This window comes from Marinobacter sp. JSM 1782161 (genome assembly GCF_011421605.1).
Taxonomy (GTDB): domain Bacteria; phylum Pseudomonadota; class Gammaproteobacteria; order Pseudomonadales; family Oleiphilaceae; genus Marinobacter_A; species Marinobacter_A bohaiensis.
Genome location: NZ_WSSA01000002.1, coordinates 229,227 through 286,897 on the forward strand (window position 1 = coordinate 229,227; position 57,671 = coordinate 286,897).

A 57,671-nucleotide genomic window follows, 5' to 3' on the forward strand; every position below is an offset into this window, starting at 1 on the left:
GCGCGCAAGCCGGAGCGCCTGAAGGAAGTAGCGGAGCAGTTGGAGGCTCGCGGCGCCAGCGTTCACGCCTACCGCTGTGACTTCTCGGAAATGGACCAGTGCGACGAGTTCGTGCGGACGGTGCTCGACAACCACGGCCATGTGGACGTGCTGGTCAACAACGCCGGCCGGTCCATCCGACGCTCGCTGGATCTGTCGTTTGACCGTTTCCACGATTTCGAACGCACCATGCAGCTGAACTACTTCGGCTCGGTGCGCCTGATCATGGGCTTCGCCCCGTCGATGCTGGAGCAGCGGCGCGGCCACATCGTCAACATCTCGTCCATTGGCGTGCTGACCAACGCCCCGCGGTTCTCCGCGTACGTGGCGTCCAAGTCGGCGCTGGATGCGTTCAGCCGCTGTGCCGCGGCCGAGTGGTCCGACCGCAACGTCACCTTCACCACCATCAACATGCCGCTGGTGAAAACGCCGATGATCGCACCCACCAAGATCTACGACCAGGTGCCGACGCTGACGCCGGACGAGGCCGCGGACATGGTGGCGGAAGCCATCATCCACCGGCCCAAGCGCATCGCCACCCGGCTGGGCGTCTTCGCGCAGGTGCTGCACGCCCTGGCGCCGAAGATGGGCGAGATCGTGATGAACACAGGCTACCGCATGTTCCCGGACTCGCCCGCCGCCGCGGGCAGCCGCAGCCGGGACAAGCCGAAAGTTTCCACCGAGCAGGTGGCCTTTGCGGCGATCATGCGGGGGATTTACTGGTAGGGCGGTTGATCCGGGCCACTGACCGGTGGCCCGGATCCATGACGGGCGGCGCGATCGGCGCTACCCGACCTGTTCCAGACACGTCAGCGCTTCCGCGACCACAGCGTCCGCTGTAATGTTGAAACGCGCATAGAGTTCATCCGCCGGCCCGGAATCGCCGAAGCCGGTCATGCCCACGAACCCGCCATTGTCCAGATAGCGGTCCCAGCCGAAACGCAGCGCCGCTTCCACTCCGACACGCACCGCGCCGCTGCCCAGCACTTGCTCACGATAGTCAGCGCCCTGCTGTTCGAAGAGCTCCCAGCAGGGCATGGAGACCACGGCCGTGGGTGTGCCCCGGCGTTGGAGTTCATCACGGGCGGCGACGGCCACAGCGACCTCCGACCCGGTGGCCAGCAGGGTGACGGCGCGCCGGCCGCCCTCGGCCTCAGCCAGGATATAGGCGCCGCGACGGGAGCGGTTTTCGCCGTGGTACGACTGTCTCACCAGCGGCAGGTCCTGCTTGGCAAACGCCAGCGTGCTGGGGCCGGCGGTATGTTCCAGGGCCGCCTGCCAGCATTCGGCCGCTTCCACCGCATCCGCCGGCCGGAAAACCGCCATGTTGGGCATGGCGCGCAGCGACGCCAGGATCTCCACCGGCTGGTGGGTCGGGCCGTTCTTGCCGACGCCGATGGAGTCGTGACTGAACACATACTTCACCGGCAGCCCCATCAGCGCCGCCATGCGCATGGCCCCGCGCTGGTAATCGGAGAATGCCAGGTAGGTGACCGACAGCGGGATGGCGCCGCCGTGGGCGGCGATGCCGTTGGCCATGGCGCCCATCATGTGCTCGCGTACGCCGCAATGGATGTAACCGCCACGGCGGTCGTTTGCGGTGAACGCGTTCAGGCTGCGTTTATGGGAGGTGGGCGCCTCCAGGTCGGCGCAGGCGACGATGCGTTCCGGCAGGACCTCCACCAGCAGGTCGTTGATCTCGGCGGAGGAGGCGATCCCCGGTCGGGGTCGGTTTTCTTCCATCACCCGCTGCTTGTAGTCGTGGAGGACGGTGTCCCAACCCGTCGGGAGCCGTCCCTCCAACCGGCGCTGGAATTCCTCACGCTGATCGTCGGGCGTGGCAGCGATGCGTTGTTGCCAGGCGGCGTGGGCGTGGTCGCTGCGCTGGCCGGCGGCTCGCCATTCAGCCAGCACATCCTGTGGAATGGAAAACGCCTGGTGGGGCCAGTCCAGCAGTTTCCGTGCAGCCACCGAGTCTTCCGGATGCAGCCGGGCGCTGTGCCCGCCCCGCGTCCCCTGAACCCGGGGCACGCCGTAGCCGATCACGGTGCGGCAGGCGATCATCGACGGGCGCGGATCGTTCCGGGCCTCGGTGATGGCGGCCGAGACCGCTTCCAGGTCGTGGCCGTCCACCTCGATGACCTGCCAGTGGGCCATGCGGAAGCGACCGGCGACATCCTCGCTGATGGCCAGGCTGGTGTCGCCATCATCGGTGATGCGGTTGTCGTCCCAGAACAGGACCAGTTTGCCCAGCTGCAGGTGACCCGCCAGTGAGATCATTTCCTGACCCATACCTTCCTGCAGGCAACCATCGCCGACAAAGGCATAGGTGTAGTGATCGACCAGCTCCTCGCCGAACTGGGCGCGCAGCGAGGCCTCGGTCACCGCCATGCCCAGTGCGTTGCAGATGCCTTGCCCGAGCGGTCCGGTGGTGACTTCGATGCCGCATTCCGGATCGAACTCCGGGTGCCCGGCGCAATGGGAGCCCAGTTCACGGAACGTCCGGATCTGTTCCAGGCCGATTTTCTCGTAGCCGGTCAGGTAGAGCAGCGAATACAGCAGCATCGACCCGTGGCCGTTGGACAGCACGACGCGGTCGCGGTCCGGCCAGGTGGGATCGGCGGGATTGAATTTCAGGTGGCGTGTGAACAGGGCGGTGGCGATTTCCGCCATGCCCAGCGGCACGCCCTGATGGCCCTCACCGGCTTTGACGATGGCGTCGATGGACAGGAAGCGGATGGCGTTGGCGAGGCTCTTGGAATCGGTTGTTGTCATGGTTCGTGTCTTCCATTGGGGTCTCCGGCCGCGGAGACAGTGGCACACCAGGTTGCGGCCAGGTTTCTGGCCGCAAACCGCAGATTGTCTTCAGCGTTTTCCAGGGCGTCGGCCAGGGTGGTCACCCCGCGCACGATGCTATGAACCGCCACGATGCCGTGGTCGAACAGCACGTCGGCACCGTCATTCACGGCGCCGGCCAGGGCGATGGTGGGAACGCCCGCGCGCAGGGCCCGTCGACTGACGCCGACCGGTGTTTTCCCGCGGACCGTCTGACCATCCAGGCAGCCCTCTCCGGTCACCACCAGGTCGGCGTTCCTTAAATGACGTTCGAAGGTCAGGGTATCCAGTACGATATCGATGCCGGGCCGCAGCTCGGCGTTAAAGAAGCCCAGGAAAGCGGCGCCCAGTCCGCCCGCCGCGCCGGCACCCGGCTCATCGCGCAGGGCGATGCCCGTGGTGGCGAGTGCGACGTCGGCGAACCGGTCCAGGCAGCGGTCCAGGTGCTGAACCGCGGCGGCATCCGCCCCCTTCTGGGGGCCGAAGATCGCCGAAGCGCCGTTGTCGCCCACCAGCGGGTTGTCGACGTCGCAGGCGACGCTGAAGCTGACGTTGGCCAGTCTGGGATCGAGTGCGTCGAGGTCGATTCGGTCCAGATGCTCAAGGACGCCACCGCCCGGTGGCTGGTCGTTACCGTTGGCGTCGAGCAGGCGGGCTCCCAGCGCCTGCAGCAGACCGGCGCCGGCATCGTTGGTGGCGCTGCCGCCCAGGGCGATGACGAAGCGACTGGCACCCTGATCGAGGGCGGCGCGGATCAGCTCGCCGGTACCTCGTGTGGTAGTTAGGCGGGCATCCCGCGCCTCCGGCGGCACCAAGGCCAGTCCCGAAGCCGCGGCGCATTCGATCACGGCGGTGCGGCGGTCGCCGAGCATGGCCCAACGGGCTTGCACGGGGTTACCCAGCGGGTCCGTAACGGTTTCCGTAAACCAGTTTCCGCCGGATGCCGACAGCATGGCCTCAGTGGTGCCTTCGCCGCCGTCGCCAACGGGCAGTTCCACCAGCTCGGCGTCCGGCATCACCGTCCGGAAGCCCTCGGCGATCGCCCTGGCGGCGTCCCTGGCGCTGAGGCTCTCCTTGAATGAGTCGGGCGCAATCAGAATCTTCATTGGGATACGTGTCCTGTGGTGTTGCTGTTGCCGAAGGTGGTTTCCAGCTCCCGAATCTGGTCGTGATCGAGCAGTCGGGGGTGTTCATCGCGCAGCACCAGGGCCAGCCGTGCGGTGGCTTCCAGTTCCTCGATGGCGGACTGCGCGGCCGCCAGATCCCTGCCGGCCACCAGCGGACCGTGATTGGCCAGCAGGACTGCGCGGTGCCCGGCCGCCACCCGGGTTATATCCTCGGCCATGCGCGGGTCGCCGGGACGGCGGTAGGGCAGCAGAGCCACCTGGCCCAGCCGCATGATGGCGTAGGGGGTCAGCGGCGGCAGGACGTTGCCGGGATCCGGATGCGTCAGACAGGACCAGGCTGTGCCGTACGTGGAATGCAGGTGAACCACGGCCTGATCGTCCGGCCGGAGTGACAGGAAAGCCTGGTGCAGCGCCAGCTCCTTGGACGGTGGCTTGCCGGCCAGCAGGCGACCTGAGCCGTCCAGGTGCGAGATGTCACTGGGTGTGAGTTCGCCCAGGCAGCTGTTGGTGGGTGTGACCAGCCACTCATCGCCCACCCGGATGCTGAGATTGCCGGACGTGCCGCCGGTCAGCCCCCGTTCGAACAGGGATCGCCCGGCGTCCACCATGGCCTGTTTCAGGGGCTCGATGTGCTTGCTCACTGCAGTCTCCTTATCGCTTCCCGGAAGAAGTCGGGATCGCCGAAATTGCCGGATTTCAGCACCAGCACGCGACAGTCCGGCTCCAGCGTGCGCGTTGCGGGGACGCCCGGGGCGATGCTGTCGTCAATCCGCAGCGATTGGACGCCGAGGGCGCGAATCACCGCGCCGGACGTCTCGCCGCCGGCGACAATGAATTTCCGGACGCCCCGGGACGACAGGCCGGCCGCGACCTCGCCCAGCAGCGATTCCAGTAGCTCTCCGGCACGTTCGGTACCCAGCGCCTGCTGGCTCCGGGTCACTTGCTCCGGCTCGGCGCTGGCGTAGACCATCGGTGTGACGTCGTCCGTGCAGTGCGCGTGGAACCAGTCGATCACCATCGCGGCGGTCTGTTCGCCGCTGGCGATGCGCTCGGGCGTGATGTGCAGGGAAGGCGAAGACTGCCGGTACGCGCGAACCTGTTCCCGGGTGCGCCGGGAACAGCTGCCGGAGAGAATCACCCCGGCACCGGCAACGGGCGGCCCGTTGGTTGAAGCGCTCCCTTGCTCAAGCCAGCCGCGGGAGCGGAAATACGCGGCCAGGCCACCGGCCAGTCCCGAGCCGCCGGTGACCAGGCGCAGGTCAGCGCAGGCTGCACCGATGGTGGCCAGATCCTTCTGGCACAGGGTGTCAACCAGCGCGTAACGGACGCCGTCGCGGCGCAGGTATGAGAGGGTTTCGGCGATGGCGCCGGCGCCCTGTTCCACGCGGTGATGATCCACCAACCCGACGCGCCCGCGGGTCTGTCGATCCAGGACCCGCACCAGGCAGGCGTCGGTCATCGGGTTGAGGGGATGCTGCTCCATGCCGCTTTCGTTGAGCGGTCGGCCGTTGACGAACAAGTGGCCCAGGTACTGGGTGCGGCCGTTTACCGGCAGGGCCGGGCAGGCGACGGTGATGTCCTCCCCCAGCCGGTCAAGCAGGGCATCCAGTACGGGCCCGATGTTGCCCTGATCCGTCGAGTCGAAGGTGGAGCCGTACTTGAAGTAGTACTGCCCGCAGCCGATGCCCTGCAGGCATTCCAGCGCCGCCAGGCTGCTGGCCACGGCCCGGGGCGGTGCCTGGGTCCTGGACTTCAGGGCGATGATGACGGCGTCGGCGTCATCCACGGCCGGCGGTTCTTGCGGCAGTCCGGTCAGCAGCAGGGGCCGCATGCCGGCATCCCGGAGAAAACCGGCCAGGTCGGTGGCACCGGTCAGGTCGTCGGCAATACAGCCCAGGAGTACGCTCATGGCTTCACTCCCTTGCGGTTCAGGCGGCGCCACAGCGTTCGGGGTATACGACGCAACGGATCGGGGCGTCGTCGAGGAACGCGTCGATGCTGTCGACCACCTGCTGCCAGAGGGCCTGCATGGCCTCCTCGCTGGCCCAGGCGACATGCGGAGTCAGGATGAAATTGGGACGTTCCAGAATGCTCAGCAGCGGGTTATCGTCCCGCGGTGGCTCCTGGGTCAGCACGTCGAAGCCGGCACCGGCAATCAAGCCTTCGTCCAGGGCCGTGACCAGGTCCGCTTCATTGACCAGTCCGCCCCGGCCGGTGTTGATGATCAGCGGTTTGCGCTTCATCTTGCGGAATTCCGGCAGGCCAAGGACGTCCCGGGTTTCGTCGGTCAGCGGCGCGTGCAGGGTGATGATGTCGGCGGTTTCCAGCATCTCGTCGAACGGGGTGTAGAGCTCGCCCATGCCGCTCCTGCCTTTGTGCTCGGCATACAGCGGAATCATGCCGAATCCTTCGGCCAGCTGCGCCACGCTGCGTCCGAGCACGCCGGCGCCGATGATGCCAATCTTCGAGCCACGCAGGTCGCGAATTGGGTGATTGAAAAAACAGAACTGGCCGGCTGCCTGCCACTGGCCATCGATCACATCCTGTCGGTAGCCGACCAGGGAGCGACGCAGTGCGAGGATCAGGGCCATGGTGTGCTCGGGGACGGTGTTGACCGCATAGCCGCGGACGTTGGACACAGTGATGCCGAGTTCGGTGCAGGCGGCGGTATCAATCACGTCGTAGCCGGTGGCGGCCACGGTAATGAACTTCAGGTCCGGGAGCTGCTCCAGGGTCGCACGACGCAGCGGCACCTTGTTGGTAATGGCAACGTCCGCACCCCTGAGCCGTTCGACGACCTGGTCTTCGGTGGTGGCGTCGTAACACACCCAATCGTGTTCGGCGAGGGGGCGGTTCAGGTTGACGGTGGGGCCAATGGTTTCACGGTCCAGAAAAACGATACGTGTCATTGTTGTGATCCTGTCTGTCCGGATTGTCAGATCGGCCGGCATCGGGCCGTTGCATGAAGATGATTCAATCGTCAGGCGTTTGTTGTTCGATATATCCAGGCACTGATCTATTTCCCGGAATCGGGAATAAACAGAAGCGTTACTTTGATGTGTTCTCCGAGATGGATTTGTTTTTCGTTGTTGGTATTTGATCCGAAAGAAGATCGTTGGATTTATTGTTATGGGTTTGCGTGAACCAACTCAATCATGTGCTCTTAAGTGTCTTTTAAGCTGTCCTTAATATTGTCGGAGGCTCCCAAAGACCCGTTGGGTTTGGGCTGCGGGACATAAAAAAGGCCGAAGCGGAACTCCGGCCAAAAGGAGGATGGCATTGCCAACCCAGGACGTCTGGTGTGACAGACCGTCGAAGGAGATTGTGATTTCCTGGTCGAAGAACGATGGATCAGTGGATCAGTGAGCCACCGTTTACATCGACTTCCGAACCCGTGACGTAACTGGACAGATCCGAAGCCAGGAACAGGCAGCAACCGGCCACTTCGTCAGCCTTGCCCGCGCGGCCCATGGGGATGCCCGCCAGCACTTTGGTATTCATCTCCTCGGTCATCTTGCCGGCGGTGATGTCGGTGGCGATAAAGCCCGGACACACAGCGTTGGCGCGGATGTTGTCCGGTGCGAAATCCCGGGCCGTGGCCTTGGTCAGGCCCAGTACCCCGGCTTTGGCCGCCGAGTAGTGCGGGCCGCCGAACACGCCGCCGCCACGCTGGGCGGACACGGACGAGATGTTGACGATGGAGCCGCCATGGCGCGCCTGCATGTGGGGAATCACGGCCTGGCTCATGTACAGCGTGCCGCGCAGGTTTACATCCAGTACGGCGTCGTAGTTCTGGGGTTCGATGTCCAGCAGGCGCACCGGCTGGGTGATGCCGGCGTTGTTGACCAGGATGTCGATCTGGCCCCAGCGGTCGATCAGGGTCTGGATGGCGGTCAGGCAGTTTTCCCTGTCGGTGACGTTGCAGGCCAGGCCCACGTGCTGCTCGCCCAGATCCCGCGCGGCGTCTTCCGCCGCTTGCTGGTCCAGATCCAGGATGGCCACCGTGGCGCCATGTTCGGCAAACAGTTTGGCGGTGGCCTTACCCAGGCCGTTCTTGGAGGCTGCGCCGGTGACGACGGCAAACTTTCCGCTCAGGATACTCATAGTGTTCTCACTCTCTTGTCGTTGTTGGGGTGTGGTTCCGGTTGTCTTTGTTGCGGGACGCTCGTTCAGCCCAGCCAGGCCTTGGTCTGGCGGATTACGGCCTCGGTGGAGATGCCATACTGGTCGTGCAGGACGGGCAGGGCGCCGGCATCCAGGAACTCGTCCGGCAGCGCGATCTGCCGGAAGGCCGGCGTCACCGCGTTACGCATCAACGTGCTGGCAACCGCTTCGCCCAGGCCGCCGATCACCGAATGGTTTTCCGCCGTGATGACCAGACGGCCCGGCTTGCGGCAGTGCTCCAGCAGGGTGGCCTCGTCCAGGGGCTTGATGGTCGGGGTATGCAGAACGCCGACATCGACGCCGTCTTTGGCCAGGGCTTCGGCGGCTTCCAGGGTGCGCATGGTCATGAAGCCCGAGGAGACGAACAGAACGTCCTTGCCGTCGCGCAGTAACTTGGCCTTGCCCAGCTCGAACTGGTAGTTCTCATGCTCGTGCAGTACCGACGGCACCTTGCCCCGCAGCAGCCGCATGTAGACCGGCCCGTTGTAGTCGGCGATGGCGTGGGTGGCCTGTTCGGTGTCCAGCGCGTCGCACGGGTCGACGATGGTCAGGTTGGGCATGCCACGGAAGATGGCCAGGTCGTCGGTGGCCTGGTGGCTGGGACCGTAGCCGGTGGTCAGGCCCGGCAGGCCACAGACGATCTTCACGTTCAGGTTGTCCTCGGCAATGGCCATGCAGATGAAGTCATAGGCACGCCGGGAGGCGAAAACCGCATAGGTCGTGGCGAAGGGCGTAAAACCTTCTTTGGCCAGGCCGGCGGCAGCGCTGATCATGACCTGCTCGGCCATCCCCATCTGGTAGAAACGCTCCGGATAGGCCTGGGCGAATACGTGCAGGTCGGTGTATTTGGCGAGGTCGGCGGACAGGCCGATCACATCGTCACGCTGTTTGGCGATGTCGACCAGGGCGTGACCGAAAGGCGCCGCCCTGGTTGGCATGCCGTCTGCCGACAGCGAGGCAATCATGGCCGAGGTGAGCTGGCGTTTGTCGGCGTCCACCGGGTGTCTTGGTTCCCACTTTGATCCACGTCTGCTCAATGTCATAACGGCTTACCCTCCTCAAGAACGTTCAGGGCGAGATCCCACTCATCGGATTCCACGCGCACGAAATGCGTGATTTCACGTTCCTCCAGGAAAGGAACGCCTTTACACATCCTGGTGTTGCAGATGATGACGCGGGGCTTGGGCTCGTCGAGATAACGGGCGTTATCGAACGCTTCGACCAGGGCATCGATGTCGTTTCCGTCCACGCGCTGGGTGTACCAGCCAAAGGCTTCCCACTTGTCCTGCAAGGGCTCGGATGAGAGTGTCTGGGTGGATGGCCCGTCGGCCTGCTGGTCGTTGAAATCGACGATGCAGATGAGGTTGTCCAGCTTGTGGTGGCTGGCGGACATGGCCGCTTCCCAGGTGGAGCCCTCGTTCAGCTCGCCGTCCGACATCAGGTTGTAGATGAAAGACCCTGACTGCTTGCGTTTCAGGCCCAGCGCCATGCCGACGCCGATTCCCAGACCGTGGCCCAGCGAGCCGCCGGTGATTTCCATGCCCGGTGTGTAGGAGGCCATGCCGGACATCGGCAGGCGGCTGTCGTCGGTGCCGTAGGTTTCCAGCTCGAACTCCGGCAGGACGCCTGCCTCCAGCAGCACGGCGTAGAGGGCGATGGCGTAGTGTCCGATGGACAGCAGGTAGCGATCGCGGCCTTCCCATTCGGGATCGTCCGGTCGGTAATTCATGGCGTGGAAGTAGGAAACGGCGAGAACGTCCGATACGCCGAGTGCCTGGCCGACATAGCCCTGTTTCTGGACGGCGCCCATGCGCAGGGATTTATGACGTATATTCCAGGCCCGCTCCGCGAGACTGATATTGGCGTCACTGGTTGCAGTAATAGTCATGTCGATATCTCTTGTTTTATTGCCGGGTATGGTTCGATTCGGCCTTTGCGTAATGACGACTATCAATGTCTATCTGACGCCCTTTTTGTTCAATCAGATGATCTTAAGCGTCTGTTAACCTATACTTAACAAACCGGCCGGGCCTCGCTGGTGGCTCGGCAATGTACTGAAAACAAAGACAAAACAAGTTGGTTGAACGATGTCTCGAGACCCCAGCCTGAACGGCATGATTTACTTCGAAGCGGTGGCCAGGCATGGACGGGTGGCCCGGGCGGCCGACGACCTCAAGGTGTCGCCTTCGGCGGTCAGTCAGCAGATCAAGTTGCTGGAGGAGGTTCTGGGTGTCAGCCTGTTTCGCCGGGACAAGCGGCAACTGAGCCTGACGCTGGAAGGGGAGCAGCTGTTTACCGCGGCGACGTCAGCTTTTGGCCTGCTGCGCAACGCACGACAGACCATTTCCCGGCAGCGCGAGAGCCATCAGCTGATCATCCGGATGATGCCCAGCTTCGCAGTGCGGTGGCTGGGGCCGCGTCTGGCTGGGTTCATCCGCCAGAATCCGGAGTGGGATCTGCGCATTGATGCCAGTCCCGATCCCTCCAATTTCGATCGCGAAGTGGTGGATTTCGATATCCGCTACGGGCCGGCGACGTGGGAAGGGCTGCACTGCGAGTTGGTTCTGTCGGACTACGTCATGCCGATGTGCAGTCCGGCGTATCGCGATATGCTGCGTGAAGAGTACGGCGGCGACGACCGTGAAATGCTGTGCAACGCCCGACTGATCGACAGCGTCAAGGCGGTCATCCAGTGGGACAACTGGCTGGCGGCCCAGCGGATCTCCCGGTCCTCGAAATCGGCGGCGCTGCGCTTTGATCGGTCCTCCATGGCGCTGGAGCAAGCGGTCAATGACATCGGGGTGGTGCTTGAAGCCACGACACTGGCACGCAAGGAGCTGTTCGACGGCTCGCTGGTTCCGCTCGCGCCGACCCTGGATGTGGTGCGCTTCCCCGCCTACTGGATCGTCAGCCCCAGCCGCCATCAGAGTCGCAAGCTGGTGCAGGTCTTCAAGAACTGGCTCCTGGCGGAAGCGGAAGAGCACGAGCGGGTCATGCTGGCGTTTCTCAAGGAGCACAACATGACCGCTAACAGCACGCTGGACGTGTTCAACAACATCACGCCCCGAAAATAAAACCACGCCGGCTGTGCCGGCGTGGTTGTGTCATCGCTCCGGAGCGATTCGGTCAGTCCATTCAGCGGCTGTTCCGGTCAGTACAGGGTCAGGGCCGGCACGTAACTGATCAGCGCCAGGATCGTAATGGCCAGCAGATAGAATGGGCCCAGCTCTTTGACCACGCTCCCGACTGAGGTCTTGGCGATGGTGGAAGAAATGTACAGCGTGGTGCCCACCGGCGGCGTATAGAGGCCTATCGCCAGATTGACCACCATCATCAGACCCAGTTGCACCGGATCCAGCCCGATGGAAGCGGCAATGCCGGTAAACAGTGGCCCGAGCAGGAGCACTGCCGCTGGCAGGTCGAGGAAGGTGCCGACCAGCAGCATGATGATGTTCATGGCCAGGATGACCTTCCAGGGATCGGACAGGGATGCCGTTACCCACGTGGCCAGCTCCTGGGGAACCTGCTCCAGGGTCAGGATCCACTGGATCACCGAAGACGCCATGATGATGACCATGACGGCGCCGGTCATCACACCGGTTTCCAGAAGGGCGCGGAGGATGCCGGACCAGCTCATGTCCCGGTAGACCACGGAGCCGACGATCAGTGCATAGCCGACGGCCATGACGCTAACTTCGGTTGGCGTGGCAATGCCGAATCGCAGGGTGCCGATCACGAAGACGGGCATCAGCAGGGCCGGGAAGGCGTGCTTGAGCTCGGATTTCCACTTCTTCCAGCCGCCTTCGACCGGCGAGGGCGGAAAGCCCCGCCGCATGGCCGAGAACCAGGTCAGCGCCAGCATGCCGACGCCCAGCAGAACCCCGGGGATGATACCTGCCACGAACAGGTCGATGATCGAGGTGTTGGACACCAGGCCGTAGAGAATCAGGGGAATCGAAGGCGGAATCAGCACCGACACCGTCGACGACGACGCGTTGACCGCCGCGGCAAAGCCCGCGGGATAACCGCTCTTCTTCTGGACCGGGATCAGCGCGTTGCCCAGGGCGGAGGCATCGGCCACCGCCGAGCCGGAAACGCCACCGAACATGACTGAGCCGACGACGCTGACGTGGCACATGCCGCCGCGGAAGCGGCCGACCAACAGTTTCGCGAACGCCACCAGGTGCTCACCGAAACGGCCTGACATCATCAGGCTGCCCGCCAGGATGAAGAACGGGATGGCCAGCATGGGAAAGCTCTGGGTTGGGGTGTAAAGGCGCTGCCCGAGCACCGCCAGGGACTTGCCTTCCACCAGGAGGGCAATACCGGATGCACCGATCATCGCGAACGCCACAGGCACCGAGATCAGTAGCAGGATGGGGAAGACCCAAATCAGTAAAGACGCCATTGTTATTCTCCCGCCTTAGCTGTAGTTGGTCGCTGTCGGATCGTCGGCATCAACCCGGCGGCCGCTCAGGTAGTCAATGGCCGTCAGTAATCCGATGACGGCGACCATCGAAAAGGCATACACCAGGCTGGCGTACCCGTAGATCTGGGGGATGCCAGTTTCCGCCAGGCGGCTGAATTGCGACGCCTTGATGATCGGCATCGAGTAATAGACGACGCCGGCCGACACCAGGCTGACAAACACGTTGATGGCTATGGCCAGGACCCGGCGCAGAGGCGCGGGCAGAAGGCCAATGATGACGTCGACGGCAATGTGCCGCCCCTGGGCGGCGGACATCACGACACCGCCGGCCACGCACCAGGGGAACAGGATGGCCGGGATCTCATAGGCCCAGGTGATGCCGCTGTCGAAGAAGTAGCGGAGGATCACGTTCAGCAGGATGGCCGCAAACATGGTCACCAGCGTCACCACGACTACCGCCGCCCCGGACAGGTTAATGAGACCGGCCGCTTTCCGGATCAGGGCCCGGACGGCGCCGGAGCGATTACGCCCCGCCACCGCCTGTGCGTCCACGTTCACGGGAGACACCTCGAAAGTATTCATGGTTAGTCCGCCGCTTTGCGCAGGTCGCTGACGAAACTACCCATTTCCTCTTCGTACTTCTTGTAGACGGATTCGGTCGCTTCGACAAATGCGTCGCGGTCCACATCCGCGAATTGTCCGCCCTCGTTCTTGATGGCGGTCTTCAGGTCCTGATTCATGATGTAGTTGCGCCCGCGCTGGTACCACCCGGCCTGCTTGGCGGCCTGGGTAACGCATTGGCGGTCTTCGTCGGACAGGGACTGCCACCAGCCGAGGCCCGCCACCACCGGCGTGCTCTGGTACTGGTGGCCGGTCATGGAGATGTAGGGCGTGATTTCGTGAAGCTTGGCCGAATAGATGTTGGTCAGTGGGTTCTCCTGGCCGTCGAAGGTGCCGCTGCGCAGGGCCGTCGGCAGCTCACTCCAGGCCAGCGGTGCGGGGTTGGCGCCCAGGGCCTTGAAGATGTCGATGGCGACCTGATCCGGCGGTGTGCGGATCTTCATGCCTTCCAGGTCGGACGGTTCCTTTACGAACTTGTCCGCGTGAGTGACATTGCGGAATCCGTTGTCCCAGAAAGTCACGATCTTGAGCCCGGACTGCTGGGCCTTCTTGTCCAGCTGGTCGCCGATCGGGCCGTCCAGTACCCGCCAGACGGCCATCTCATTCTCGAACAGGAACGGCAGCCCCAGCGCCCCCACTTCCGGCACGATCTGGGCCAGAGTGCCCTGGGAGTTGGCGCTCATCTGGATAATGCCCGCGGTGGCGGACGTCAGCATCTCGGCGTCATCCCCCATGGTGGCCGAAGGCGCGACGTTGACGGTCAGGTCCGAAGAGCAGGAAGGCACGATGGCGGCAAATACCTGAGCCGCTTCGTAGCGCGGGTTACCCGGGTTGGCACCGTGGGCGAAGATCAGTTCGTCAGCCTGGGCATGAGCCGCAATGCCGCCGGAGACAAGGGAAATAGCAAGGATGCTTTTGGCGAGAGACTTCATTGTTTTCTCCTGAGAGTCATTGGACTTGTTGTCTTCTCAAGTTGGTGGACACGCTTGGCATCGTTGTGCTTGTTCGGCGTCCTACAGGCCAATACTTGATCTAACCCAAACTGAATTCAATGAGGTAGTCTTAACGAGAAGATAAGCTGAGCTTAACTGATCCATACGTGATCCCCGAAGCATCTGCGCATCAGCAATTTGTCGGGAGGGGCGTCGGTTGCAGGGTGGGCGATGCTGGCGTATGGCCGCCGGAGTCGAGCCTGGGAGCGGCGGTGAGCCCCGGCCTTGCGGAAAGGCCGGGGTGCGGGATTGGAGAGGGCATGTCTGGCGGTTGCTGGCGGAACCGGTCTTACTCGGTTTCGTCGGACGCTTCTTCCACCTGCGGCGGCGGGAAGCCGCCCAATTCCTTCCAGCGATTGACGATGCCGCAGAACAGGTCGGCGGTTTTCTCCGCGTCGTAGGCCGCGGAGTGCGCTTCGCGATTGCTGAACGGGATGCCGGCGAGTTTGCAGGCCTTCGCCAGCACCGTGTGCCCGTACGCCAGGCCCGCCAGGGTGGCGGTGTCGAACGTGGAGAAGGGGTGGAACGGGTTGCGCTTGATGCCGCAGCGGTCGGACGCGGCGAACAGGAAGTTGTGGTCGAAGGTGGCGTTGTGGCCGACCAGCACCGCGCGCTTGCACTCGTTGCGCTTCACCGCCTTGCGGATCGGGCCGAAAACGTCGCTCAGGGCATCGCGCTCGTGCACTGCGTCGCGCTCCGGATCCCAGGGGTCGATGCCAGTGAAATCCAGGGCCGACTGTTCCAGGTTGGCGTTGTCGAACGGATGCACCGAGTAGGCGATCGTTTCGCCGCGCTGCAGCCAGCCGTCATCGTCGATTTCAATCAGGACCGCAGCCACCTCCAGCAGGGCGTCCGTGTCGGCATTGAATCCGCCGGTTTCCACATCCACGACGACAGGCAGAAAGCCGCGAAAACGGGCGGCCATGGGGGAGGTTGGTTTGTCTTCCTCGATCACTGAGTACCCTTACTGTTAATGACTTGATTCGGTTGCGGCCCGCCGGTATCAGGCCTGCAGGCGCCAGCGGATCTGCTCGCCCGCCCGCAGCGGTGTGATACGACCGCTGCCCAGCGGCAGACTCTCAGCCTGGGTCCAGGGCTCGCGCACCAGGGTGATGGTGTCCGTGTTGCGCAGCAGGCCGTAGAAGTCCGGGCCGTTGAAGCTGGCGAAGGCTTCCAGGTTGTCGAGCGCGCCCAGGTCGTCGAAGGCTTCGGCGTAGAGTTCGATTGCCGCCGGCGCGGAGAAGCAGCCGGCGCAGCCGCAGGCGCTTTCCTTGCGGCTGGTGTCGTGGGGCGCGGAATCGGTGCCCAGGAAGAAACGGCGATCGCCGCCAACCACCACGTCCTGCAGGGCCTGCTGGTGGCGCTGGCGTTTGAGGATGGGCAGGCAATACAGGTGCGGGCGCATGCCGCCGACCAGCATGTGGTTGCGGTTGTAGAGCAGGTGCTGCGGGGTGATGGTGGCGGCCAGGTTGCGCTCGCTTTCCAGCACGAACTGGGCGGAATCCTCGGTGGTGATGTGTTCGAGCACCACCTTCAGGTCCGGGAAGCGCTCCCGGGTCGGCGCCAGCACACGCTCGAGAAAAACCTTCTCGCGATCGAAGATGTCGATGTCGCTGTCGGTGACCTCGCCGTGCACCAGCAACAGCATGCCGCACTCGCTCATGGCTTCCAGCACCGCATCGATGTTGCGGATATCGGTCACGCCGGAGGATGAATTGGTGGTGGCGCCGGCCGGGTAGAGCTTGGCGGCGATCACACCCGCCTCGCGCGCCTGGCGGATGTCCTCGGCGGTGGTTTGCTCGGTCAGGTAGAGGGTCATCAGCGGGTCGAAATCCGCGCCCTCGGGCAGCACGGCCATGATGCGCTGACGATAGGCTAGGGCGTCACTGGCGTTGACCACCGGTGGCACCAGGTTGGGCATGATGATCGCCCGCCGGAAGCAGCGCGCCGTGGCCGGAACGACATCGGCCAATACCTCGCCATCGCGTACGTGCAGGTGCCAGTCATCGGGGCGGGTCAGCGTCAGGGTCGTGGTCATGGGCGTCAATCTTCCAATCCGGTGAACAGAATTTGCTGCGGAGTATACCAGACCCGGCGTTTGGATGGACGGCCGGGAAATTTCCGGCGAACGGCTAAAGCTTCGCGCCGGGCGGCCGATAGGTGAAGAGTCAACGCAACTTTTTCACGCAGTCACCACGGGTTATCGGCGATGCGACGTTCTCTGCGCCCCCTGCTGGTCGTTCCTTTACTGGCGTTCCCCCTGACGGGGACCGAAGCGGCCAGTTACGGCGCCGGCATCGAAAACAGCCAATGGTATCTGGCCTCCTCGGTTTTCAGCTGTTCGCTGACCCATGAGGTGCCCGGGTACGGTCGAGCGGTGTTCCAGCATCGGGCCGGCGATGAGCTGCGCTTTTACCTGGAGTCGGACATCCGCCTGATGAAAGTGGGCGCCGGTTACCTAAACGTCGAAGCGCCGAGTTGGCGGCCCGGCGTCGCGCCGACGCGTCTGGGGCGGGTACAGGTGACCACCGAGCAGCGTTCGGTGGAAGTCGATACGCCGCGGGCGATGGCCATGGTTCACGGTCTGCTCAAGGGCATGGCGCCGACGGTGACCAGCGAAGCCCGCTACTCCAGCGAGCCGGTCCGGGTCCAGCTGTCGAACATCAACTTCGCCGGCACTTACCAGGACTACCAGATCTGCGTCGCCGGGCTGCTCCCGGTGAACTTCGACCAGATCAAGCGCTCGCGGATTCACTTCAAGCTCGACAGTGCCCGGCTCAGCGATGCCGATCTGGATCGCCTCGACCTGATCGTCCAGTTCATTCACGCCGACAACAGCATTGCGCGGATCTTCGTGGATGGCCACACCGATCGCAGCGGCACCCGCATCCACAACCGCACCCTGTCCGAGAACCGCGCCAATGCGGTGGCGGAGTATCTCAAGGCCAATGGCATCGCGGCCGACAAGATCGTCACCCGTTACCACGGCGAGCGCTACCCGGCCTCCGGTAACCCGGCCGACAACCGCCGCACCACGGTTCGCCTGGAGCGAGAGGGCGAGCGCCGCTCGTTGCAGCAGGCCGAGGCGGACATCGACCCTCGCAGCAACGGCTGACCATGCCCGTCCGGGCAACCATTTGCACGCTGCAATTGGAAGCGCGGCGGCGCTGCCGTACAATATGCGCCTTCATTCTGAATCGGTCGCACCGGTGCTGACACGCCGGGGCGTCGTTCATCCATTGTAGGAACGGCTGGCGAACCGCCTCGGGGCGGCCGCTGGTGTTCCTATTCTGATCGAGTCGGAGCATGGACATGTCAAATATCAATAAGGTGGTGCTGGCCTATTCCGGTGGCCTGGACACGTCGGTCATCGTGCGCTGGCTCCAGGACACCTACAACTGTGAAGTCGTAACCTTCACAGCGGACCTGGGGCAGGGCGAGGAAGTCGAGCCGGCACGAGCCAAGGCCGAAGCGTTGGGCGTCAAGGAAATCTACATCGAGGACCTGCGCGAAGAGTTCGTGCGCGATTTCGTGTTCCCGATGTTCCGCGCCAACACCATCTACGAAGGTGAGTACCTGCTGGGCACGTCCATCGCCCGACCGCTGATTTCCAAGCGCCTGATCGACATTGCCAACGAGACCGGCGCCGACGCCATCTCCCACGGTGCGACCGGCAAGGGCAACGACCAGGTCCGTTTCGAACTGGGCGCCTACGCCCTGAAGCCGGGCGTTCATGTGATCGCCCCCTGGCGCGAGTGGGACCTGAACTCCCGCGAGAAGTTGCTGGCCTACTGCGAAGAGCGCAACATCCCGGTCGAGAAGAAGAAGGGCAAGTCCCCTTACTCCATGGACGCCAACCTGCTGCACATCTCCTATGAAGGCATGGTGCTGGAAGATCCGTGGGCCGAGGCGGAAGAGGAAATGTGGCGCTGGAGCGTGGCTCCCGAGCAGGCGCCGGACCAGCCGACCTACATCGAGCTGACCTACGAGAAGGGCGACATCGTCGCCATCGACGGCGAGCGTCTGAAGCCGCACGAAGTGCTGAGCCACCTGAACAAGGTGGGCGGCGACAACGGCATCGGCCGCATCGACATCGTCGAGAACCGCTATGTGGGCATGAAGTCCCGCGGCTGCTACGAAACCCCGGGCGGCACCATCATGCTGCGTGGCCACCGCGCCATCGAGTCCATCACCCTGGACCGCGAAGTCGCGCACCTGAAAGACAGCATCATGCCGCGCTACGCTGAGGTCATCTACAACGGTTACTGGTGGTCACCGGAGCGTGAGGCGCTGCAGGCCCTGATCGACCAGACCCAGAGCTACGTCAACGGTACCGTGCGTCTGAAGCTCTACAAGGGCAACGTCGAAGTGGTCGGCCGCAAGTCCGACGATTCCCTGTTCGACGAGAAGATCGCCACCTTCGAGGAAGACCAGGGTGCCTACGATCAGAAAGACGCGGAAGGCTTCATCAAGCTGAACGCCCTGCGTCTGCGGATTGCGGCCAGCAAAGGTCGCAAGCTGAGCTGATCCTGCCAGGAGGCCGCCGCCCGGCGGTCTCCTGTTCTTCTTTTCCCGCCCAGTTCTTCCATAACCTGTTGCCCCCTGAATCCGGATCTGCCACTGCTTACCGACCCGCGCCGGGAGCGGTTTTCATCGTCTTCTGGCCGTGCGGAAAAGTCCTCGTTTAAAAGGTGAATTGTGACTCAGTTTTTGCTGGGAGGGGCCGTTGCCTTCTGCTAGATTGGTTGATGAGTCGTTTTTCGACTCTTTCTCATTTCCAACAATTCCAATAAGACGGAAAAACAACCATGAAGCATTTCAAAAAGGGATCGGGCGCTGCCCGACGGACGCCGTGGCGTGCCCTCGGAGTGGCTGTTGCCGGAAGTATCCTGCTTGGCGGGTGTTTTGACGGGGATGGTGGTTCCGGGGATGACGCCTCAGCGGATCCGCTCACACCGTCTGACGGCCAGTTGACTGCTGATATTCGCCGCACGACGAACGGCGTCCCCCATATAAAGGCCGACGACCTGTCTTCGGCGGCATTCGGCGCCGGCTATGCGCAGGCCCAGGACAACATCTGCCTGCTGGCTGAAGCCATCGTCAAGGCGCGCAGTGAGCGGGCCAAGTACTTTGGGCCCGGTGCCGGCAGCATCAACATCATCACAGACTTTTCCTACAAGGCGCAGGACATCCTGTCCGGCGCCGAGGCCGACTACGACAGCTTGTCCGATGAGAGTCGGGCCATGATCGACGGCTTCACCGCGGGCTATAACAAATACGTGGCGGAGACGCCGGGCTCGGACTTGCCTGCTGAATGTCGGGACCAGCCATGGGTCAAGGTGATCGAGCCGACCGATCTGCTCGCCCACTATCGGATTGTGGGGCAGTACGCCAGTGGGGCGCTGTTTGCGACCGGGGCGGTTTATATCGCGGTACCGCCGGGCGAGTCGCCCAACCCGGTTCCCGTGGCCAGCGCGACGAGTGAGAAGAGGCTGGAACCAGGCTTGGTAACCGAGGATGCGCGTCTGCTGGCCTCGAAACGCACCAACTTTAATGAGACCGGTCTGGCGAGTAATGCCTGGGGTATTGGCGGTGATATGACGGAGCAGGGCCGCGGCGCGTTGCTGGCCAATCCGCACTTTCCTTATACCGGCCACCGACGCCTCTACCAGATGCAGATGACCGTTCCAGGTTATCTGAATATCAATGGCGCCGGGCTTCTGGGCACGGCCATTCCACTGATCAACTTCAACGAGAACCTGGCCTGGTCCCACACAGTAACCACAAGCCGGCGCTTCACGTTCTACGAACTCACTCTGAAAACTGGCGACAATCTTACCTATATCAAGGACGGCGAGGAAAAGCCGATCACCTCGAAGACCTTCCAGATTGAGGTGGCTAACGGCACGGCATCACCGACGGTGTTGGAGCGGACGTTCTATTTCTCCGAGTACGGCCCGATGGTGTCGGCGAACGCCGCCACCGGTGGAGGGCTACCGGTCTGGGGTGACCCCAACTCACAGGGTACGACCGTCGCCTACACCTACCGGGATGCCAATGCGAACACCAGTGGCCTGCTGGATACGTGGCTGCAAATGAGCCGGGCATCGAATCTGACGGAATTCCAGGACGTCTTCCGCAACTGCGGCTCCACGTTGTGGACCAACTCCACCTACGCGGACGATCAGGGCAACGCCTTCTACATCGACAGCAGTTCGGTGCCGAACCTGTCACCGGCCGCATTGTCGACCATTGACTTCAAACGTCGCTTCAGCGCGTCCTACAACACGCTGTTCGAGAACGGCCTGACGCTGCTGGATGGCAGCACCTCCCGCGATGACTGGGTGGAAGGTGATTGCAACGGGCTTGTGCCGTATGAAAATAAGCCCAAGCTGTTGCGTTCGGATTGGGTACAGAACTCGAACAGCAGCTACTGGGCGACGAACCCGGATGCGTTCCTGACGGACTACTCACCGCTATTCGGTGCTGAAGATAGCGTGATCAACCCGCGCACTCGCCTGGGCATCAAGATGCTCCAGAACCCGCTCGACACGGGGTTGGATGCCAATACGCCAGCGCCGGCGGGGCAGGATGGCAAGTTCAGCGCCCAGGATCTGATCGGCGTGATCTGGAACAACCGGGCCTGGTACGCGGAAGAGTTTCTTGAAGAACTGCGTGACCGCTGTGACCTGATCGGTTCCGGTGATGTGACGGTGGACGATGCGCTGTTGCCCGCCACGCCAAATCTCGATCCGCCGGGCACGGGCGTTCGTAGCGTCGCCGATGGCTGTACCGCACTCCAGAACTGGAACGGCACCTACGAACTGGACAGCACCGGTGCCCACACTTTCCGGGCCTTCGTAGATATTTACCTGCGGAACTTCCCGGACGACCTGCAAACGGAGTTCGACGCCGACGATCCGGTCTACACACCGGCTGATCCGTCAACCGACAATCGTGGTCTGGCTGACGACGCCATGCTGAAGTCGTTGGCTGCGGCGCTGGTTGTTCTGGACGATGCCGGTATTGCTTACGACGCGCCCCTGGGTGACGTTCAGTACTTCCAGCCATCCGGTGGGGTACCGCCAGGCGGCGATGCGTCGGGCGTAGTCACCCAAAGTGTCCGGATTCCCTGGCACGGCGGGGACGGTAACGTGGAAGGCGCCTTCAACGCCATTGGTGTTGTGGATTCCAGCTTCGCCGAGGACACGATTATTCCGCGCTATAACACGCCGGAGTACGAAGCCGCCGATGGTAGCCGGGTAGCCGGCGGAATCTCCAGCAACAGCGGCGAAGGCTGGAAGATTTCCCGGGGGACCAGTTGGCACTTCGGTCTGGAGTTTACCGACAACGGCCCAGAGGCCTACGGTCTGGTGAGCTACTCGGAATCGTCCGACGCCAATTCTCCGTACTTTACGGACCAGAGCGAGCGGTACTCGAACAAGGATTTTCGCAAGCTGTTGTTCACCGAAGCGGACATTGAGGCCAACCTGCTGCCACAAGGGGAAACGACGATCACTGAGTGATCTGAAGCAACAGGTCAAACTGAAGGCCGGCTTCCTCGGGAGTCGGCCTTTTTTGTGTCTGGGAAGCCCTGCATGGCAGACAGGGACCGACTGTTGGTTAAGGCCTGGGTAGTGGTCGCCCGGCATTCGAAAACGTCGCTCTGATGACCCGTCGCGTCGGTGCAGAGTGACTGTTATCGCAAACGGTTGCGGTGGAGGGATCGTTGACGGGAGCTGGTCTTGGCGAACCTGATGGAAGCCCCGGGAGAAAGTGATTGGTCATGAAAAAGCCCCCAGCCTTGCGGGTGGGGGCTCTGGCGTTTGCCTACGCGCTATGTGCCTGGCTGTTAGTTGCTACCAAACAGCGTGAGCGTCTCGGTGACCATTTGGCCAAACGTTGCGGGAACATCCGCGGAAACGGGAGTGCCGTGAGAACCCTCATCGTAGGTTGTGATATTGGTCAGCCCAAGTGTCAGCGGCTGTGTGCCGGCGAGCGGGGCATTGAAGCTGTCGACGGTCACGTTGACGGTTGTACCGTTCGCTTCCGTCTCGAAGGTGCCCTCCAGCGCCGGGATGCCCCACTGGGCGTCATCTGCCGCATTCGGAATAACCGTATCGCCGTTGATTTGAGACAACAGGATGGTATTCGGAGCCGCAAAGTTATCAACGAAGTTCACTGGATCAGCCGTATCGACCGTCGCCTGGAAGACGTTGAAGTAGGTCTCCAGATCCGCATCCCCCTGGGCAAGGCCGGCTGAGTTCTGCAGGCCTAGCAGGATCTGCGGCGCGAAGGTCGGGGAATTTTCCAGCAGGCGGACGATGCCGCCGCCAGGCGTCAGCAGGCTGGCCGCATTGATGTCGTTAAAGGTTGACGGGACCAGTGTGGCGCCGCTGCCGTCGACCAGCGTGGCATCCAACTGGTTGGCATTAACACTGGCCAGGAAGGGCGTGCCCGTGATCGTGCCCAGGGAGTGGCCAGCGAAATAGACAGAAGGTGCGGCGCCGATTGTTGCCAGCGTCGACCCATCTGTATCGGGAAGCTCCAGGCCTGGAATGCTTGCGCGCAGGTTCATTTGATCCACCGCGCTCTGACGGTTGTTGTCTCGAGTGGTCAGGAAGCTTGTCAGGTTGATATAGAGGCTGCCTGAGTCACCAACGCCCGCGTCGTAGTCGATAGCGGCCGGGGTGCTCGGCGCGGCGGCGTAGAGCCCAAAGTGGCGTTCGTTGCCAACCATCGGTGCGAGACCCGGAATCGTACTGCCTGCATTTTGCGCTGTGTTCTCAATGGAGACCAGTCCAGCCATGTCGTCAGCGGCTGTTGCCGAAGTGCCGGCGCAGGCACCGCCGATCACTTGCAGTTTTGCTGTATCGGTGTCAGAGCTCAGGCCGGTACAGCCGGCGTCAATCAGTTGCTGGAGCAGTCCGGAGGACAGCTGGCTGGCCAACAGTGCCGAGCGATTGGTGTCATTGACCGACAGGCCGGCTCCAGTAAGCAGTTGATCCGACAGCGCCTGTTGCTCGGCATCTGTAAAGGCTGCCACACCGTGCAAGGGCTGATCGATGGCGAACACGGCATAACCACCGGCCGCCAGTGCGGTGCCAAAGGTTAGTGCAGCACTGCGATCCGTGGTAATACCATGCTGGTAGAGTACGACACCGTTTATCGTGCCTGAAGCGGGATACAGCGCCAAAACGGGGACGTCGACGGTATCCGTTTGCTCTGGGAACGGGAAGATGTAGTTGACCGCGGTGGAAACGCTTGAATCGGCCTGGGGCAGGGACAGGCCTATGCTCGCAAAGGCGCTGTTCAGGCCCGCTGCGATACCGCTGTCGGCCTGCCAGGAGTCAGTCGCCACGGTGCTTGCCGTTGTGCCCAGGTAGTAGGGCAGTTCAACCGTTCCCTGAGCGGCGAGTACGCCGTCGGATCCCGTAACTTGTGCGGCGAGGGCCGAGACGAGACCAACTGGTGTGCCGGTGGCCGAAAGCGTGATGTCTGTGGGGAACCGGTTGACGCCGGTCACGGGAGTGGGCAATACGTTGATGAAGTTGGAGGCCAGCGCTACGCCTGCGCAGTCAATGGCGGATTCACCGGTTTCACCTTCACATGGAGCGCCAGAGCCAAACAGCGTAGCCAGCTTGTCGGCGATCGTGGAGCCATCGTCCGTCGGTATGTTGGGGAAGAGTGTGACCGCACCGGTAACCGCCGTGTTCACGTCGCTGTAGGACGAAGCACCGCCTTCAACAGCTGAGCTGGCTGCCGAGACCTTGACGAAGGTCTCTACCTGATCCGCGAACCAGGCACCGGGCTCGGCAATATACTGCAGCACCTTCTCGTCGTTGGAGGTTGTAAAGCTATAGCTCAGTGCGATCTGGTCATCCGTGAGGCCCAGGGCCCCCTCGATGCTTGGTTCCCAGAGGCTGTTGATCAACGTCCGCACCGCCGCCAGGGCGGAGTTGCCCAGCGGCTGGGTTTCATCGGTCAGGTTCTCGTAGGAGGGCGAGGCGAGAATGCTGTCTCCGTTGAGATCTTTGACATCCTTCGTTACCACGGCGATGTAGCGCTTGCGCGGCTCGAGTGGCTCAAGGGGCAGGATGCGGATAGCCGAAGTGCCGTCCAGGGTTTCGACGTCAGCCCGAACGTTGGCGGCACCGGCAACCGTGGGCGGCTCGCCATTGCTCAGGCCCTGAACCGGATCGCCACTGGCGTATTCCAGTTGCAGCAGGAAAACCGTACCGGCGTTTACGGTGGCCGGGTCTACCTGACCATTGAGCTGGATCACGGCCGGCGCCACGGTGGATGCGCCACTCAGTTCATTCAGCGCGGTGGTGACGGGCGGGGACGAATCACTCACGCCGAAGGTTCCATCACCCTGGTCGGAATCGAATATCAAGTCGTTGGGAATCGGCAATTCACTGGTGATTGGGTTGAAAATAGGCCAGGTCTTGCCATCGCGATCCGGGTTGCTGATCTGATAATCCGGATTCGCGTTCTTGTCAGAGGAGCCGTCATCCAGACAGCCGGTGAGTCCAACGGATGATGCCACGGCGAGACTTATTAGTGTTTTTCTCAACATGGGTGGAACCTTTTCCTGTTGTTGTATCGTTATTGTGGGCGCTGCGCGAGCGGGGTGCCCCGGTGTCGTACAGTTGCCTTTTTATCGAGAAAGCGTCGTCTGAAAACTGTTCTCTGGAAACCGATCTGAAATCAGGGAGCGGACGATTCAGCCGGGCTCCAGTCAGCGCTCCGGTGCGCAACACCGGCAGTTTCTTGTCATCCTGACTATATCGAAAGCCACCGAAAGCTGTTGATCGCTCTAAAGTGTGATTCTTCGACGTTCGTCGATTGGGAGCGGTCAACCTGTATGAAAAATAGATCGGGGTTTGACGTCTGTCGAATGGTCAAACCCCTTGCGAGGCGGGACGGGCGAGGATGGCGTGATTTCAGCCGAAGTGGCTGAAATCCGGCTTGCGCTTTTCCTGGAAGGCGCGGAAGGCTTCGGCGGCTTCGTCGGATTTCAGGCGCTCGCCGAACAACTCGCCCTCGGCGAGCAGCGCGGCCTTGAGATCGTCCTTGTTGGGCCGGTTAAGCAGTGCCTTGGTGGCGCGGATCGCCGCCGGTGGCTGCGCCGCGAGGCGCTGGCAGGCTTGCAGGGCGTCCGTCTCGGTCTGTTCCGGGTCGCAGATGCGGTTGATCAGGCCCAGCCGGTCGGCATGCTCCACGTCGAATGCATCGCCCAGCATCAGGAGTTCCGCGGCGCGAACGCGGCCCAGCCACATGGGCAGCAGCAGACTGGAAGCGCCCTCGGGGCAAAGTCCCAGGTTGGCGAACGGCATCTGGAAGCGGGTGTTGCGGCCGGCGTAGACCAGGTCGCAATGCAACAGCATGGTCGTGCCGATGCCCACGGCGGGCCCATTCACGGCCGCGACGACGGGTTTCTCGGCGTTCGCCAGGGCGAACAGGAAGCGCCCGACCGGGGTGGATGCGAATTCGCCGGGCAGTCCTTCGGCGAAATCCGACAGGTCGTTGCCGGCAGTGAAACAGTCGCTGTGCCCGGTAAGCAGCGTGCAGCGGATGGTGGGATCGGCTTCGGCCTGCTCCAGGGCTTCGGCAAGACCGGTGTACATGGCGTGGTTCAGGGCGTTCTTGCGCTCGGGGCGGTTGATCCTGACGCGCAGGATGCGGTCCTGGATATCGGTCTGGATGAAGTCGGTCACGGGGCTCTCCGTTGATGGTCCGGTGGTCGAAAACCTTGCGGGTGTCTGAATCGGATCGCGGCATGTCATTGTATTGGTGTGGGTGCGCGATCGCGTCCGGCCATTAAAGCGGTATGTGGTCCCCTTTTGCAACCAGATTCAGCTGTACGCTTTCGGTAACGGACTCTTACGCGTCACTGCGTGAGCCAAAGCAGGCCACACGCTGATTCGGCCCGTCAGATCGGGTACAATGTGGCGCAATTTTTGATCGTTTGCCCGGGGCGCCAGCGCCGGCTCACCGGCAAACGGAAAAAACCACAACCGATGAGAGCCAATATGACCACCGTGATTCGCCAGGACGACCTGATCGAAAGCGTTGCCGATGCGCTGCAGTTCATTTCCTACTATCACCCGAAGGATTTTATCCAGGCCGTCCACGAGGCCTACCTGCGGGAAGAATCCCAGGCGGCCAAGGACGCCATGGCCCAGATCCTGATCAACTCCCGCATGTGCGCCCAGGGCAAGCGTCCGATCTGTCAGGACACCGGCATCGTCACGGTCTTTGTAGAAGTCGGCATGGACGTGCAGTGGGACGCGCAGATGTCCCTGGACGACATGGTCAACGAAGGCGTGCGTCGCGCCTATACCCATCCGGACAACGTCCTGCGCGCCTCGGTCCTGGCGGATCCGGACGGCAAGCGCCAGAACACCAAGGACAACACGCCGGCGGTGATTCACCACAAGCTGGTGCCGGGCGACAAGGTTGAGGTGCATGTGGCGGCCAAGGGCGGCGGCTCTGAGGCCAAGTCCAAGTTCGCCATGCTGAATCCGTCCGATTCGGTGGTCGACTGGGTCCTGAAAATGGTTCCGCAGATGGGCGCGGGCTGGTGTCCGCCGGGCATGCTGGGCATCGGTATCGGCGGCACCGCTGAAAAGGCGATGGAGCTGGCCAAGGAATCCCTGCTGGACCCGATCGATATCCATGACCTGAAAGCTCGCGGCGCTTCCGATCGTTCCGAGGAACTGCGTCTGGAGCTGTTCGACAAGGTGAACGATCTGGGCATCGGTGCCCAGGGCCTGGGCGGCCTGACCACCGTGCTGGACGTGAAGGTCAAGGATTACCCGACCCACGCGGCCAACAAGCCGGTGGCGATCATCCCGAACTGCGCGGCGACCCGCCACGCCCACTTCGTGCTGGACGGCTCCGGCGCGTCACTGCAGACGCCGCCGAGCCTGGACGACTGGCCGGAGATTACCTGGGAAGTGGGCGACAACGTGCGTCGCGTCAACCTGGACACGGTGACGCCGGAAGACGTGCGCGACTGGAAGCCGGGCGAGACCGTCCTGCTGTCCGGCAAGATGCTGACCGGCCGTGACGCGGCCCACAAGAAGATGGTCGACATGATCGAGAAGGGCGAGGAGCTGCCGGTCGATCTGAAGGGCCGCTTCATCTACTACGTGGGCCCGGTCGATCCGGTGCGCGAGGAAGTGGTGGGCCCCGCGGGTCCGACCACCGCGACCCGCATGGACAAGTTCACCCACACCATGCTCGAGAAGACCGGCCTGACCGGCATGATCGGCAAGGCCGAGCGCGGCCAGGTGGCGATTGACGCCATCAAGGAATTCGGTGCCGTCTACCTGATGGCCGTGGGTGGTTCGGCCTACCTGGTGTCCAAGGCAATCAAGAACGCCGAAGTGGTGGCCTTCGAGGAACTGGGTATGGAAGCCATCTACGAGTTCGAGGTGGAAGACATGCCGGTGACGGTTGCCGTCGATTCCAAGGGCAGCTCTGTGCACCAGACCGGCCCGGTCGAGTGGCACGAGAAGATCATTGCCGCCAAGGCGGTGTGATCGCCGGTACGTTCCGGTAACAAAAACGGGGCCTTGCTGAGGCCCCGTTTTTTATGGCAGAAAGACAATCGTTCCAGCGAGACGATGAGAGCGGCGATTGTCGCCCTGACAGCAACCAGCCCAGCCTAAGGCACTTCCTGTCCCCGCGCCGCTTCCAGCAGCGCAAACCAGTCCGTCCGTTTCAATTCCGCGTTCAGGCCGGCCAGGGCTTCCTCAATGCGACCCGGCTTCATCGAGCCCAGCACCGGTGTCGGCTGGCCCGGAATCATCCGCAGCCAGGCCACGGCCAGTGCGGTGGCGGACAGTCCGGTGTCCTCCTGCAGGCGTTTCAGCGTTTCGGCCAGCGCGCCTTCCTGCAAGGCGCCGCCGCCCAGCGGTGACCAGGCCAGCCAGTGCAGGTTGTCGCGCAGGTGCGCTTCGAGCGTGCCGTCGGACAGCGCAGCGTTGGCGCGCAGGGACAGTTCGCTCTGGTTGCACACCAGCGGCAGCTCGGTATTGGCCTGCAGCCAGCGCCACTGTTCCGGCAGGAAGTTGGAGACGCCGATACGCGCGACCTTGCCGGCCCGCACCGCGTCCTCCAGCGCCCGCGCCACGGACGCGGCGTCCATCAGCGGGTCGGGTCGATGGATCAGGAAGGTGTCGATCTGCTCCATGGCCAGGCGTTGCAGGGAAGCGTCGATAGCGCTGGCGACGTAGCCACCCTCGGCACGATAGTGCTTCACCACGCCGTCCCTGGCGTGGACGATGTCAGTCTTGGTGATGACCCGCAGGCGCTGGCGCAGTGCCGGACGGGCTCGCAGGGCCTCGCCGAACGCCGACTCGCACTGGGTGTCGCCGTAGATGTCGGCGTGGTCGAAGGTGTCCAGGCCCTGGTCCAGGCGGGCCTCGATCCAGTCGGCCAGGGCATTGGAAGTGGCCAGTTCGGGGTAATCCGACAGGCGCATAAAACCAAGGATCAGGTCGGGGTAGGGCGATGTCATCAAGAGGACTCCTGTTGTTCTGGTATCACGCTAGCGTCGCGCGAAGGCGATGACCACGCGGTCGTCGTCGCTGACGCGAGAAAAGGTGTAGGGCGACTCGGACAGCTTCTGGTGCCGGCCGGCGCCGATCGCCGGGTGCCGTTGCCGGAACTGGCCGAGTTGACGCCAATGCGCCAGGATAGCGGCGGTTTGCGGATCTTCAAGCGCGTTCCAGTTCATGTCTGAGCGTGTACCCTGGTGCGGGTCGGAGCCGTTGGGCCCGTCCGCGCGGCCGCTCTCATCCCCGTAGAAGACCTGCACCGTGCCGGGCGAGAAGAGCAGGGCAGCGGCCACGCGCTTTTGCAGCTGCGGATCCTGGTGGGCCTCGCTGCTGAACAGCCGCGTGTCGTGGGAGGAAATGTAACTCATCACGTTGAAGGGCGTGTCACCGTGCAGGGCGTCGCTGTAGTCGGCGTAGATGCTGTCCATGTCCGGCAGGCACTCGGCGCCGGCCAGGGCGTCGTCCTGCAGGTCAAAGTTGATGATCGCGTCGAAGCCGTTGTCGTAATAGTGGCTGCGGGTCACCGAATGCGGGAAGACCTCGCCCACCATCCAGAAATCCTCGGCGGGCAGGACGGCGTCCGGATGGTCGGCCCGGTAGTCGTCCAGCGCTGCCTGGGCGGCAACTTTAAGCTGGGCCCAGGCTTCGGGCTCCACGTGCTTGACCGTGTCCACCCGGAAGCCATCGATGCCGAAGCGGCGCACCCAGTCGCTGTGCCACTGGATCAGGTAGTCGCGCACCGTCGCATTGGGCAGGTTGCGGGCCCGGCTATCGTCTTTCTCCGCCAGGAAGGCGGGCAGGTCCACCGGTTCCTTCGAATCGGTGCGGAAATCCGGCAGGAAGGACAGGGAACCCTTGACCGGATCGAGCGTCACGCTGGGCGCATCCGGATAGTCGGCAATGCCGGCACGAACCCAGTCCTTACCCCACCAGCGTGACCAGGCCGGATGATCGTAGTCGATCAGGGCGTGGTAGGCGTGCAGGTTTTCCCAGGATTCCGGCTGCCAGTCGCCCCAGCGCTCGGGCAGGTATTTTTCGAAGCCCTCGAACAGGCCGCCGAAACCGAAATCCTGCATGTCCTGCAGGGTGCTGTAGCCCGGGTGATTCATGACGATGTCCATGACCACGCGGATGCCGCGCTGATGGGCCTGGTCCACCAGTTCCCGGAACTCTGCCTCCGTGCCGAAGGCGGCGTCCGGCCGCGTGAAATCCAGGGCGTAGTAGCCGTGGTAGCCGTAGTGGCGGAAGTCGCCCTGATCCCCGCCACCGACCCAACCGTGGATCTGTTCCACCGGCGGTGATATCCACAGGGCCTCCACGCCCAGCTCGGCCAGGTAATCCAGGCGGTCGGTGAGACCGGCGAAGTCTCCGCCATGAAAGGTGCCGATGTCCTGTTCGCCGTCGTCGTGACGACCGTAGGCGTGGTCGTTGTCCGTGCGGCCGTTGGCAAAGCGGTCGGTGATGGCGAAATAGACCGTGGCGCCGGCCCACTCGAAGCTTTGCGGTTGCGGGTCGGCGGCTTCCAGGAGGATCAGGCCCTCGGCGTTGGGCGCCGGGGTGAGGGTAACCTGGCCGTCGCTGACCTGGACCCTGGCGCCGGAGTAGGCGTCGCGCAGCCATTCGCCCTCGCGGAAGGTGGAGCCGACCGGTATGCTGACCGGCTTTGTCGCGGCGGGGCAGATATCGGACTGCATCGCGCGTTGATCGCTGGGCTGGGCGTTGCTGTCGAGGGCGCCGTTGGCAGCGTGTCCGGCGCAGCCTGTCAATAGCGCGCAGGTTGCCGCCAGGAGGGGGAGTGGTTTCGTGGCCATCTGGAACTCCGGCTGTGGGTTGTTGTTGGGCGGGAAAGGCTGCCGCCGCTTGTTATAACGCTGCATGTAAGCAAAGCCGAAGCCGCTTGGGTAGACGGAAACGACTACGCCCCCTACTCCCCCGTTCTACGCCTCGGCGATTAAAATCAGGGCTGATGCCCGCATTGCGGTTTTTACGGACGATGACGATGATCGGAATAAATACAAACATTAAGTATCCGGTGCCGATGCCCTTCCGGTGTCACCGGACAAAAACAATAAGGCAGAGAACAGAAGAGGTACTGACACAATGAATCGCCGAAACTTTATCCGCAGCACCCTGGCTGTCTCCATGCTCGCGACAATGGGTGTTGTCTCTCCGGCCCAAGCGGAGATCGAAGAAGGAAAACTGGTCGTCTGGATCAACGGTGACAAGGGCTATAACGGCCTGCAGCAAGTGGGCGACTGGTTCGCCGAAGAAACCGGCATTCCCGTCGAGGTCGCTCATCCCGACAGCGCGACCGACAAGTTCCAGCAGGCCGCTGCTACCGGCAACGGTCCCGACATTTTCATCTGGGCCCACGACCGCTTCGGCGAATGGGCGCAAAGCGGCCTGATCGCCGAGCTCAACCCCTCCCAGTCCACTCGCGACGCCAACTACGACTTCACCTGGGATGCGGTGACCGTCGACGGCAAGGTGTACGGCTATCCCATGGCCGTGGAGTCCATCGGCCTGATCTACAACAAGGATCTGGTGCCCGAGCCGCCGAAGACCTTCGAGGAAATCCCCGCGCTGGACAAGAAGCTCGCCGAACAGGGCAAGAAGGCCATCCTCTGGGATTACAACAACACCTACTTCACCTGGCCGCTCCTGGCCGCCGACGGCGGTTACATCTTCAAGGAAACCGCCAACGGCTATGACGTCGGCGACACCGGCGTGAATACCGATGGCGCTGTGGCCGGCGCGCAGGTACTGGCCGACCTGATCGAGCAGGGCGTGATGCCACGCGGTGCGGACTATGGCGCCATGGATGCCCAGTTCAACAAGGGCGAACTGGCGATGATGATCAACGGTCCCTGGGCCTGGGCCAACCTGAAGAAAAGCGGCATCGACTTCGGCGTGACCACGCTGCCGACCATCAACGGTGAAACACCCAAGCCGATGGTGGGTGTCATGGCGGCAACCCTGAACAGTGCCAGCCCCAACAAGGACCTGGCCGTGGAGTTCCTGGAGAACTACGCGCTGTCCGTCAAGGGTCTGAAGATGGTGGACGACGACGTGCCTCTGGGTGCTGTCGCCAACAAGGAACTGATGGACGAGCTGTCCGCCGGCAACCCGCACATCAAGGCGACTTTCGAGAACGCCGAGCTGGGCGAGCCGATGCCGAGCGTGCCGGCCATGGGTGCCTTCTGGTCGTCCATGGCACCGGCCCTGCAGAACATCACCTCCGGCCGTCAGAGCGTCCAGGAAGCCCTGGATACCGCGGCCAACCGAATCACCCGATAAAAAGCCTCTGACCGGCGGCGGCTTCGGCCGCTGCCGGATGCGGTCGTGCGTGAACGACCCGCAGGCGACAATCGACGGGGCTGACTACAATGCTAAGTGACACGCTGTCCTACCCGCGCACAGCCAACAGACCTTTCATGAGCCGAAATATTCTTAAGTGGGGAGTCCTGGCCGTCGTGGTCGGCATGGCGCTCTACCTGATCTTTGCCCTCTACGCCCAGCGCGAATTCGTGTTCGCGATGCTGTTCCTGGTGCTGACCGCCTCGGCGGTCTTTGTCTTCGTCAACCGCCGCATGTACGCCCATCGCTATATTTACCCGGCGGTGGCCGGCATGGCGGTTTTCGTTGTGTTCCCGCTGCTCTACACCGTAGGCATCGGCTTCACCAACTACAGTGCCAGCAACCTGCTGAGCTTCGAGCGGGTGCAGGAAAACCTGCTGGGCCGCTCCTACCAGTCCGAGTCGGCGCGCTATCCCTACGAGTTGTATCAGACCGGTGAGGGCTATGTGATGGTGCTGGAAGGGCAGGACCGGACCCTGCGTTCCGCGCCTTTCCAACTGGACGGCGAAACCACCGTGGGCGTCGAGCCAGGCGTGGCGCCGGCCGGCGAGCCGCTGCAGATTCGCGACATCATTCAGCAGCGGGACGCACTCAAATCCCTGAGCCTGACGCTGGAGGACGGGCGCGAGCTCACCATGGCGAGCCTGCGCGCGTTCGCGGCGATCCAGCCGCTGTACGAGAAGAGCGGCAACGACACCCTGACCAACACTCGCACCGGGGAGGTCTATTTCCCCAATAACGACGCCGGTTTCTACGAGACTGCCGAGGGCGAGCGACTGGTGCCGGGCTGGACCGTCAACACCGGCTGGGACAACTACCTGAAGGTCATCACCGATCCGTCGATCAGCGGCCCGTTCGTGCAGATTTTCATCTGGACGCTGCTGTTCTCGGTGGGCACGGTGGTCTTCACGCTGGTGCTGGGGCTGCTGCTGGCCAACCTGCTGCAGTGGGACCAGATCCGCGCCAAAGGCTTCTACCGCACCATGCTGATCCTGCCATACGCGGTGCCGGCGTTTATCTCGATTCTCGTTTTCAAGGGCCTGTTCAACCAGAACTTCGGTGAGATCAACCTGGTGCTTGAGAACCTGTTTGGCCTGCGCCCGGACTGGTTCAGCGACCCGGCCATGGCGCGGACGATGATTCTGATCGTCAACACCTGGCTCGGTTACCCCTACATGATGCTGCTGTGCATGGGGCTGCTGCAGGCGATCCCGCGGGACCTGTATGAGGCTTCGGCCATGGACGGCGCGGGCCCGATCAACAACCTGATGAACATCACGTTCCCGTTGATCCTCAAGCCCCTGGCGCCGTTGCTGATCGCCAGCTTCGCCTTCAACTTCAACAACTTCGTATTGATTGCCCTGTTGACCGGCGGCGCGCCCGACATCATCGGCGCCAGCACCCCGGCGGGCACGACCGACCTGCTGGTGAGCTACACCTACCGCATTGCCTTCCAGGATTCCGGCCAGAACTTTGGTCTGGCGGCGGCGATCGCGACGGTCATCTTCCTGGTGGTGGGGGCGTTGTCCCTGATCAACCTCAAACTGTCCAAAGTCAAGGTCTAGGAGGCGGCTATGGCGATGGTAGAACCGCGTTCGACGAAATACCGGGTGCTGGCCTCACACCTGGGCTTGCTGTGCTTTATCGCACTGATCCTGTTCCCGCTGCTGATGGTGATTTCCATCTCCTTCCGCAGCGGTAACTTTGCCACCGGCAGTCTGCTGCCGGAAACGCCCTCGCTGGAACACTGGTCCCTGGCGCTGGGCATCCCGTACACCGACGCGGCGGGTAACGTGACCCAGCCGCCGTTCCCGGTGCTGCTGTGGCTGTGGAACTCCATCAAGGTGGCGGTGATCTCGTCCGTGCTGATCCTGGCGCTGTCCACCACGGCCGCCTATGCCTTCGCGCGGATGCGTTTCGCCGGCAAGGGCTTTGTCCTGAAATCGATGCTGATTTTCCAGATGTTCCCGCCGGTGTTGTCGCTGGTGGCGCTGTACGCGCTGTTTGATGAAATCGGCAACCACGTCAGCTGGCTGGGGCTGAATACCCACGGCGCGGTGATCGTGGCGTCGCTGGGCGGTATGGCGCTGCACATCTGGACGATCAAGGGCTACTTCGATTCCATCGACCGGTCCCTGGAGGAGGCGGCCATCGTCGACGGTGCCACCACCTGGCAGGCGTTCCGCTACATCCTGCTGCCGCTGTCGGTGCCGATCCTGATGGTGGTGTTCATCCTGGCGTTCATCATGACCATCATGGAATACCCGATGGCCTCGATCCTGCTGGTGGACACCGACAAGCTCACGCTGGCGGTCGGGGCTCAGCAGTACCTGTACGAACAGAACTACCTGTGGGGCGACTTCGCCGCCGCGGCGGTGCTGTCGGGGCTGCCGATCACGTTGATCTTCCTGTATTGCCAGAAATGGATCGTCGGCGGGCTCACCGCCGGTGGCGTCAAGGGCTAGCGATCCCCGCGGGCGGGCTGCCTGGTGGCCCGTCCGCCTGCTTGCGCGGACGTTGTTGCGTCTTCCACCTTTGCTCCTCCTCCTACGCGACCCCGGATACAGGCTGTTCCGGGGCTTTTTGCGTTTTGGCCCCACGCGTTCCCGCACAACATGTCGCCGAAGTTTAAGCTTCGGAGGGCTTCGATCCCAACCTGAAGTGCCAGGCACAAAGGCGACCACCTCTGAGGCTTGAAGGAAGCGAAGGAACATTCTCGCCGAAGGAGGCACAGGGACGTGCCGGTCGCTATTACGGCCAGGGATGGCCGTTAATAGCAGCGTAGGCGAGGGTGTTCCTTCGCTTCCCTGGCTCGAGTGGGATGTCCTGGGCATGGCGCTAACGAGTCTTTTCCAGGATTGGACTGGAAGACGACTTGCTCCGGCAAGACGCTCATGCAGACCCAGGCCTCCGCCACAATACGCCGCGATCCATGGCCGGCTAGTGCGAGCAGGAGCGTCCAAGACCTGTCTTTGGCCAGAGTATGGACGCCTCGGCGGAATCGCATTTCCTCGTTGGTTTTAGGTGAAGAAAGGGCATCTTGGCTTCGAGGGCCCTCCGGAGCTTAAGCTTCGGCCACATGTTGTGGGGGAGGTACCGGGGGAGCAGGCAAAAAAAAAGCCCGCGGCGAGGCGGGCGATAACGTGACAAATGGTCAAAAAGAGTGTGAGGAGATCGTCGATCAGAGATCGACACACGGCTCGTGGAAGAGCCGTGGACAAGCCGCGCCGTCCTGACGGAACAGGTGGCACATCTCCGGCTTGATACCGATGGTGACGGGATCGCCTTCCTGCACGGGGTTGGTCCCCTCGGTGCGCATGGTGATGATGCCGTCAATGCCTTCGACGTTCAGGTGGACCAGGGTCTGGTAGCCGAGCCGCTCGACCACGTTGACGGTTCCCTGAATGGACATGGCACTGTCTTCCTGTGCGGAAAAGTGCTCCGGGCGAATGCCCAATGTGACCGTTTCCCCGGCGGAAAGTTCGCCGCCGTTAATGGGTAGCGTCATCTGCGTGGCGCCCGGCAGGTTCACGGTTACTTCCTGGCTGCTGGCGTCGGCCACATCGCAGTCGATGAAGTTCATTTTGGGGGAGCCGATGAAGCCCGCCACAAAGCGGTTGGCCGGATAGTGGTACAGTTCCAGCGGTTTGCCCACCTGGGCGATGGCGCCGCCGTCGAGGGCGACGATCTTGTCCGCCATGGTCATGGCTTCCACCTGGTCGTGGGTCACGTAGATCATGGTGGCACCCAGGCGTTTGTGCAGGCTGGAAATCTCGATGCGCATCTGCACACGCAGGGAGGCGTCCAGGTTGGACAGCGGCTCGTCGAACAGGAACACCGCGGGCTCGCGCACGATGGTGCGGCCAATGGCCACGCGCTGGCGCTGGCCGCCGGACAGATCCTTGGGTTTGCGCTCCAGCAGGTTGTCCAGTTGCAGCAGGCGGGCGGCGTCCTGTACGCGGCGGTCGATCTCATCCTTTTTCACGCTGGCCAGCTTGAGCCCGAAAGCCATGTTCTCGGCCACGTCCATGTGCGGGTAGAGGGCGTAGGACTGGAACACCATGCCCACTTCACGATCCTTGGGCGGCTTGTCGTTGACCCTTTCGTTGCCGATGAACAGCTCGCCGTCGGAGATGTCCTCAAGGCCTGCGATCATGCGCAACAGGGTGGACTTGCCGCAGCCCGACGGGCCCACGAACACCACGAACTCGCCGTCCTGAATGTCCAGGTTCACGTTGCGGGTGACTTCGGCATCGCCGAAGCGCTTATAGACGTTTCTGAGAGTGACGCTTGCCATAGTCCTGATTCTTTATTGTCGGTCTCGATTCGTCCGGGGCGCTAGGCCCCGGTACCGTGCAGCTTATACTTCGGCGACACCGGCGCCATAAGCCGGCAGGCTCACCTGGGTTCCCTGCCATTCGCCTTTCAGGCAATCCGGCGCGCCGGTGATCGGCTGTGCGGAGGCCGGCAAATCCAGTGTGACGCTTTCGCTGCCGAAGTTCAGCGCGACCAGCAGGTGCCGGTCGCCGTCGCGGCGGCTGAACAGCAGGGTGTCGGCCGGGCTGTCGTGGAATTCGATGGCGCCGGTCAGCAACACGTCCTGCTCACGGCGCCAGCCCAGGAAGGCCCGGTAGGCGTTGAGCACCGAGTCCGGAGCCGCGCCCTGGACGTCAATGGCGGCCGCCTTGTGATCCGCGGCCACCGGAAGCCAGGGCTTGCCGGACGAGAAGCCCGCCTGGTCCGCATCGTGCTGCCAGGGCATGGGCGTGCGGCAGCCATCGCGGCCCTTGTACTCCGGCCAGAAACTGATGCCGTAGGGATCCACCAGATCCTCGAACGCCAGCTCGGCTTCGGTCAGCCCCAGCTCCTCGCCCTGGTACAGGCAGACGCTGCCACGCAGGGTCAGCAGGGCGATCATGAACAGCTTGAGCTGCTCCGGCGATTGGGCGCGCCAGCGGCTGGCGACGCGGGCCACATCGTGGTTACCGATCGCCCAGCAGGGCCAGCCGTCGGTCAGGTTGGATTCGATGGTCTCCACCGTGTGGCGGATAAAATCGGCGCCGGTCTGCTCGGTGAGCAGGTCGAACGAGTAGGCCATGTGCAGCTTGTCGCCGTTGCCGGTGTAATCCGCCATGGTCTGCAGTGAATTGTCATCACCGATCTCGCCGACCGTGGTCGTGCCCGGATACTCGTCGAGCAGCGCGCGCAGACGCTGCAGGAGCACGAGGTTCTCCGGCTGTGTCTTGTCGTACTTGTGGTACTGGTAGGCGTAGGGGTTTTCCTTGCGCACGCCGATAGAGGCTTCCTGAACCGCCTGACTGGGTGGGTTGTCACGCAGCTCGGGATCGTGGAAGCAGAAGTTAATGGCGTCCAGGCGGAACCCGTCCACGCCGCGCTCCAGCCAGAAGCGCACTTCCTCGAGCATCTGGTCCTGCAGCTCCGGGTTATGGAAGTTCAGGTCCGGCTGGCTGGCCAGGAAGTTGTGCAGGTAGTACTGGCGGCGACGGCTGTCCCAGGCCCAGGCGGAGCCGCCGAAGACGGACAGCCAGTTGTTGGGCGGCGTGCCGTCCTCGCGGGCGTCCGCCCAGACGTACCAGTCCGCCTTGGGATTGTCGCGGCTGGCTCGGCTTTCCTTGAACCAGGCATGCTGGTCGGAGGAATGGCTGAGCACTTGGTCGATCATGATTTTCAGGCCGCGCTGGTGCGCTTCGGTGATCAGCTTGTCCAGGTCGTCCAGTGTCCCGAAGATAGGATCCACGCCACGGTAGTCGGACACGTCATAGCCGAAATCTTTCATCGGGGAGGTGAAGAAAGGGGACAGCCAGATGGCGTCCACGTTCAGGTCGGCGATGTAATCCAGTTTGGCGGTTACGCCCGGCAGGTCGCCGATACCGTCGCCGTTGGAATCGAAGAAGCTGCGTGGATAGACCTGGTAGATGACGGCGCCGCGCCACCAGTCGGAATCGGTTCTTGTCATGCCTCACTCACTACAAAGTCGGTTGGGGGGAAGGAGTCCCTTGTTCTTGTCATCGCTTTATGGTGCGCGCTTGTGCTGACCCGGGCATCCTCCCGGCGGCAATTATGGTGGCGTAGTCCGGGGGAGGAGAGGGGCGGAGGAGCTTCCCGGCGTTGGGCGGGCCGGCGCCCCGGAGCCCGTCGCCTTTCGCATCACTCCCCCTGTATTTTGCTGAGCAGGTCGCGGGCCAGTTCGATGGCTTCCGAGCGGTGCGTGATGTTCTGTTTCTGATAGAGGCTACGGATGTGCGTCTTGACGGTGGTCGCCGCCACTTTCAGATGCTCGGCAATCTGGTCGTTGGACAGGCCCGCGTGGATCAGGCTGAGAATCTGCCACTCACGCCGGGTCAGCGGCGAGGTGCGGATCAGTTCGGGCACGTCCGGACGGTCGATGATGTCCTGGATGATGGCTTCGTCCAGGGTGATGCGGATGGCCCGGCTGAAATCACGCTGCTGCTGGGAAAGCTGGATCAGACGCTCCGCCCGCTGCAGTTCCATACCGTCGATCAACTGGTCGCTGATCAGGCCCTTGAGGACATTGATCAGCACCTTGCCCAGGCGCAGGAAGCTGCCCACGGCGCCGGTGGTGCTGGCCAGGGTCAGGGCCTCGCGCATGTGGTGCAGGGCCTGCTCGCGGTTCTCCAGTTGCCAGTAGAGATGCGACAGCGCGATGTGGTTGCGGTTGAGGTCGGTCTGCAGGCCGGTGCGCTCGGCCACCTGCTGCAATCCCTCGAGAATCGGGCGGGCCTTCTCCGGCTGCTCCAGGCTGAGGTAGGCGCGCGCCCAGTTGCGGGCATTGCATTGCAGGAAGTGGTTGGTGGCGTCGTCGATGGTGTACTCCGGCGCCGCCGTCAGCCAGCGCTGGATGGCATCGCGGTCCCGCACCGCATCCCAGAAAGAGAGCATGGTGGCGTGCGAGTTGGCGACCCAGTCGATGTGGTATTCGCCGGAGGCCAGCATCTTCTGGATCTTCTGCACGTAGTCGGCGCACAGGGTCTGGCGCCCGCGGGCCTGGGCCACCTTGGCCAGGGTGGTGTAGCTCTGCAGGTGCCAGCGCTCGCCCTGGGCTTCGAGGATCTCGATGCCCTGCAGGGCGCAGCGCTCGGCGTTCTCAAGATGATGCCATTCCCACATGACCTGGCTGCGGATGCGGAACAGGAATTCCAGAATCGGGAGGTGGTGCAGGTGATGCTCTTCAGCATACTGGAACGCGCGCTCCTGGACGTTATAGGCTTTCTGCAGCAGGCCCATGGCAACGCTGATTTCCGACTGCTGGCACAAGGCCCAGATCACGTTCTGGTGGGCGCCGTGGGCGCGCGCCAGGGTTTCGGTTTCCTGCATTCGCGCCAGGGCTTCCTTGAGGTGGCCTTCGACGAACAGGGCTTCGCCCATCACCGACGCGGCGGCCACCTTGGACGTGGGCAGGAAGCGGGCCTCCTGCTCCAGGGCGTCGGTGGCCAGCCCCAACGCGGTGTGTGAGTCGCCGAAGTTCATCGCCACCTGGGCGCGCACGGCACTGAATTCGCATTGCACCGAACGCAGGTCGTCCTCGCTCAGATGCTCCTTGAGCTTGGCTTCCGCCGCGGCCAGCCACTGCTCCACCTCGTCCGACTTGTACTGACTCTGTGCCACCCAGGCGCGCAGCAGGGTGAGCATGGGCTCGTCGGCGATACTCGCCGGAGACAGGGCGTCCAGGCACTGTTGCAGCAGGGTGAACAGCCCCTCTGTAAAGAAGGAGCGGCCGTGTTGCTTGAGCAGACTGACGATGCGTTCCGGGTCCTGGGCCTTCACGGCGTGGCGGGCGGCGTCCTCGGGGCTGCCCATCTCGCGCCAGGCATCACAGGCTTTCTGGTGCAGGCTGCGAGGGTTTTCCTGGGCCGAGCAGGCCAGCAGGTGGCGCAGGTAGGCGCTGAACAGTGGGTGGTAGCGGAACCAGAGGCCGCTGCTGTCCAGTGCCATGACGAAATAGCCGCGACTGATCAGCTGGTTGAGCAGGGCCTGGCCGTCGCTGTGGCCGGCCACGCGCATGGCCAGGAACGCGTTGAACCGGTCCAGGATGCTGGTGCGTAACAGGAAGCCCAGGGCATCGGTATCCAGCTGGCGGCCGATGAGTTCGTCGAAATAGTCGAAGATGAACTGGTTGCCGTCCTCAAATTGCTCCACCATGGTGTTGAATTCGACGCTGGTGTGGGCGTGCGCGGCCACCAGTTGCAGGGCGGAAATCCAGCCCTCCACCCGTCGTACGGCGCGCTCGATGCTCTCGCGGGAGACCTCGTAGCGCAGCCGGCTTTCGAAATAGTGCTGGGCTTCGTCGGCGTCGAAGCCCAGATCGCGGGCGGTGATTTCCAGCATGCGTCCCTGCATGCGTAACTGCGCCACGCCGATCGGCGGCGCGGTGCGGGTCAGCAGTACCAGCACCAGGTAGCCGGGCTGGTGACGCAGCAGGAAACGGATGGCATCGTGGATCTCGGGCGATGTCATCAAGTGGTAATCGTCGAGGACTAGATAGAGAGGGTCTGCCTCGAGCGGCATCTCGGCCAGCAGGTGGGTCAGGAACGCCTGCAGGTTATCGAAGCCTGTGTCCGAGAGCGTCTTTACGGTTTGCGGACAGGTGCCCGGTCGCGCTTCTTCCAGGGCGTGTGCCAGGTAGGCGGCGAACAGGGTAGGGTCGTTGTCGGGCGCATCAAGACGGAACCAGGCGCTGTCGGCCTGGAGCGCTGCCAACCGTTCGGCCAGGGTGGTGGTTTTGCCGTAGCCGGCCGGCGCCTGTACGAGAAGCAGGCCTACGCTATTCGTTTCATGCAGCACGTCATTGAATTTTTCCCGGCTAATGAGCGCCGTTGGGGCTTGTGGTGATAAGGTTTTGGCGCTGATGAAGGTGCGCTGACCGGGCTCGACTGTTGTTGTCATGACCATCTGGATCAAGCTCTTTTGTTGTAAATAATAGCAAAAAAACCCTATTATAGAGCGCCTCAAATATACATTGATTTATTAATTACTACAAAAGTCGTAGGACTTAACAGGGCCGCGTTCTGGTATAAGGTCGCCTGGCTTACGCCAACCCTGATCGGTAGTGGTTCCCTCCGATGGTAGTGGTTCCCGCCATTATGAACAGGTTCGCTCCGTAACGACCAGTCATTCACCAAGCCGGGTCGCGCCCAGCTTCCGCACGAGGAGATATTGAATGTTGCATGATGAAGATCCGACGGAAACCGGGGAATGGATTGAATCCCTCGAATCCGTACTGAGTGAGGAAGGGCTTGACCGGGCAGCATTTCTGCTTGAGCGTCTGGGCGAGCGTGCCAGCCGGGAAGGTACGATGCTGCCGTACAGCGTCAACACGCCGTACCGCAACACGATCCCCGCCAGTCGCGAAGCGCGTATGCCGGGTGACCTGTTCATGGAGCGTCGTATCCGCTCCCTGATCCGCTGGAACGCCCTGGCCACGGTTATCCGGGCCAACAAGCGTCCGGGCGAGCTGGGTGGCCATATCCACTCTTTCTCATCCATCGCCACTCTGATGGATGTGGGCTACAACTACTTCTTCCACGCCGGCGATGAAACCCGCGAAGGCGACCTGGTGTACTTCCAGGGCCATATCTCGCCGGGCATCTACGCGCGTTCCTACCTGGAAGGCCGACTGAGCGAAGAGCAGCTGGACAACTTCCGTAACGAGGTGGACGGCAACGGCCTGTCTTCCTATCCGCACCCCTGGCTGATGCCGGATTACTGGCAGTTCCCGACCGTGTCCATGGGTCTGGGCCCGATCCAGGCGATCTACCAGGCGCACGTGATGAAGTACCTGCAGAATCGCGAGCAGACGCAGGGCGCGGACCGCAAGGTATGGTGCTTCATCGGTGACGGTGAGTGCGACGAGCCGGAAACGCTGGGTGCCATCGGTCTGGCCGGTCGAGAGAAGCTCGACAACCTCATTTTCGTGGTCAACTGCAACCTGCAGCGCCTGGATGGCCCGGTGCGCGGTAACGGCAAGATCATCCAGGAGCTGGAAGGCATCTTCCGTGGCGCCAACTGGAACGTGCTCAAGGTTGTCTGGGGCCGCCTGTGGGATCCGTTGTTCGAACAGGACGACGATGGCCGTATGCAGAAGGTCATGGACGAAGCCGTCGATGGCGAGATGCAGAACTTCAAGTCCAACGGCGGTGGCTACGTGCGCCAGAACTTCTTCGGTCGCGATCCGGAGCTGCTCAAGCGCGTCGAGCACATGTCCGACGACGACATCTACGCCCTGAACCGCGGCGGCCACGACCCGTACAAGGTCTACGCGGCTTATCACGAAGCGGTCAACCATAAGGGTGGCCCGACCGTGATCCTGGCCCACACCATCAAGGGCTACGGCTTCGGCGAACAGGGCCAGGCGCAGAACACCGCGCACCAGCAGAAGAAGCTGAGCATGGAAACCATCAAGGAATTCCGTGACCGCTTCGGTGTGCCCATTTCCGACGACGAAATCGAAGGCATGCCGTACTACCGTCCGGCGCCGGATTCCCCGGAAATGCAGTACATGAAGAAGATGCGCGACAAACTGGGCGGCAGCCTGCCGCGTCGTCGCACCGAGAGTCAGCCGCTGACTATCCCGCCGCTGGAGAACTTCAAGGCGCAGCTGGAATCCAGTGGCGACCGCGAACTGTCCACGACGATGGCGTTCGTGCGCATGCTGGGCACGCTGATCAAAGACAAGCAGATTGGTTCCCGAGTGGTGCCGATCGTGCCGGACGAAGCCCGTACTTTCGGTATGGACGGCATGTTCCGCCAGGTCGGGCTGTACACGGCCGAGGGGCAGAAGTACACGCCCAACGACCGTAACCAGATCATGTACTACCGTGAGGACCGCAAGGGCCAGATCCTGCAGGAAGGCATCAACGAAGCCGGTGCCATGTCCGCCTGGATTGCCGCCGCGACGTCCTACAGCACCAACGACTACCCGCTGATCCCGTTCTACATCTTCTACTCGATGTTCGGTTTCCAGCGTGTCGGCGACCTGTGCTGGGCCGCTGGTGACATGCGTTCCCGCGGCTTCCTGCTGGGCGGTACCGCCGGCCGGACCACGCTGAACGGCGAAGGCCTGCAGCACCAGGACGGCCACAGCCACGTGCTGTCCGCCACCGTGCCGAACTGCGTGTCCTACGACCCGACGTTCGCCTACGAAATCGCGGTCATCGTGCGCCACGGCATGCAGCGCATGTACGGCGACAACGAGGACGTGTACTACTACATCACCCTGATGAACGAGAACTACGCGCACCCGGCCATGCCGGAAGGCGTGGAAGACGGCATCATCCGGGGTATCTACAAGCTGGAAGAGAACGGCGGCAAGAAAGCCAAGCACTCTGTACGCCTGATGGGCAGCGGCACCATCCTCAATGAGGTGCGTGAAGCCGGCAAGATCCTGGCGGAGAAGTACGACGTGGCCTCCGACGTCTACAGCGTCACCAGCTTCAACGAGCTGGCGCGCGACGGCCGTCACATCGACCGCTGGAACCGCCTGCATCCGGCGTCCCGTCCGCGTACGCCGTATATCGAGGAAGTGCTGGGCGACTCCGATGCGCCGGTGATCGCATCCACCGACTACATGCGCCTGTACGCCGACCAGGTTCGCGCCTGGGTCAAGGGCGACTACACCGTGCTGGGCACCGACGGCTTCGGCCGCAGTGACACCCGCGAGAAGCTGCGTCGTCACTTCGAAGTCGACCGTGGCCACGTCGTGGTTGCCGCACTGGGCTCCCTGGCACGCCAGGGCAAGATCAAGCCTGAAGTGGTCGAGGATGCCATCCGCGAATTCGGCATCGATGCCGACGCGACCGATCCCGTTCTGAAGTAAACCGGCAAGGAGACACAGCATCATGGCAGAAGATATTCGTGTTCCCGACCTGGGTGGTTCGGAATCGGTCGAAGTCATCGAGATCAGCGTCAAAGTGGGCGATACCGTGGCCGAAGAGGATCCCATCCTGGTCCTGGAATCGGACAAGGCCAGCGTCGAGCTGCCGGCGCCCAAGGGCGGCAAGATTACCGCGCTGAACGTCAGCGTCGGTGACAGCCTCAGCGAGGGTGACGTGGTTGGCCAGATCGAAGCGGGCGAGGGCGAATCCGCCGACAGCGCCGCTGAAGAGGACGCCCCGGCCAAGGCTGAAGCCGAGCCGGCTCCGGCTCAGGAAGAAGCGCCGGCCCAAAGCTCGGGCGGCGGTGTCGAAGACATCGTCGTGCCGGACCTGGGCGGTGCCGATTCCGTTGAAGTCATCGAAATCAGCGCGAAGGTCGGTGACAGCCTGGAGGCGGAGGACGCCATCCTGGTGGTCGAGTCCGACAAGGCATCGGTGGAACTGCCGGCGCCGGCGGGCGGCACCCTCAAGGCGCTGTCCGTGAGCGTGGGTGACAGCATCAGCGAAGGCGACGTGATCGGCCAGATCGAAACCGCGGGCGGATCCGCGCCGGCGGCGGCCGAGTCCGCTCCGGCTGCCGAGAAACCGGCCGAAGCACCGGCGGCGTCTGCGCCTGCTGCGTCCGGCGGTGGCAGCGAAGACATCGTGGTGCCTGACCTGGGTGGTGCCGACTCGGTGGAAGTCATCGAGATCAGCGTCGCGGCAGGCGACGACGTGGCCGAGGAAGACCCGATCCTGGTGGTCGAATCCGACAAGGCCTCCGTCGAACTGCCGGCTCCGGCCGCGGGTAAAGTCAAGGCCATCAGCGTCAGCGTTGGTGATCGCATCAGCGAAGGCGACGTGGTTGGCCAGATCGAGACCAGCGGCGGCGCTGCCGCACCGGCTCCGGCGGCCCAGCCGGAATCCAGGCCGGCTGCCCCGGCCAAGTCCGAATCGGCGCCGGCCAGCCAACCGACGGCTGCGGCTGAGCCGGCCGCCAAGTCGGGCAAGAAGGTTCATGCTGGCCCGGCGGTGCGCCGTCTGGCGCGTGAACTGGGCGCCGACCTGGGCCGCATCCAGGGCAGTGGTCCCAAGAACCGCATCCTCAAAGAGGACGTCGAGAAGTACATCAAGCAGGCTCTGGCCAAGGTGCAGCAGGATGCATCGCCTGCCGGGGCGGGCTTGCCGGCGGTGAAACTGCCGGACTTCAGCCAGTTCGGTGAGATCGAGCGCCAGAGCATGAGCCGCCTGATGAAGCTGACGGCGGACAGCATGCAGCGCAGCTGGCTCAACGTGCCGCACGTGACCCAGTTTGAGGAAGCCGACATCACCGAGATGGAGGACTTCCGCAAGTCGAAGAAAGCCGAAGGTGAGAAGCGCGGCGTGAAGCTGACGCCCATGGCGTTCCTGCTGAAGATCTGCGCCAAGGCACTGGCCGAGCACCCGAACTTCAACGTGTCCCTGGACATGGAGAAGAAGGAAGTCATCCAGAAGCGCTACATCCACATCGGCATCGCCGTGGATACGCCGGATGGCCTGGTGGTTCCGGTGATTCGCAACGTCGACCAGAAGGGCCTGTGGGAGCTGGCGGAAGAGTGCCAGGTCATGGCCCAGAAAGCGCGCGACAAGAAGCTGGGCCCCAAGGACATGCAGGGTGCCTGCTTCACCATCACCAGCCTCGGCGGCATTGGCGGCACGGCGTTCACGCCGATCGTCAACACGCCGGAAGTGGCAATCCTGGGTGTTTCCAAGTCCAAGATGGCCCCGGTCTGGGACGGCTCCGCCTTCCAGCCGCGGCTGATGCTGCCGCTGTCGCTGTCGTACGACCATCGTGCGATCAACGGCGCTGACGCGGCCCGGTTCACCAACACGCTGCGGGCGGGTCTGGAAGACCTGCGTCATCTGCTGCTGTAAACCGGCCTGTTACGGGCACCCGCCGGCCGGCGGGTGCCCGGATTTCCTTCCCGATTTCCGCTTTTCCCTCTCTGCAATGATCAGCCACTGTCTCTGGCGGCTTTCGTTCGCCTGTCATTCCACGGCGTGAACTGGCTCGCAAAAGCGGTGCCCGCAAGCCGATCCGGCTCTACCGAATGAGGCACAGTTATCTTTAAGCGCGGTATCGATTCGGTATCTTCCCGTTACAAGATGTAACGCCAGGCACGCGCACAGCAATGATAACGACCGCCGCGCAGAGCGCACCGACCGCTAATCAGACAATCCAATGTGCTCCAGAAGACCTGTGCCCATTTAACAGGGAAGCGATATTGCCATGATGCTGGTCCTGGCCGGGTCCTTGCTGACATTCGCGATGGTCCGGGAAGCTACCGACGTGGAACCCTTCGGCCCACGGGACATCGTGATCGAACAGGATTACGACGCCTCGCCACAGACCCTGCGTAGCGAGTTCACCGTGGCGCCTCTGGTCGAACAGCGCTATCGCCATATCGTGCGCCAGGCCTACGACTACAGTTGCGGTTCGGCCGCGCTGACCACGGTGCTGCGCTATTACCTGGGGCGCAACCTGAACGAGCGCCAGGTAATGGAGGGGCTGCTCCACTACGGCGAGAGCGAACGGATCGTGCAGCGCCGCGCCTTCTCCATGCTCGACATGAAACGGCTGGTCACCGCGCTGGGTTATCCCTCAGGGGGGTTCCGCGCCAACGTCGAAGACCTCCGGGAGCTGGATCATCCGGCCATCGTTCCCATTCATCATGCCGGCTTCAAGCATTTCGTGGTGCTGCGCGCGATCCGCGACGATCGGGTTTTCCTGGCGGATCCGTCCATCGGCAACATTTCCTTTCCGCTGGTTCAGTTTGAGGAAAAGTGGGACGACAACGTCCTGTTCATCGTGTTTCCCGGCGAAGAGAAGCCGCTCGATGTGCTTCAGCTGAGCGACGAGGACATGCGTTTTGTCGACGACCAGACGATGACGCTGTTGGCGATGGACACCATTCCTGATTTTTACGAGGCGACCGAACGTCGCATCAACAATCTGCTGGAACAACAGAAGAACAATCCTGACGGCACGGTCGAGAACACCCGCAAACAACTCTATTACCGCCGCAACTGATTGCGGGAGCGGGGCCCGTCAGCCAGACCTATTCCAAGAATAAAAGGGAACTCGGATGAAGCGTTGGGTAGTGCGAGGTTTGATCATCTTTTCCGCCGCCGGCCAGCCGATGCTGGCGCTGGCACAGGACGACAACGCCGATCAGGCGCGAGAAGCCCTGTCCAGGCAGGAGGGGGACGAGGATGCCACCAAACAGCTGGAGGAAGTCTTCGAGTCCGCGGAGAAAAACTATTCGCTGCAGGCGGAGGGCACTCACGCCCTGACATACTCGTTCGATTATTCCTACACCGGCGACCAGCGGCTGGACCTGGAAATCTCCGATGGCTCGGTACGGAACCTGGACATCGTGCCGTCCGCCACCCACAGCTTCACCAACGCCTTTTCCTACGATTATGGCCTGTTCGACAACCTGACCATCGGTGCGCGACTGCCGCTGGTGGTCAAGTACGACACCCAGGACGAGCTGGAAATCTACGACGTGGGCGACGTTTCTTTCACCGCCCGCTGGCAGCCCAGCGCCTACGTGCCGGGCCAGATGTCCACCACGCTGTTTACCTCGATCACCACCAAGACCGGGGTCAGTCCCTACGAGATTGATATCCGGCGGCAGCTCTCGACCGGCTCGGGCTATTACACGGTGTCCGGCGGGGCCAGCCTGTCCAAGGTGCTCGATCCGGTGGTGCTGTTCGGCTCGGCCAGCGCCAGCTACAACGTCAAGGAAGACGGCCTGGATCAGGTCCGTGGTGCCCGCCTGCTGACGGAAGTGGAGCCTGGGTTCGGTCTGTCGGGCTCGCTGGGCTTTGCCTATTCCCTGTCCTACGACATTTCGTTGAGCGTCTCCACCCAGATCAGCTACAGCGACGAGACCACCCTGTCATTCAGTGACGGCACCGAAGCCGTCGCCCAGGACCAGATGACCGGGTTTCTCAGCTTTTCCCTCGGCACCCGGGTGAGTGACACCACCATCCTCAACACCAGCGTCGGCATTGGTCTCACCGAAGACGCACCGGACTTCAACATCGGGCTTTCCCTGCCCATCAACTTCTCGGGACTCAAGGAGTGAGCCGACCCAAAGCGCAACGAAGGCAGGGGATTCACGATATGCGATCCGACTCCAACGCACTGCGACTGGCGGGGACGCTGGTGGCTGGGCTGCTCGCCGGCAGCGTTCAGGCGCAAATGACCCAGAACCTGACCATTCATCCCAAGGCGCTGGCCCTGGGTAATGCGGTGACGGCCGATCCACCGGGGATCATGGCCGTGCACTACAACCCGGCGGGCCTGACCAAGCTGGAGGGGCGGCAGTTCGAGGTCAACCTGATGGGCATCTACATGGATATCGACGCCGATTTCACCGCCCCGAAAGGCTACGAAATCTTCGGCATCGATGGCCTGGAAACCGACCCCCTGACTGGCGAACAGCGGGACCCCATCGCCAACAGTCACAGTCACACCAACAACGTGGCCCTCTATGTGCCCGGTTACGGTATCCAGAAGCTGCCCAAGGGGCCGGCCCTGGCGCCGTCGGCGGGGATCAGCGTTCAGTCGCCGGGTTCCAAGCTGACGTTTGCCAACGCCTTCTACATGCCCATGGCGGCGGGCTACTACCGGGAAAAGGAAGACCCGGGCCGTTACCAGCCCAAAGCGACGGCCCTGCAGCGGACCACGTATTTGGCGCCGACGGTGGGCTACGAGATCAACGACGAATGGTCGGTGGGGGCCGGTGTCCAGATTTCCCACATGGGCGTTGCGGCCGACCAGTACATGCGGGCGCCCAACATGCTGCTGGGGGTGGCGGAAGTGCTGCAGGATGCCTTCAACTGTGAAACCGGTGACGAGCCGCTGGCGCCGTGGCTTGCGCTCTGTGGCGGCAACGTGGGGCCCTGGGATGATATCGGCGCGCTGAGTATCGACGTCCAGGAAACCGTCTCGCCGACCTACTCCCTGGGGGTGATGTGGGAGCCCACCGACTGGTTCCGCTGGGGGGCGAGCTACACCTCGGAAGCGGACATGAACATGAAGGGCTCGTTTGCCATCGAGTACACCGAGGACTGGTCCGGCTTCTGGCAGAGCGTCAACAGCTCGATCATCGGCGCGGTCGGCTCGGCCATCCTGAGCCTGCCGTCCGGCGCGCCGCGGGAGTCGGGTAACGTCAGCCTGAACCTGACCTATCCGCAGCATTTCCAGACCGGTATCAGCGTCGATGTCCACCCCAAGCTGACACTGAATGCGGATGTGGGCTGGACCGATTTCTCCGAGTGGGATGCCCTGAACTTCCAGTTTGACCGCAACCTGGAGTTCCTTAACGCGGCGCGCATCCTGTCGCCGGACAACGCGACGCCCAATTCGCTGCGACTCCCGTTGGGCTTCAAGGACCAGTGGACCTGGGGTTTCGGCATGGAATACCACGCGTCGTCCCGGCTGGACCTGCGCGCGGGGCTGGAAATCCGCGATTCGGTGATCCCGGACGACCAGCGCCAGGTGATGGCGCCGTTTGGCGACACCAAACTCTATAGCGTGGGGTTGGGATATCGTTGGGACCGGGACACGCAGATCGATATGAACCTCAGTTACCTGCACTCGGTGGAGGAGATTCCCGCCAATTCCAGCTGCAACGTCAACTGCACGGGGATCACGAACATCATCTATAACCCTTACGCGGGTCTGGATGTGAAGACCTCGCTGCGAGTGGTGATGGCCGGCCTGAGTTTCAGGACGCGGTTCTAGGAGGAGCAGGCGTGATTGGGCAAATACAGCGGGCGTTGTTGTTTGGGGTCGGGCTGGGGCTAGCGATGGCCCCGCCGGCGCAGGCCGACAAGCGCTATTTCACCTGGGTCGACGAGCACGGCAATGTGCGCCATACCCTGATTCGGGACGGGGCTGACCCGCTTGAGGCGCGGGCCCGGAAAGTGGAAGAGGCGCGGCGCAGTGAAGGCAGCGAAGGCAACACCACGGCGGCGGACGACGCCCGGTCCCGGGGGAGCACTGAGAAGCCAGGTGAGAAGCCCGCAGCCGCACGGCGGGTCGAAAACGACCACCTTCAGGAGCCTGACGAACCGGTCGCCTCGACGCGTGATGCTAACGAGCCCGGGAAGGCAACGGCGGCGCCCGAAGCTGTCCCGCGACGTTCAACGCGCGTACCGGATTCCCCCCGGCCGGCATCGGCAGAGCATTCCGGGAACCGGGCTGCCGACGACACCGAATATACCCTGGAAAACTTTCCCGACGGCGACGCGCTGGCCCGGGACGGCTTTGTCCGGGACGGCGATCCGCTGCCGTACTTCACCTGGCGGGACGCCCACGGCAACCTGCGGGTTGACTACTATCGCCCGAAGCCTGGATTCGAGAAGGAACCGCGTGCGGAGTCCGCGCCATCGCTGACGCCAGGTTTAGTGATTGAAAGCCGGCCCGGCGTGGTGCCGGCGGCGAATCGCGAGACCCTGGCCGTACTCGGCATCGACCGCGACGGGACGCTGCTTCAGCGTTGGCGGGAGCGGTGCTGCGGCGGGCTGCCGGTCACGGACCTGGCGCAATGGGACGATTCCCGGGAATTCCAGTTGGACCTGGACGACCTGGCGCCAACCTACCGATTTGCCTCCGGGGAGAGCGTCTATCGGCTGGTGCGGTTGCCGGAACCGGCCGCAGTTTCAGCGTTCGTGGCGCAGGTTCGGTCCTATATCGACAACACCGTCTTCGTGCCGACGCTGGTTTTCCTCGATGAAGAGATGGCCGTGCAGCGACTGGTTACCGACCTGGCTTTCGACTACGCCGCCGAGAACTGGCACCGACTGGGTTACCTGGAGGCGCGGGTACCGGTTTTCCCGGGCCGGGGCGAGCGCTGGCTGCTGATCCTGTCGCGCCAGCAGGACCAGGTGGGCCAGACCGTTATCGAGAGTGAGGCGGGGCCCCGGGTGCTGCACCACGCCCACAGCGGTTTGCTGGGGCTGGTGCAGTTGGCGCCTTGAGCGGTCGGATCAGTCTTCCGGCTGGCTCCGGTCCAGCCACTGGACCGACTGCCAGTAGTAGCGCCCTTCGCCGGCCGGATAGGTGCAGTTGTAGCGGAAACGGCGGCTGTTGAAGGGCTGGTCGGCGGTGATCGTCACCCGGTTGCCGTTGCCGGTCGGTTCCACATCCAGCTGTCCCACGCCGGAGCCAAAGCAGGTCAGGGCGGACGCCCGCAGCGACTCCGGCAGGTCCAGGGCCAGGGTGGGGGGATTCTCAGGCAGACGGCCGTCCGGCAGCGTGTTCGCGTCAACCGGCAGGGCGCGGCTGAGCAGTTTGTCTTTCAGGCCCTCCATCTGCCCGTAGGCGTTGGCCATTGGGAAGCGGGGCAGGCGGGTAGCGCCGGAGCTTTCCCCGACCGCGCCGGAATGCTGGCCGTAGCCGTACCAGTCCCGTGCCTGGATCAGGGCTTCCAGGTTCTCATCGAATTCGCCGTAGGGGTAGGCAAACAGCGGCGCGTCCGTGCCGAGCTTGCTGGCCAGGGTCGACTGCGCCTGGTCCAGGCTGGCGGCTGCCCGCTGCTGCCAGTGTTCCTCGCTTTCATCGAGCTTGCGCACCAGGTGGCCGTGATCGGCGCTGTGGTTGGCGATGGTGACTTGCGGATGGCTGGCCAGCTCCTTCAGTTGATCCCAGGTCATGTAGCCGTGGCGGCCCTCATTGATGGCGTCGGTATTGACGAAGACCGTGAAGGGCCAGTCCCGCTCCAGCAGTTTGGGGGCGGCGGTGGTGTAAACCGAGGTGTAGGCGTCGTCGAAGGTAATCGCCACCGCCGGATCGGCGCCCATCTGTCCGGACAGCGCGTGCTCGGTGGCGGTCCGCAGCGGTTCCACCGGCAACGACAGTGTGTCGATCAGCTCCAGTTGCTGGTCGAACAGCGCCGGCGTGGTGCTGGTCGCGGCCGGCGTGTCGTCACTGACGTGGTGGTATTGCAGTACGGCCAGATCTGCGGCGGCGGGCAGACTGACAGTGAGCAGCAGGCCGGTCATCAGCGGCGAACGGATAACAGAGGGTATGGCTTTCACGGGTTCTCCTTCTCGTGCATTGGGAAGGGACGACAGCCCCTGGGTATCTCCGCGGGCGGAGATCATGAACGTCTATAGCGTATTGGCTTGCAGGCTTCAACGGTCGGCGGTTGCGCTGGAGAGAAAGTAGTCGCGCAGGGTGTGGAAGGCGGCATTGAGATCCTGCACCGCTTCCTTGGTGCCGCCCCGGTCCGGGTGGGCGTGCATCGCCTGGCGGCGGTAGGCCTGGCGAATGGTAGCGAAGTCGTCGGGTATGGCTTCGAATCCCAGCACCTGGGCGGCTTCGTCCAGGCTGTCGCGATCCGCGGTAACCGGGGCGCGACCGGCCCAGAAATCGTCGAGCATGCGCTGTACCGCGCCCTCGGACAGGTTGTACTGGCTCAGGTCCAGATAGAACTCGCGCAGCCGGTCGCAATTGCCCGGCATGCCGTCGCCGGAAACCATTGGCGACAACCGGATGCGGATGCGCATGGGAGAGATGTCGAGCTGCTCGCCGTTGGCGTTCAGGTCATCCCTGAGCCGATAGAGGCAGTGGAACAGCAGGAAATGCGCCGGGTAGATGGCGGACGGCTCGGAGAAATCGACACTGTCCAGTAATTGCCAGGGCGGCTGCTGGAGCTGGCGAATCAGCGCCAGCTCGCTGACGCCTTCCGCCTGCTCCCGCAGGATCGCCTCGGCGGCCGCCATCACGGCCGCAATCTTTTGCTGCAGCGCGGCCGAGCGGGCCGCACGCGCGCCTTGTCCGTCGTCGGGTGTGGTGGTGGATGCTTCCATACCCTGAGCCTAATGCAGGCCGTCAGGCAGTGGAAGCCCCGATCGCCTGATCAGGCGCGTTTCAGCAGGGTAACGGAGGTGTTTCCGCTGTTGCCCAGGATCAGGTCGCGGACGAAGTCAGCGGCGCTGTCTGCCTCCCGCTCTGCATCCAGGGACGGCTGCGTCATGCAGCGTTCGGCAACTTTGAGGCTGACCTCGTAGGCAATGCCCCGGCAGGCCGCGGTCAGGTACCCCGATTCCACGCCGTGGCTGTGGTCGCGGCTGACGGCACCGCAGATGTTGCGATCCAGGGCGGCGGTGGCCAGGTCCAGGATGCCGGCGCCGAAGAGATCGCGGATCGCCTGGTCGTTACGGTGGGCCAGGTCGTAGGTGACCGGGTCTGCTGCGGCGGCCTGGAACAGGGCACGGTAGGTATGGTGAACCAGTTCCTGCTCGCTTTGGGCGGCGCCCTGGCTCTGCTTCACCAGCGTGCGCAGGGATTCTAGGAAATCGCGGAAAAGCGCGATGAAAATGTCGCGTTTGTCGGAGAAGTAGTTGTAGAAAGTGCCGGCCGCCAGGTCTGTGCGACGGATGATGTCGCGGATGGTGGTCTGCTCGTACCCGACTTCCCGGAAGCAGTCGCGGGCGGCGTCGAGAATGGCTTTCTGGTTGTTCAGGCGGTTACGTTCGCGTTTACCGAGCGTGGCGGTATCGATCATGATTACGGTCCCTTTCCTTGGGTGCCTCGGCTGATTTCGGGCCGGGCCTGTTTTTTATGAACTGATTGTCATCCTTGACGCTAGAGTCTCTGAAAGCGACCAGGGTCGGGTATACGTGAAACCCGGAATAGAAGGAGCCATGACTGACGGCGGAGGGCCTTTTCGGTATACTCGTGCCCCATTTTCCCGATCACCGGCAGGATTATGTCAGAGCAGCTCAAAGACGAACGCAAGGCCACGCTGGAACTCAACAAATTGCAGAAACGGCTGCGCCGGGATGTTGGCCAGGCGATCTCCGATTTCGGCATGATTGAGGCCGGCGACAAGGTCATGTGCTGCCTGAGCGGGGGCAAGGATTCCTACACCATGCTGGATATCCTGCTGAACCTGCAGCGCAGCGCGCCGGTGCCGTTCGAGCTGATTGCCGTCAACCTGGACCAGAAACAGCCCGGTTTCCCTGAGCATGTGTTGCCGGAATACCTGTCCTCGCTGGGTATCGAATACCACGTGATCGAGAAGGACACCTACAGCATCGTCAAGGAGAAGGTGCCGGAAGGGAAGACCACCTGCGGCCTGTGCTCACGCCTGCGCCGGGGCATCCTCTACAATTTCGCCGAAGAGCATGGGGTCACCAAGATCGCCCTGGGCCACCACCGGGACGATCTGCTGGAGACCCTGTTCCTCAACATGTTCTACGGCGGTCGCCTGAAGACCATGCCGCCCAAGCTCAAGAGCGACGACGGTCGCAATGTGGTGATCCGCCCGCTGGTTTACGCCCGGGAGAAGGACATCGAGCGTTATGCGGAGGCGCGTCAGTTCCCCATCATCCCCTGCAACCTGTGCGGTTCCCAGGAGAACCTGCAGCGTCAGGTGGTCAAGGACATGCTGAAAGCCTGGGACCAAGAGCATCCGGGCCGGATCGAGTCCATGTTCCGTGCCATCTGCAACGTGTCTCCGTCGCACCTGGCGGATCCGGCGATCTACGATTTCGAGCGGCTGGAAGTGGACTGGCGCCAGGGCGGTGAGTCGGACGTTCAGGACAGTCAGCCGTCGCCCGCCTACGAGCGTCTGGACGTACTCAACCTCTGACCGGCCGCGTCAAATCGCAGGCAGGCCCCGCGGTGCTGCCAGGCACAGCGGAGCCAGGGCCTTGTGCAGGCGCGCCAGGTAACTCTCTTCCTCGATGTGCAGCAGGCTCGACCAGAGCCGTGTCAGCCCGTCCGCGTCGTTGGGGCGCGGCCACGACGGCTTCACCCACTCCAGCGCGCTGATCGCTACGGCCGCCCCGTAACGGGCGTTGGTGATCAATTCCAGATCCGGATTCACCAGGAACTCATGCTGGCTGGCAAAACCGCGCACGCGGCTGGCCCGTTCCGGGTCGAACGCCAGGTATTCGTCCCACACCTGTCGATGCAGGATGGGAGAAATGCCGAACACGCCCAGGCCCTCATCGTCGGCGATGGCAAAGGGGTCGAAGTGGCGCAGGGTGGCGGCTCCCAGCAGAATTTCGTCAAGGATGGGGTGGGGTTCGCCGAGCGACTGGGCGACGGGGCGAATAACGTGATCAAGGAGTGCAGATGCCTGGGACATGGATCAAGCCCTCACGATGCCTGCATCAGGGACAGACAGTTAAATCTCTATCTGCCACTTTCACTTTAGAATTAACCGCTAAGTTCATGATGAACAATAGATCACGGACGATCGGTTGGTCAATAAATGAACGTTAAAATCTTGTGAAAATTGCATCTATAAGGATCAGCGGGCCATCAGCAGGCCGGATACGGGCAGGGTCCATAGACCGAAGGCGATCAGGCAGGCGCCGGTGATTCTGCGAAACAGCGGGTGGCTGCGCCATTTGCGTAACTGACTGGCGGCGTAGCCGGTAGCCAGCATGGAGGGCAGGGTGCCCAGGCCGAAACAGAACATGGTCAGCGCCGCCGCGGGCACGCTGGGCTGCAATGCCGCCCAGCCCAGGGTGCTGTAGATCAGCCCGCAGGGCAGCCAGCCCCAGACCATGCCCAGGCCGAGCGCCTGCCAGGGCGACTGGATCGGCATCAGTCGGCCACTTAACGGCGAAAGACGCTGCCAGAGCGGTTTCCCCAGCCGCTCCACGTACTGGATGCCCTGCCACCATTGCCCCAGCGACAGCCCCATCAGAATCAACAGGGCGCCTGCCAGCGAGCGCAGCAGCGGGCCAAGTGATTGCCAGGTACCGGCCGCCTGGGTGCTCACCAGCGCGACCAGGCTGGCCAACACCATGTAGCTGGCGATCCGGCCGCCGTTGAATGCCAGCAGCAGGGCCGACTGGCGCAGGCGGAAGCCCGGCCCCACCGGAAGGGCCATCGACAGCGACGCGCTGATGCCGCCGCACATGCCCAGGCAATGGGCGCTGCCCATGAAGCCGATCATGAGCGCCCCGCTGTAGCCGATCAGCAGTTCACTGGCCATGGGTGTCGGACGGTTCTCCAGAGCCAGAGCCAGAGCCAGAGCCAGAGCCCGCAGCCGGATGTGACCGGCGATCCTGCGTTTTTTGCTCATCGGTCTTGGCGTCGTCGGGGATCATGTCGGCGTCGTCGTCGTAGAGAATGCGGTGGGCCGGCCCTTCCAGGTCATCGTACTGACCGCTCTTCACGGCCCAGCAGAATACCGCAATGCCGAGACCGACCAGCATCAGGGTAACGGGGACGAGCAGGTAGACGATTTCCACGGCGGATCTCTCGTTTATCCGTTGATTGAAGTCGTTTCTGAAGACCGCGTTGACGCCACAAAAGGCATGCGATCGACTGGATCGTCGTTCAGGTCACGGTATCAGGCCGGATGGAGCCGGCCAACCCGTCTTGCGCAGCGCGGTCTGGCTTTCTGGCGTCAGGTTGACCCAGTCTCAGGGCGTTTAGCACCACGATCAGCGAGCTGGCGGACATGCCCAGAGCGGCCAGCCAGGGCGGCACCAGACCGGCTGCGGCCAGGGGCAGTGCGCACAGGTTATAGCACAGTGCCCAGGCCATGTTCTGGCGAATGATCCGGCGCGTTTGGCGGGCGGTGTCCAGGGCCGTTGCCAGGGGCGTCAGCTGGTCGCCCAGCAGCACGGCGTCGGCTTTTAGCCGGGTCAGGTCGGTGGCGCTGTCGACCGCCACCGACACCTCGGCCCCGGCCATCACCGGCAGGTCGTTGAGGCCGTCGCCCACCATCAGTACGTGGCGGTCCTGATCTTCCAGGCGGCGCAGGAACGCCAGCTTCTCCTCCGGCGATGCCTGACCGCATACCGTGTCTATGCCGAGCGCCCGACCGACTTTCTCGACATGCCCCGAGCGATCGCCACTGAGCAAAACGGTGTGGATGCCGCGGTCGCGGAAGCTCTGGATCGTGTCCCGGGCATCGGCGCGGACGGCGTCGTCGAGCAGGAAGCTGGCCAGCGGTTCGGCCTCGCTCGCCAGGAAGACCGTCAGGCCGTCGTCATTGGGGTCGGGTAACTCGACACCGGTCTGTTCGGCGACAAAATCCCGGTGGCCGATCGCGTAGGTGCGACCTTGCCATTGCCCGGTCAGGCCGCCGGCCAGATGGTTGGCTACGTCGTCGATTCGCAGATCCGGGCGCGCCATGGCCTTGAGTGCCTGGCCAACAGGGTGCTCGGAGAACTGTTCCAGGCCGCCCGCCAGTGCGCGGCATGTGTCTTCGGACAGGCTACCCAGGGTTTCCATCCCGGTCAGGCTCAGCCGGCCCCGGGTCAGGGTGCCGGTCTTGTCGAATACGACCGTGTCGATGCGGTTGAGTGACTCGAGGGTATGCCCCCGCGTCGGCAGGAATCCGGCACGGCGCAGGCGCACGGTCGCCGTTGTCAGGGCCGTGGGCGTCGCCAGCGACAGGGCACAGGGGCAGGTCACGACCAGCACCGACAGGGCGGTGTCGAAGGCGGTGCCGGAGCCGGCCAGCCACCAGCCCAGCCAGACGGCGGGCGCAATCAGCAGGATGCGGCTGACGAACACGCCGGCCACCCGGTCCGCCAGCTGCGACACCCTGGGTTTCTCGGCCTGTACCCGATCCAGGATCCGCAGGATGGACGATAACCGCGTCTGCTGGCCC

General features: G+C 63.1%; 43 protein-coding genes (2 of these 43 cut by a window edge). 16 read left to right on the forward strand and 27 right to left on the reverse strand.

The features are described from left to right. Nucleotides 1–765: the 3' portion of an SDR family oxidoreductase gene (locus GQB00_RS01015; protein WP_165854926.1), read on the forward strand. 1,221 nt of this gene lie to the left of the window's left edge; 765 of the gene's 1,986 nt are visible here — the last part of the coding sequence; the start codon falls outside the window, past its left edge; it ends in the stop codon at nucleotides 763–765. Nucleotides 766–825: 60 nt separating this feature from the next. Here GQB00_RS01015 and tkt read toward each other — a convergent pair whose 3' ends face one another. From tkt to GQB00_RS01055, 8 genes are all read right to left on the reverse strand, one after another. After that, nucleotides 826–2,814: a transketolase gene (gene tkt / locus GQB00_RS01020; protein ID WP_165854927.1), complete on the reverse strand. Its 1,989-nt coding sequence runs from the start codon at nucleotides 2,812–2,814 to the stop codon at nucleotides 826–828. After that, a complete protein-coding gene (locus tag GQB00_RS01025; RefSeq protein ID WP_165854928.1) occupies nucleotides 2,811–3,980 on the reverse strand; it encodes a glycerate kinase in 1,170 nt (389 codons plus the stop codon). Before GQB00_RS01025 ends, tkt begins: the two co-directional genes overlap by 4 nt. Continuing rightward, nucleotides 3,977–4,642 carry an aldolase gene (locus GQB00_RS01030; protein ID WP_323127225.1) on the reverse strand — a complete coding sequence of 222 codons (666 nt, stop codon included), beginning with the start codon at nucleotides 4,640–4,642 and terminating at the stop codon, nucleotides 3,977–3,979. Before GQB00_RS01030 ends, GQB00_RS01025 begins: the two co-directional genes overlap by 4 nt. Continuing rightward, nucleotides 4,639–5,910, reverse strand: coding sequence for a 3-oxo-tetronate kinase (gene otnK, locus GQB00_RS01035; protein WP_165854929.1), 1,272 nt, complete (start codon nucleotides 5,908–5,910; stop codon nucleotides 4,639–4,641). Before otnK ends, GQB00_RS01030 begins: the two co-directional genes overlap by 4 nt. Nucleotides 5,911–5,929: 19 nt before the next feature. Then, nucleotides 5,930–6,910, reverse strand: a complete 981-nt coding sequence (locus GQB00_RS01040) for a D-2-hydroxyacid dehydrogenase (RefSeq protein WP_165854930.1) — start codon at nucleotides 6,908–6,910, stop codon at nucleotides 5,930–5,932. A gap of 442 nt (nucleotides 6,911–7,352) precedes the next feature. Then, on the reverse strand, nucleotides 7,353–8,105 hold the full coding sequence (locus GQB00_RS01045; protein WP_165854931.1) for an SDR family NAD(P)-dependent oxidoreductase: 753 nt from the start codon (nucleotides 8,103–8,105) through the stop codon (nucleotides 7,353–7,355). A 65-nt stretch (nucleotides 8,106–8,170) separates the two neighbouring features. Then, on the reverse strand, nucleotides 8,171–9,208 hold the full coding sequence (locus GQB00_RS01050) for a transketolase family protein (RefSeq protein WP_165854932.1): 1,038 nt from the start codon (nucleotides 9,206–9,208) through the stop codon (nucleotides 8,171–8,173). Further along, nucleotides 9,205–10,053, reverse strand: a complete 849-nt coding sequence (locus GQB00_RS01055; RefSeq protein WP_165854933.1) for a transketolase — start codon at nucleotides 10,051–10,053, stop codon at nucleotides 9,205–9,207. Before GQB00_RS01055 ends, GQB00_RS01050 begins: the two co-directional genes overlap by 4 nt. A 199-nt stretch (nucleotides 10,054–10,252) precedes the next feature. Here GQB00_RS01055 and GQB00_RS01060 point away from each other — a divergent pair, with 199 nt between their 5' ends. Then, nucleotides 10,253–11,239 carry a LysR family transcriptional regulator gene (locus tag GQB00_RS01060; protein WP_165854934.1) on the forward strand — a complete coding sequence of 329 codons (987 nt, stop codon included), beginning with the start codon at nucleotides 10,253–10,255 and terminating at the stop codon, nucleotides 11,237–11,239. Nucleotides 11,240–11,316: 77 nt separating this feature from the next. Here GQB00_RS01060 and GQB00_RS01065 read toward each other — a convergent pair whose 3' ends face one another. From GQB00_RS01065 to pyrC, 5 genes are all read right to left on the reverse strand, one after another. Beyond that, nucleotides 11,317–12,573 (reverse strand): TRAP transporter large permease, encoded by a 1,257-nt coding sequence (locus GQB00_RS01065; RefSeq protein WP_165854935.1) that lies wholly within the window; start codon nucleotides 12,571–12,573, stop codon nucleotides 11,317–11,319. 15 nt (nucleotides 12,574–12,588) lie between these two features. Then, nucleotides 12,589–13,176, reverse strand: a complete 588-nt coding sequence (locus tag GQB00_RS01070) for a TRAP transporter small permease (RefSeq protein ID WP_165854936.1) — start codon at nucleotides 13,174–13,176, stop codon at nucleotides 12,589–12,591. Between the two features lie 2 nt (nucleotides 13,177–13,178). After that, on the reverse strand, nucleotides 13,179–14,147 hold the full coding sequence (locus tag GQB00_RS01075) for a TRAP transporter substrate-binding protein (protein WP_165854937.1): 969 nt from the start codon (nucleotides 14,145–14,147) through the stop codon (nucleotides 13,179–13,181). A 349-nt stretch (nucleotides 14,148–14,496) separates the two neighbouring features. Beyond that, nucleotides 14,497–15,132, reverse strand: coding sequence for a ribonuclease T (rnt, locus tag GQB00_RS01080; protein WP_165856478.1), 636 nt, complete (start codon nucleotides 15,130–15,132; stop codon nucleotides 14,497–14,499). Between the two features lie 78 nt (nucleotides 15,133–15,210). Next, complete coding sequence (gene pyrC, locus GQB00_RS01085; protein ID WP_165854938.1) at nucleotides 15,211–16,245, reverse strand: dihydroorotase; 1,035 nt, start codon at nucleotides 16,243–16,245, stop codon at nucleotides 15,211–15,213. Between the two features lie 171 nt (nucleotides 16,246–16,416). Here pyrC and GQB00_RS01090 point away from each other — a divergent pair, with 171 nt between their 5' ends. The 3 genes from GQB00_RS01090 (at nucleotide 16,417) to GQB00_RS01100 (ending at nucleotide 21,733) form a co-directional block, all read left to right on the forward strand. Continuing rightward, complete coding sequence (locus tag GQB00_RS01090) at nucleotides 16,417–17,322, forward strand: flagellar protein MotY (RefSeq protein WP_165854939.1); 906 nt, start codon at nucleotides 16,417–16,419, stop codon at nucleotides 17,320–17,322. A gap of 197 nt (nucleotides 17,323–17,519) precedes the next feature. Beyond that, entirely contained in the window at nucleotides 17,520–18,734 is a 1,215-nt protein-coding gene (locus GQB00_RS01095; protein WP_111496880.1) for an argininosuccinate synthase, read from the forward strand. 281 nt (nucleotides 18,735–19,015) lie between these two features. Next, complete coding sequence (locus tag GQB00_RS01100) at nucleotides 19,016–21,733, forward strand: penicillin acylase family protein (protein ID WP_165854940.1); 2,718 nt, start codon at nucleotides 19,016–19,018, stop codon at nucleotides 21,731–21,733. Between the two features lie 326 nt (nucleotides 21,734–22,059). On the opposite strand, the gene GQB00_RS01105 is transcribed toward GQB00_RS01100, so the two are convergent. Both GQB00_RS01105 and GQB00_RS01110 read right to left on the reverse strand, forming a co-directional pair. Further along, complete coding sequence (locus GQB00_RS01105) at nucleotides 22,060–24,786, reverse strand: Ig-like domain-containing protein (protein WP_165854941.1); 2,727 nt, start codon at nucleotides 24,784–24,786, stop codon at nucleotides 22,060–22,062. A 367-nt stretch (nucleotides 24,787–25,153) separates the two neighbouring features. After that, complete coding sequence (locus GQB00_RS01110; protein ID WP_165854942.1) at nucleotides 25,154–25,927, reverse strand: enoyl-CoA hydratase; 774 nt, start codon at nucleotides 25,925–25,927, stop codon at nucleotides 25,154–25,156. A 315-nt stretch (nucleotides 25,928–26,242) separates the two neighbouring features. Between GQB00_RS01110 and GQB00_RS01115 the strand changes: the two genes are divergently transcribed. Further along, a complete protein-coding gene (locus tag GQB00_RS01115; RefSeq protein WP_165854943.1) occupies nucleotides 26,243–27,757 on the forward strand; it encodes a fumarate hydratase in 1,515 nt (504 codons plus the stop codon). Between the two features lie 125 nt (nucleotides 27,758–27,882). Here the strand turns inward: GQB00_RS01115 and GQB00_RS01120 are convergent, their stop codons facing one another. Together GQB00_RS01120 and GQB00_RS01125 are read right to left on the reverse strand one after the other, a co-directional pair. Further along, nucleotides 27,883–28,737: an aldo/keto reductase gene (locus GQB00_RS01120; protein WP_165854944.1), complete on the reverse strand. Its 855-nt coding sequence runs from the start codon at nucleotides 28,735–28,737 to the stop codon at nucleotides 27,883–27,885. A 30-nt stretch (nucleotides 28,738–28,767) separates the two neighbouring features. Next, nucleotides 28,768–30,588 carry an alpha-amylase gene (locus GQB00_RS01125; protein ID WP_165854945.1) on the reverse strand — a complete coding sequence of 607 codons (1,821 nt, stop codon included), beginning with the start codon at nucleotides 30,586–30,588 and terminating at the stop codon, nucleotides 28,768–28,770. A gap of 289 nt (nucleotides 30,589–30,877) precedes the next feature. On the opposite strand from GQB00_RS01125, the gene malE reads away from it, so the two are divergent. The 3 genes from malE to malG all read left to right on the forward strand — a co-directional run bounded on the left by malE (nucleotide 30,878) and on the right by malG (nucleotide 34,599). Next, nucleotides 30,878–32,074 (forward strand): maltose/maltodextrin ABC transporter substrate-binding protein MalE, encoded by a 1,197-nt coding sequence (malE, locus tag GQB00_RS01130; protein WP_165854946.1) that lies wholly within the window; start codon nucleotides 30,878–30,880, stop codon nucleotides 32,072–32,074. A 137-nt stretch (nucleotides 32,075–32,211) separates the two neighbouring features. Next, a complete protein-coding gene (malF, locus tag GQB00_RS01135) occupies nucleotides 32,212–33,699 on the forward strand; it encodes a maltose ABC transporter permease MalF (protein ID WP_165854947.1) in 1,488 nt (495 codons plus the stop codon). A gap of 9 nt (nucleotides 33,700–33,708) precedes the next feature. Then, nucleotides 33,709–34,599: a maltose ABC transporter permease MalG gene (malG, locus tag GQB00_RS01140; RefSeq protein ID WP_111496511.1), complete on the forward strand. Its 891-nt coding sequence runs from the start codon at nucleotides 33,709–33,711 to the stop codon at nucleotides 34,597–34,599. 716 nt (nucleotides 34,600–35,315) lie between these two features. Here the strand turns inward: malG and malK are convergent. The 3 genes from malK to malT form a co-directional block, all read right to left on the reverse strand. Continuing rightward, entirely contained in the window at nucleotides 35,316–36,431 is a 1,116-nt protein-coding gene (gene malK, locus GQB00_RS01145; RefSeq protein ID WP_165854948.1) for a maltose/maltodextrin ABC transporter ATP-binding protein MalK, read from the reverse strand. A gap of 63 nt (nucleotides 36,432–36,494) precedes the next feature. Next, on the reverse strand, nucleotides 36,495–38,111 hold the full coding sequence (locus GQB00_RS01150) for an alpha-glucosidase (RefSeq protein WP_165854949.1): 1,617 nt from the start codon (nucleotides 38,109–38,111) through the stop codon (nucleotides 36,495–36,497). A 191-nt stretch (nucleotides 38,112–38,302) separates the two neighbouring features. Beyond that, entirely contained in the window at nucleotides 38,303–41,059 is a 2,757-nt protein-coding gene (malT, locus tag GQB00_RS01155; RefSeq protein ID WP_165854950.1) for an HTH-type transcriptional regulator MalT, read from the reverse strand. Nucleotides 41,060–41,333: 274 nt separating this feature from the next. Here malT and aceE point away from each other — a divergent pair, with 274 nt between their 5' ends. From aceE to GQB00_RS01185, 6 genes are all read left to right on the forward strand, one after another. After that, entirely contained in the window at nucleotides 41,334–43,988 is a 2,655-nt protein-coding gene (gene aceE, locus GQB00_RS01160; protein WP_111496508.1) for a pyruvate dehydrogenase (acetyl-transferring), homodimeric type, read from the forward strand. A 22-nt stretch (nucleotides 43,989–44,010) separates the two neighbouring features. Next, on the forward strand, nucleotides 44,011–45,939 hold the full coding sequence (gene aceF / locus GQB00_RS01165) for a pyruvate dehydrogenase complex dihydrolipoyllysine-residue acetyltransferase (protein ID WP_207950577.1): 1,929 nt from the start codon (nucleotides 44,011–44,013) through the stop codon (nucleotides 45,937–45,939). Between the two features lie 355 nt (nucleotides 45,940–46,294). Further along, nucleotides 46,295–47,095, forward strand: coding sequence for a C39 family peptidase (locus GQB00_RS01170; RefSeq protein WP_111496506.1), 801 nt, complete (start codon nucleotides 46,295–46,297; stop codon nucleotides 47,093–47,095). Between the two features lie 55 nt (nucleotides 47,096–47,150). Continuing rightward, nucleotides 47,151–48,158, forward strand: a complete 1,008-nt coding sequence (locus tag GQB00_RS01175; RefSeq protein ID WP_111496505.1) for a transporter — start codon at nucleotides 47,151–47,153, stop codon at nucleotides 48,156–48,158. Between the two features lie 116 nt (nucleotides 48,159–48,274). Further along, the gene (locus GQB00_RS01180; protein ID WP_228276715.1) at nucleotides 48,275–49,822 is read left to right on the forward strand and encodes an OmpP1/FadL family transporter; all 1,548 of its coding nucleotides are present in this window, start codon (nucleotides 48,275–48,277) and stop codon (nucleotides 49,820–49,822) included. Between the two features lie 11 nt (nucleotides 49,823–49,833). Then, nucleotides 49,834–51,060, forward strand: coding sequence for a MalM family protein (locus GQB00_RS01185; RefSeq protein WP_165854952.1), 1,227 nt, complete (start codon nucleotides 49,834–49,836; stop codon nucleotides 51,058–51,060). A 9-nt stretch (nucleotides 51,061–51,069) separates the two neighbouring features. Here the strand turns inward: GQB00_RS01185 and GQB00_RS01190 are convergent, their stop codons facing one another. The 3 genes from GQB00_RS01190 to GQB00_RS01200 form a co-directional block, all read right to left on the reverse strand. Continuing rightward, nucleotides 51,070–52,119 carry a polysaccharide deacetylase family protein gene (locus GQB00_RS01190; RefSeq protein WP_323127229.1) on the reverse strand — a complete coding sequence of 350 codons (1,050 nt, stop codon included), beginning with the start codon at nucleotides 52,117–52,119 and terminating at the stop codon, nucleotides 51,070–51,072. Between the two features lie 96 nt (nucleotides 52,120–52,215). Then, a complete protein-coding gene (locus GQB00_RS01195) occupies nucleotides 52,216–52,893 on the reverse strand; it encodes a DNA-J related domain-containing protein (RefSeq protein ID WP_165854953.1) in 678 nt (225 codons plus the stop codon). A gap of 50 nt (nucleotides 52,894–52,943) precedes the next feature. Next, on the reverse strand, nucleotides 52,944–53,591 hold the full coding sequence (locus GQB00_RS01200; RefSeq protein ID WP_165854954.1) for a TetR/AcrR family transcriptional regulator: 648 nt from the start codon (nucleotides 53,589–53,591) through the stop codon (nucleotides 52,944–52,946). 204 nt (nucleotides 53,592–53,795) lie between these two features. Here GQB00_RS01200 and ttcA point away from each other — a divergent pair, with 204 nt between their 5' ends. Then, nucleotides 53,796–54,680, forward strand: a complete 885-nt coding sequence (gene ttcA, locus GQB00_RS01205; RefSeq protein WP_165854955.1) for a tRNA 2-thiocytidine(32) synthetase TtcA — start codon at nucleotides 53,796–53,798, stop codon at nucleotides 54,678–54,680. Between the two features lie 9 nt (nucleotides 54,681–54,689). Here ttcA and GQB00_RS01210 read toward each other — a convergent pair whose 3' ends face one another. From GQB00_RS01210 to GQB00_RS01225, 4 genes are all read right to left on the reverse strand, one after another. Continuing rightward, the gene (locus tag GQB00_RS01210; RefSeq protein WP_165854956.1) at nucleotides 54,690–55,181 is read right to left on the reverse strand and encodes a hypothetical protein; all 492 of its coding nucleotides are present in this window, start codon (nucleotides 55,179–55,181) and stop codon (nucleotides 54,690–54,692) included. Between the two features lie 165 nt (nucleotides 55,182–55,346). Next, complete coding sequence (locus GQB00_RS01215) at nucleotides 55,347–56,039, reverse strand: sulfite exporter TauE/SafE family protein (protein WP_165854957.1); 693 nt, start codon at nucleotides 56,037–56,039, stop codon at nucleotides 55,347–55,349. Continuing rightward, a complete protein-coding gene (ccoS, locus tag GQB00_RS01220) occupies nucleotides 56,029–56,298 on the reverse strand; it encodes a cbb3-type cytochrome oxidase assembly protein CcoS (RefSeq protein WP_165854958.1) in 270 nt (89 codons plus the stop codon). The genes GQB00_RS01215 and ccoS overlap by 11 nt, the downstream gene beginning before the upstream one ends. Before the next feature lie 88 nt (nucleotides 56,299–56,386). Continuing rightward, nucleotides 56,387–57,671 carry the 3' portion of a heavy metal translocating P-type ATPase gene (locus GQB00_RS01225; protein ID WP_165854959.1) on the reverse strand. It continues 1,199 nt past the right edge of the window, so only the last 1,285 of its 2,484 coding nucleotides appear in the window; its start codon lies off the right edge, out of view — the gene reads right to left on this strand; the stop codon is at nucleotides 56,387–56,389.

Bases quoted from the DNA above. Each gene is read 5' to 3' on its own strand.
- tkt (WP_165854927.1), bottom strand. From the start codon at position 2,814: ATGACAACAACCGATTCCAAGAGCCTCGCCAACGCCATCCGCTTCCTG.
- GQB00_RS01025 (WP_165854928.1), bottom strand. From the start codon at position 3,980: ATGAAGATTCTGATTGCGCCCGACTCATTCAAGGAGAGCCTCAGCGCC.
- otnK (WP_165854929.1), bottom strand. From the start codon at position 5,910: ATGAGCGTACTCCTGGGCTGTATTGCCGACGACCTGACCGGTGCCACC.
- GQB00_RS01040 (WP_165854930.1), bottom strand. From the start codon at position 6,910: ATGACACGTATCGTTTTTCTGGACCGTGAAACCATTGGCCCCACCGTC.
- GQB00_RS01045 (WP_165854931.1), bottom strand. From the start codon at position 8,105: ATGAGTATCCTGAGCGGAAAGTTTGCCGTCGTCACCGGCGCAGCCTCC.
- GQB00_RS01050 (WP_165854932.1), bottom strand. From the start codon at position 9,208: ATGACATTGAGCAGACGTGGATCAAAGTGGGAACCAAGACACCCGGTG.
- GQB00_RS01055 (WP_165854933.1), bottom strand. From the start codon at position 10,053: ATGACTATTACTGCAACCAGTGACGCCAATATCAGTCTCGCGGAGCGG.
- GQB00_RS01060 (WP_165854934.1), top strand. From the start codon at position 10,253: ATGTCTCGAGACCCCAGCCTGAACGGCATGATTTACTTCGAAGCGGTG.
- GQB00_RS01065 (WP_165854935.1), bottom strand. From the start codon at position 12,573: ATGGCGTCTTTACTGATTTGGGTCTTCCCCATCCTGCTACTGATCTCG.
- GQB00_RS01070 (WP_165854936.1), bottom strand. From the start codon at position 13,176: ATGAATACTTTCGAGGTGTCTCCCGTGAACGTGGACGCACAGGCGGTG.
- GQB00_RS01075 (WP_165854937.1), bottom strand. From the start codon at position 14,147: ATGAAGTCTCTCGCCAAAAGCATCCTTGCTATTTCCCTTGTCTCCGGC.
- rnt (WP_165856478.1), bottom strand. From the start codon at position 15,132: ATGGCCGCCCGTTTTCGCGGCTTTCTGCCTGTCGTCGTGGATGTGGAA.
- pyrC (WP_165854938.1), bottom strand. From the start codon at position 16,245: ATGACCACGACCCTGACGCTGACCCGCCCCGATGACTGGCACCTGCAC.
- GQB00_RS01090 (WP_165854939.1), top strand. From the start codon at position 16,417: ATGCGACGTTCTCTGCGCCCCCTGCTGGTCGTTCCTTTACTGGCGTTC.
- GQB00_RS01095 (WP_111496880.1), top strand. From the start codon at position 17,520: ATGTCAAATATCAATAAGGTGGTGCTGGCCTATTCCGGTGGCCTGGAC.
- GQB00_RS01100 (WP_165854940.1), top strand. From the start codon at position 19,016: ATGAAGCATTTCAAAAAGGGATCGGGCGCTGCCCGACGGACGCCGTGG.
- GQB00_RS01105 (WP_165854941.1), bottom strand. From the start codon at position 24,786: ATGTTGAGAAAAACACTAATAAGTCTCGCCGTGGCATCATCCGTTGGA.
- GQB00_RS01115 (WP_165854943.1), top strand. From the start codon at position 26,243: ATGACCACCGTGATTCGCCAGGACGACCTGATCGAAAGCGTTGCCGAT.
- GQB00_RS01120 (WP_165854944.1), bottom strand. From the start codon at position 28,737: ATGACATCGCCCTACCCCGACCTGATCCTTGGTTTTATGCGCCTGTCG.
- GQB00_RS01125 (WP_165854945.1), bottom strand. From the start codon at position 30,588: ATGGCCACGAAACCACTCCCCCTCCTGGCGGCAACCTGCGCGCTATTG.
- malE (WP_165854946.1), top strand. From the start codon at position 30,878: ATGAATCGCCGAAACTTTATCCGCAGCACCCTGGCTGTCTCCATGCTC.
- malF (WP_165854947.1), top strand. From the start codon at position 32,212: ATGAGCCGAAATATTCTTAAGTGGGGAGTCCTGGCCGTCGTGGTCGGC.
- malG (WP_111496511.1), top strand. From the start codon at position 33,709: ATGGCGATGGTAGAACCGCGTTCGACGAAATACCGGGTGCTGGCCTCA.
- malK (WP_165854948.1), bottom strand. From the start codon at position 36,431: ATGGCAAGCGTCACTCTCAGAAACGTCTATAAGCGCTTCGGCGATGCC.
- GQB00_RS01150 (WP_165854949.1), bottom strand. From the start codon at position 38,111: ATGACAAGAACCGATTCCGACTGGTGGCGCGGCGCCGTCATCTACCAG.
- malT (WP_165854950.1), bottom strand. From the start codon at position 41,059: ATGACAACAACAGTCGAGCCCGGTCAGCGCACCTTCATCAGCGCCAAA.
- aceE (WP_111496508.1), top strand. From the start codon at position 41,334: ATGTTGCATGATGAAGATCCGACGGAAACCGGGGAATGGATTGAATCC.
- aceF (WP_207950577.1), top strand. From the start codon at position 44,011: ATGGCAGAAGATATTCGTGTTCCCGACCTGGGTGGTTCGGAATCGGTC.
- GQB00_RS01170 (WP_111496506.1), top strand. From the start codon at position 46,295: ATGATGCTGGTCCTGGCCGGGTCCTTGCTGACATTCGCGATGGTCCGG.
- GQB00_RS01175 (WP_111496505.1), top strand. From the start codon at position 47,151: ATGAAGCGTTGGGTAGTGCGAGGTTTGATCATCTTTTCCGCCGCCGGC.
- GQB00_RS01180 (WP_228276715.1), top strand. From the start codon at position 48,275: ATGACCCAGAACCTGACCATTCATCCCAAGGCGCTGGCCCTGGGTAAT.
- GQB00_RS01195 (WP_165854953.1), bottom strand. From the start codon at position 52,893: ATGGAAGCATCCACCACCACACCCGACGACGGACAAGGCGCGCGTGCG.
- GQB00_RS01200 (WP_165854954.1), bottom strand. From the start codon at position 53,591: ATGATCGATACCGCCACGCTCGGTAAACGCGAACGTAACCGCCTGAAC.
- ttcA (WP_165854955.1), top strand. From the start codon at position 53,796: ATGTCAGAGCAGCTCAAAGACGAACGCAAGGCCACGCTGGAACTCAAC.
- GQB00_RS01210 (WP_165854956.1), bottom strand. From the start codon at position 55,181: ATGTCCCAGGCATCTGCACTCCTTGATCACGTTATTCGCCCCGTCGCC.
- GQB00_RS01215 (WP_165854957.1), bottom strand. From the start codon at position 56,039: ATGGCCAGTGAACTGCTGATCGGCTACAGCGGGGCGCTCATGATCGGC.